The 57,416-nt window shown below is 74.4% G+C and carries 46 protein-coding genes; 24 read left to right on the forward strand and 22 right to left on the reverse strand.

Annotated features, from left to right (window positions below):
* The first annotated feature begins 502 nt into the window (after positions 1-502).
* Positions 503-1,759: an MFS transporter gene (locus ACIQVD_RS19920; protein ID WP_402290804.1), complete on the forward strand. Its 1,257-nt coding sequence runs from the start codon at positions 503-505 to the stop codon at positions 1,757-1,759.
* A gap of 82 nt (positions 1,760-1,841) precedes the next feature.
* Entirely contained in the window at positions 1,842-2,360 is a 519-nt protein-coding gene (locus tag ACIQVD_RS19925; protein ID WP_100839241.1) for an HAD domain-containing protein, read from the forward strand.
* A 54-nt stretch (positions 2,361-2,414) separates the two neighbouring features.
* Here ACIQVD_RS19925 and ACIQVD_RS19930 read toward each other — a convergent pair whose 3' ends face one another.
* The 3 genes from ACIQVD_RS19930 to ACIQVD_RS19940 all read right to left on the reverse strand — a co-directional run bounded on the left by ACIQVD_RS19930 (position 2,415) and on the right by ACIQVD_RS19940 (position 5,278).
* Positions 2,415-2,747 carry a hypothetical protein gene (locus tag ACIQVD_RS19930; RefSeq protein WP_402290808.1) on the reverse strand — a complete coding sequence of 111 codons (333 nt, stop codon included), beginning with the start codon at positions 2,745-2,747 and terminating at the stop codon, positions 2,415-2,417.
* Positions 2,748-2,857: 110 nt separating this feature from the next.
* Positions 2,858-3,646 (reverse strand): CPBP family intramembrane glutamic endopeptidase, encoded by a 789-nt coding sequence (locus ACIQVD_RS19935; protein ID WP_402290810.1) that lies wholly within the window; start codon positions 3,644-3,646, stop codon positions 2,858-2,860.
* A gap of 132 nt (positions 3,647-3,778) precedes the next feature.
* Entirely contained in the window at positions 3,779-5,278 is a 1,500-nt protein-coding gene (locus ACIQVD_RS19940; RefSeq protein ID WP_400679733.1) for a glutamate--cysteine ligase, read from the reverse strand.
* 369 nt (positions 5,279-5,647) lie between these two features.
* On the opposite strand from ACIQVD_RS19940, the gene ACIQVD_RS19945 reads away from it, so the two are divergent.
* Positions 5,648-6,337 carry a hypothetical protein gene (locus ACIQVD_RS19945; RefSeq protein WP_400679730.1) on the forward strand — a complete coding sequence of 230 codons (690 nt, stop codon included), beginning with the start codon at positions 5,648-5,650 and terminating at the stop codon, positions 6,335-6,337.
* A gap of 351 nt (positions 6,338-6,688) precedes the next feature.
* The gene (locus tag ACIQVD_RS19950) at positions 6,689-6,880 is read left to right on the forward strand and encodes a DUF5999 family protein (RefSeq protein WP_100839244.1); all 192 of its coding nucleotides are present in this window, start codon (positions 6,689-6,691) and stop codon (positions 6,878-6,880) included.
* Positions 6,881-6,995: 115 nt separating this feature from the next.
* On the opposite strand, the gene ACIQVD_RS19955 is transcribed toward ACIQVD_RS19950, so the two are convergent.
* Complete coding sequence (locus ACIQVD_RS19955; protein ID WP_400679726.1) at positions 6,996-7,700, reverse strand: GNAT family N-acetyltransferase; 705 nt, start codon at positions 7,698-7,700, stop codon at positions 6,996-6,998.
* 220 nt (positions 7,701-7,920) lie between these two features.
* Between ACIQVD_RS19955 and ACIQVD_RS19960 the strand changes: the two genes are divergently transcribed.
* On the forward strand, positions 7,921-11,055 hold the full coding sequence (locus ACIQVD_RS19960; protein ID WP_402290814.1) for a phosphocholine-specific phospholipase C: 3,135 nt from the start codon (positions 7,921-7,923) through the stop codon (positions 11,053-11,055).
* Between the two features lie 60 nt (positions 11,056-11,115).
* On the opposite strand, the gene ACIQVD_RS19965 is transcribed toward ACIQVD_RS19960, so the two are convergent.
* Positions 11,116-11,469 (reverse strand): beta/gamma crystallin domain-containing protein, encoded by a 354-nt coding sequence (locus ACIQVD_RS19965; protein ID WP_402290816.1) that lies wholly within the window; start codon positions 11,467-11,469, stop codon positions 11,116-11,118.
* Positions 11,470-11,591: 122 nt separating this feature from the next.
* Entirely contained in the window at positions 11,592-12,344 is a 753-nt protein-coding gene (locus tag ACIQVD_RS19970) for an SseB family protein (RefSeq protein ID WP_402290819.1), read from the reverse strand.
* A gap of 131 nt (positions 12,345-12,475) precedes the next feature.
* Between ACIQVD_RS19970 and ACIQVD_RS19975 the strand changes: the two genes are divergently transcribed.
* Together ACIQVD_RS19975 and ACIQVD_RS19980 are read left to right on the forward strand one after the other, a co-directional pair.
* Entirely contained in the window at positions 12,476-13,312 is an 837-nt protein-coding gene (locus ACIQVD_RS19975) for a serine hydrolase (protein ID WP_402290821.1), read from the forward strand.
* 22 nt (positions 13,313-13,334) lie between these two features.
* Positions 13,335-14,555 carry an alanine racemase gene (locus ACIQVD_RS19980; RefSeq protein ID WP_100839249.1) on the forward strand — a complete coding sequence of 407 codons (1,221 nt, stop codon included), beginning with the start codon at positions 13,335-13,337 and terminating at the stop codon, positions 14,553-14,555.
* A 57-nt stretch (positions 14,556-14,612) separates the two neighbouring features.
* On the opposite strand, the gene ACIQVD_RS19985 is transcribed toward ACIQVD_RS19980, so the two are convergent.
* Positions 14,613-15,080 (reverse strand): MarR family transcriptional regulator, encoded by a 468-nt coding sequence (locus ACIQVD_RS19985; RefSeq protein ID WP_402290825.1) that lies wholly within the window; start codon positions 15,078-15,080, stop codon positions 14,613-14,615.
* A 285-nt stretch (positions 15,081-15,365) separates the two neighbouring features.
* On the opposite strand from ACIQVD_RS19985, the gene ACIQVD_RS19990 reads away from it, so the two are divergent.
* Positions 15,366-15,773 carry a YciI family protein gene (locus tag ACIQVD_RS19990; RefSeq protein WP_400679712.1) on the forward strand — a complete coding sequence of 136 codons (408 nt, stop codon included), beginning with the start codon at positions 15,366-15,368 and terminating at the stop codon, positions 15,771-15,773.
* A 101-nt stretch (positions 15,774-15,874) separates the two neighbouring features.
* Positions 15,875-17,026, forward strand: a complete 1,152-nt coding sequence (locus ACIQVD_RS19995; RefSeq protein WP_402290827.1) for an RNA polymerase sigma factor — start codon at positions 15,875-15,877, stop codon at positions 17,024-17,026.
* A gap of 92 nt (positions 17,027-17,118) precedes the next feature.
* Here the strand turns inward: ACIQVD_RS19995 and ACIQVD_RS20000 are convergent, their stop codons facing one another.
* Positions 17,119-18,264, reverse strand: coding sequence for a DUF2510 domain-containing protein (locus tag ACIQVD_RS20000; protein ID WP_402290829.1), 1,146 nt, complete (start codon positions 18,262-18,264; stop codon positions 17,119-17,121).
* Between the two features lie 274 nt (positions 18,265-18,538).
* Here ACIQVD_RS20000 and ACIQVD_RS20005 point away from each other — a divergent pair, with 274 nt between their 5' ends.
* Positions 18,539-19,354 (forward strand): gamma-glutamyl-gamma-aminobutyrate hydrolase family protein, encoded by an 816-nt coding sequence (locus ACIQVD_RS20005; protein WP_400679708.1) that lies wholly within the window; start codon positions 18,539-18,541, stop codon positions 19,352-19,354.
* Positions 19,355-19,388: 34 nt separating this feature from the next.
* Here ACIQVD_RS20005 and ACIQVD_RS20010 read toward each other — a convergent pair whose 3' ends face one another.
* Positions 19,389-20,705, reverse strand: a complete 1,317-nt coding sequence (locus ACIQVD_RS20010; RefSeq protein ID WP_402290832.1) for a chromate transporter — start codon at positions 20,703-20,705, stop codon at positions 19,389-19,391.
* Between the two features lie 169 nt (positions 20,706-20,874).
* Here ACIQVD_RS20010 and ACIQVD_RS20015 point away from each other — a divergent pair, with 169 nt between their 5' ends.
* Complete coding sequence (locus tag ACIQVD_RS20015; protein WP_400679702.1) at positions 20,875-21,927, forward strand: cation diffusion facilitator family transporter; 1,053 nt, start codon at positions 20,875-20,877, stop codon at positions 21,925-21,927.
* Between the two features lie 92 nt (positions 21,928-22,019).
* Positions 22,020-22,922 carry a 5'-3' exonuclease H3TH domain-containing protein gene (locus ACIQVD_RS20020; RefSeq protein ID WP_400679937.1) on the forward strand — a complete coding sequence of 301 codons (903 nt, stop codon included), beginning with the start codon at positions 22,020-22,022 and terminating at the stop codon, positions 22,920-22,922.
* Positions 22,923-22,938: 16 nt separating this feature from the next.
* Here ACIQVD_RS20020 and ACIQVD_RS20025 read toward each other — a convergent pair whose 3' ends face one another.
* The 6 genes from ACIQVD_RS20025 to ACIQVD_RS20050 all read right to left on the reverse strand — a co-directional run bounded on the left by ACIQVD_RS20025 (position 22,939) and on the right by ACIQVD_RS20050 (position 31,942).
* A complete protein-coding gene (locus ACIQVD_RS20025) occupies positions 22,939-23,703 on the reverse strand; it encodes a class I SAM-dependent methyltransferase (protein ID WP_400679700.1) in 765 nt (254 codons plus the stop codon).
* Positions 23,700-24,749, reverse strand: a complete 1,050-nt coding sequence (locus tag ACIQVD_RS20030) for an aminotransferase class I/II-fold pyridoxal phosphate-dependent enzyme (RefSeq protein ID WP_402290835.1) — start codon at positions 24,747-24,749, stop codon at positions 23,700-23,702. The genes ACIQVD_RS20025 and ACIQVD_RS20030 overlap by 4 nt, the downstream gene beginning before the upstream one ends.
* Positions 24,746-26,110, reverse strand: coding sequence for a radical SAM protein (locus tag ACIQVD_RS20035; RefSeq protein WP_402290837.1), 1,365 nt, complete (start codon positions 26,108-26,110; stop codon positions 24,746-24,748). Before ACIQVD_RS20035 ends, ACIQVD_RS20030 begins: the two co-directional genes overlap by 4 nt.
* Before the next feature lie 133 nt (positions 26,111-26,243).
* Positions 26,244-27,707: a hydrolase gene (locus ACIQVD_RS20040; RefSeq protein WP_402290839.1), complete on the reverse strand. Its 1,464-nt coding sequence runs from the start codon at positions 27,705-27,707 to the stop codon at positions 26,244-26,246.
* Positions 27,708-28,022: 315 nt separating this feature from the next.
* Positions 28,023-29,921 carry an RICIN domain-containing protein gene (locus ACIQVD_RS20045; RefSeq protein WP_400679690.1) on the reverse strand — a complete coding sequence of 633 codons (1,899 nt, stop codon included), beginning with the start codon at positions 29,919-29,921 and terminating at the stop codon, positions 28,023-28,025.
* 104 nt (positions 29,922-30,025) lie between these two features.
* Entirely contained in the window at positions 30,026-31,942 is a 1,917-nt protein-coding gene (locus tag ACIQVD_RS20050; RefSeq protein WP_402290842.1) for a discoidin domain-containing protein, read from the reverse strand.
* Between the two features lie 161 nt (positions 31,943-32,103).
* On the opposite strand from ACIQVD_RS20050, the gene ACIQVD_RS20055 reads away from it, so the two are divergent.
* A complete protein-coding gene (locus ACIQVD_RS20055; RefSeq protein ID WP_402290844.1) occupies positions 32,104-33,159 on the forward strand; it encodes a LacI family DNA-binding transcriptional regulator in 1,056 nt (351 codons plus the stop codon).
* An 88-nt stretch (positions 33,160-33,247) separates the two neighbouring features.
* Here ACIQVD_RS20055 and ACIQVD_RS20060 read toward each other — a convergent pair whose 3' ends face one another.
* Positions 33,248-34,972, reverse strand: a complete 1,725-nt coding sequence (locus tag ACIQVD_RS20060) for a hypothetical protein (protein WP_402290847.1) — start codon at positions 34,970-34,972, stop codon at positions 33,248-33,250.
* Between the two features lie 105 nt (positions 34,973-35,077).
* Entirely contained in the window at positions 35,078-37,936 is a 2,859-nt protein-coding gene (locus tag ACIQVD_RS20065; protein WP_400679935.1) for a DEAD/DEAH box helicase, read from the reverse strand.
* 299 nt (positions 37,937-38,235) lie between these two features.
* On the opposite strand from ACIQVD_RS20065, the gene ACIQVD_RS20070 reads away from it, so the two are divergent.
* From ACIQVD_RS20070 to ACIQVD_RS20080, 3 genes are all read left to right on the forward strand, one after another.
* The gene (locus ACIQVD_RS20070; protein WP_100839263.1) at positions 38,236-38,967 is read left to right on the forward strand and encodes a hypothetical protein; all 732 of its coding nucleotides are present in this window, start codon (positions 38,236-38,238) and stop codon (positions 38,965-38,967) included.
* A gap of 598 nt (positions 38,968-39,565) precedes the next feature.
* A complete protein-coding gene (locus ACIQVD_RS20075; protein WP_100839264.1) occupies positions 39,566-39,940 on the forward strand; it encodes a hypothetical protein in 375 nt (124 codons plus the stop codon).
* 43 nt (positions 39,941-39,983) lie between these two features.
* A complete protein-coding gene (locus ACIQVD_RS20080; RefSeq protein ID WP_100839265.1) occupies positions 39,984-40,313 on the forward strand; it encodes a helix-turn-helix transcriptional regulator in 330 nt (109 codons plus the stop codon).
* Between the two features lie 83 nt (positions 40,314-40,396).
* Here the strand turns inward: ACIQVD_RS20080 and ACIQVD_RS20085 are convergent, their stop codons facing one another.
* From ACIQVD_RS20085 to ACIQVD_RS20105, 5 genes are all read right to left on the reverse strand, one after another.
* The gene (locus tag ACIQVD_RS20085; RefSeq protein ID WP_402290850.1) at positions 40,397-41,665 is read right to left on the reverse strand and encodes a ThuA domain-containing protein; all 1,269 of its coding nucleotides are present in this window, start codon (positions 41,663-41,665) and stop codon (positions 40,397-40,399) included.
* A gap of 230 nt (positions 41,666-41,895) precedes the next feature.
* The gene (locus ACIQVD_RS20090) at positions 41,896-43,863 is read right to left on the reverse strand and encodes a DUF5107 domain-containing protein (RefSeq protein WP_402290852.1); all 1,968 of its coding nucleotides are present in this window, start codon (positions 43,861-43,863) and stop codon (positions 41,896-41,898) included.
* Between the two features lie 157 nt (positions 43,864-44,020).
* The gene (locus ACIQVD_RS20095) at positions 44,021-44,887 is read right to left on the reverse strand and encodes a carbohydrate ABC transporter permease (RefSeq protein ID WP_402290854.1); all 867 of its coding nucleotides are present in this window, start codon (positions 44,885-44,887) and stop codon (positions 44,021-44,023) included.
* Positions 44,884-45,852, reverse strand: a complete 969-nt coding sequence (locus ACIQVD_RS20100) for a carbohydrate ABC transporter permease (protein WP_402290856.1) — start codon at positions 45,850-45,852, stop codon at positions 44,884-44,886. Before ACIQVD_RS20100 ends, ACIQVD_RS20095 begins: the two co-directional genes overlap by 4 nt.
* A gap of 2 nt (positions 45,853-45,854) precedes the next feature.
* The gene (locus ACIQVD_RS20105) at positions 45,855-47,153 is read right to left on the reverse strand and encodes an ABC transporter substrate-binding protein (RefSeq protein WP_402290859.1); all 1,299 of its coding nucleotides are present in this window, start codon (positions 47,151-47,153) and stop codon (positions 45,855-45,857) included.
* 366 nt (positions 47,154-47,519) lie between these two features.
* On the opposite strand from ACIQVD_RS20105, the gene ACIQVD_RS20110 reads away from it, so the two are divergent.
* From ACIQVD_RS20110 to ACIQVD_RS20145, 8 genes are all read left to right on the forward strand, one after another.
* Positions 47,520-48,818: an ROK family protein gene (locus tag ACIQVD_RS20110; protein ID WP_400679669.1), complete on the forward strand. Its 1,299-nt coding sequence runs from the start codon at positions 47,520-47,522 to the stop codon at positions 48,816-48,818.
* Between the two features lie 520 nt (positions 48,819-49,338).
* On the forward strand, positions 49,339-51,834 hold the full coding sequence (locus ACIQVD_RS20115) for an RICIN domain-containing protein (RefSeq protein ID WP_402290862.1): 2,496 nt from the start codon (positions 49,339-49,341) through the stop codon (positions 51,832-51,834).
* A gap of 222 nt (positions 51,835-52,056) precedes the next feature.
* Positions 52,057-52,743 carry a DUF6159 family protein gene (locus ACIQVD_RS20120; protein ID WP_402291057.1) on the forward strand — a complete coding sequence of 229 codons (687 nt, stop codon included), beginning with the start codon at positions 52,057-52,059 and terminating at the stop codon, positions 52,741-52,743.
* Between the two features lie 246 nt (positions 52,744-52,989).
* Positions 52,990-53,586 (forward strand): winged helix-turn-helix domain-containing protein, encoded by a 597-nt coding sequence (locus tag ACIQVD_RS20125; RefSeq protein ID WP_402290864.1) that lies wholly within the window; start codon positions 52,990-52,992, stop codon positions 53,584-53,586.
* Complete coding sequence (locus ACIQVD_RS20130; protein WP_402290867.1) at positions 53,583-54,905, forward strand: MFS transporter; 1,323 nt, start codon at positions 53,583-53,585, stop codon at positions 54,903-54,905. The genes ACIQVD_RS20125 and ACIQVD_RS20130 overlap by 4 nt, the downstream gene beginning before the upstream one ends.
* Before the next feature lie 391 nt (positions 54,906-55,296).
* Complete coding sequence (locus tag ACIQVD_RS20135; RefSeq protein WP_402290869.1) at positions 55,297-55,680, forward strand: hypothetical protein; 384 nt, start codon at positions 55,297-55,299, stop codon at positions 55,678-55,680.
* Positions 55,680-56,873, forward strand: coding sequence for a hypothetical protein (locus ACIQVD_RS20140; protein WP_402290871.1), 1,194 nt, complete (start codon positions 55,680-55,682; stop codon positions 56,871-56,873). Before ACIQVD_RS20135 ends, ACIQVD_RS20140 begins: the two co-directional genes overlap by 1 nt.
* Before the next feature lie 79 nt (positions 56,874-56,952).
* Positions 56,953-57,342: a roadblock/LC7 domain-containing protein gene (locus tag ACIQVD_RS20145; RefSeq protein ID WP_111552065.1), complete on the forward strand. Its 390-nt coding sequence runs from the start codon at positions 56,953-56,955 to the stop codon at positions 57,340-57,342.
* Positions 57,343-57,416: the final 74 nt, after the last annotated feature.

Genomic DNA, 57,416 nt, shown 5'->3' on the forward strand with positions numbered 1-57,416 from the left:
GGCCCGGGCGGGAGGGGAGAGACAACGGCCCGAGACCGCCTGGCGCCGCACCATCAGCCTCCTCTGGGGCCACCTGGGCTGACACCGCCCCTGGCGGGGGGCCCGGGCGGGAGGGGAGAGACAACGGCCCGAGACCGCCTGGCGCCGCACCATCAGCCTCCTCTGGGGCCACCTGGGCTGACACCGCCCCCGGCGAGGGTGCGAGGGACGAGACCGCCCGGGGCCAGACCATCAGTCTCCTCCGGGAGTAACTGGGCTGACACTGCCCCCGGCGGGGCCCGGGCGGGAGGGGAGAGACAACGGCCCGGGACCGCCCGGTGCCACACCGATCAGGCACCTCCGGAGACAGCCGGGCCGAAACCGCCTCCGGCGAGGGTGCCAAGGGCCGGGGTCGTCCGGGGGCGTGCCGTCCGGCTTCGGTTGGGCGGCCGGTTGCGTGGGTGGGTTTCGCCGGTGGGAAAAGCGCTGGACAGCGGGGGTGCGGCGGGGGCATCGTCGGGCGGTGGGTTTCCTCGATCCGGCCTGGGCGGGCCGTAATTACCGCGTTCAGAGCGCTGCGGCGGTGGTGAGCGGGCTCGGCAACGCCGCGGCGCCGATCGCCACCGCGTTCGCCGTGCTGCACTCCGGGGCCGGGTGGGGCAGTGCCGAGGTGGGGTACGTGACGGCGGCCCGGACGGTGCCGTTGGTGGTGCTGCTGCTGGTGGGCGGGGCGGTCGCGGACCGGTTGCCGCGGCATCTGGTGATGGTCGGGGCGAACGTGTTCAACGCCGGTTCGCAGGCGGTGCTGGCGGCGCTGGTGCTGTTCGGGCAGCCGAATCTGTGGGCGCTGATGGCGCTCTCGGCGGCGGGCGGGGCCGGGCAGGCGTTCTACGCGCCGGCCGCGGAGGGCGTGATCCTGCGGGCGGTGCCGGCGGAGCACGCCGCGAAGGCGTTCTCGGTGTTCAAGATGGCGGTGAACGGCGCTTCGATCGCCGGTGCGGCGCTCGGCGGCGTGCTGGTCGCGGCGGTCGGCCCCGGCTGGGTGCTGGCGGGCGACGCGGCGTGCTTCGCCGTCGCGGCGGCGCTGCGGGCCGGCCTGGAGCAGGTGGCCGCCGACCGGGGCCCTGGCGGGCCCGGGCTGGTGCACGAACTGCGGGTCGGCTGGCGGGAGTTCCGCGCCCGGCGGTGGCTGTGGGCGGTCGTGGTGCAGTTCGGGGTGACGAACGCCTGCGTGCTCGCGGTGGAGGCGGTGTACGGGCCGGTGGTGGCCGAGGACCGGATGGGCGGCGCCGGGGCGTGGGGCGCGGCGATGGCGGCGCTGAGCGTCGGCATGCTGGCGGCGGGCCCGCTGATGACGCGTTGGCAGCCGCGCCGGCTGCTGCTGGTGGGCAACGGCGGGGTGTTCCTGTTCGGGCTGCCGCCGCTGGCGCTGGCGCTGGGGTGGCCGCTGGTGCCGGTGGCGGTGGCGATGTTCCTGGCGGGGGCGGGCACCACGGTGTTCATCGTGGGCTGGATGGTGACGTTGCAGCAGGAGGTGCCGGAGGAGCTGCTGTCCCGGATGTCGGCGTACGACGCGTTCGGCTCGTTCGCGCTGCTGCCGCTGGGCAGCGCGCTGGCCGGTCCGGCCGCGGCGGCGTTCGGCCTGTCCGGGGCGCTGTGGGGGTGCGCGCTGGTCTGCGCGGCGCTGGCCGGGCTGGTGCCGGAGGTGCGGCGGTTGGAGCGGGCGGTCGCCGGGCCGGCGTCCCGCGCGCCGGAACCGGAACCCGTCACTTCCGGGTGACAGCCGCTGACAGCTTGCAACCTCCCGGGGCCGCGCTTCGTCCGACCAGGTAATTGGCCGCGACCCCCGGGGAGACCGCCGCATGGGCAAGCCACTGCTGTACCTGGACGTCGACGGGGTGCTGAACCCGGTGTTCCCGTCCCCCGACGACGACTTCGACGCCCACACCCTGCTGGGCTACTCCGTCCTGCTGTCACCTCGCCACGGTGACTGGCTGCGCGAACTGGCCGACCGCTACGAGCTCGTCTGGGCCACCACCTGGGAGGAGCGGGCCAACGAGCACATCGCCCCGCTGCTCGGGCTGCCCGAGCTGCCGGTGGTGGTGTTCAGCGGGTACGTGCCGCAGCCCGGCGACCCCCGGGTGCCGCTGATGGAGCTGTTCTCGGCCGCCAAGTGGGCGCCGATCCTGCGGCACGCGCAGGGCCGCCCGTTCGCCTGGGTGGACGACTGCATCCCGCCGCGGCTGGTGCGGCGCAGCGTGCTGCGGGCGGACCGGCTGCTGCTGCCGGTCGACCCCGCGCAGGGCTTGCAGCGCGAGCACGTGGAGCGGCTGCTGCGGCGCCCGCCCTCGCGGGCCTGGCCGAACCCGTGGGCCTGCTGAGGCCCGGACGCCGGAACACCCGGACGCCGGAGCACCGGAAAACGTCGGCGCGGTTCAGCCCCGGGGCGGTTCCGGACGGTCGGCGTCCGGGGTGTCGGCGGCTTTGGCGTCAGCGGCCTTGGCGTCGGCGGCCGGGGTGTCATCGGCGATCTCGACCCAGACCCGCTCCCAGCGGGCGTTGTCGCTGTGGCCGAAGCGGTCGCCGAGGCTGAGGACGCGCAGCACGGCCAGGGTCTGGGTGCGGTCGGGGTGCTCGCCGACCCCGACGGAGAGCCGGGTGGCGCCGGTGCGGGTGCGGTCGACCACCGGCGGGCGGCCGGTGAGCTTGTGCAGGGCGTCCGCCACCCGGCTCACCCGATCGCCGTGCCGGCTCGATTGTCCGTCCATCTGCCGCTCCCCCGTTCCGCGTAGCCGTGCTCGTCGGAACCACCCTACCGCCGCGCGGTGACGGTGCGTCAGGTATCGGGTCGTGGAGCGTAGCGGCGGGGACGGGCGGGTCAGGGCAGCCAGCTGACGTGGCCGGCCAGCAGGGCGTAGCCGACGAAGGCGGTGGTGTCGATCAGGGCGTGCGCGGCGACCAGCGGGCCGACCCGCTGCCAGCGGCGGTAGAGCAGGCAGAAGACCACGCCCATCACCATGTTGCCGACCAGGCCGCCGACGCCCTGGTAGAGGTGGTAGGAACCGCGCAGCACCGCGCTGGCGGCGATCGCCGCGGGCCAGCCCCAGCCGAGTTGGTGCAGCCGGCGCAGCAGGTAGCCGACCACCACGACCTCCTCCAGGATGGCGTTCTGCCAGGCGGAGGCGACCAGGACCGGGATCCGCCACCAGACGTCGGGCAGGCCGGAGGGGGCGACGGTGAGGTTGAACCCGGCGGCCCGGGCGCCGAGGTAGAGGGCCAGGCCGGAACCGCCGATGCAGGCCGCGACCACCGCGCCGCGGCCGAGGTCGGAGAGCTTGCGGGTCAGGTCGAAGCCGAGGGCGCGCAGCGCGGCGCCCTCGCGGACCAGCAGGTAGCCGACCAGGACGACGGGCATCAGGCCGCGGGCGACGTAGTAGAGCTGCCAGGCCAGGTCGAGCCAGGGGCGGCCGGGGGCGCGGGAGGCGTTGAGGGTGGCGACCTGGCTGCCGAGCGCGGCGGGTTCGGTGAGCGAGCCGACGAAGCTGATCAGCGAGCTGATGCCGCTGGCGCCGAGGGAGAGGCCGAGGACGATCAGCAGTTCGGCGGCGAGCAGCCGGCGCGAGGGGGTCTGGGGCGTGGTGGCGGGCTCGGCCGAGGCGGTGGTCACGGTTCTCCCGGGGGCGGACGATCGGCCCGGGGCGTGCGGCCGCCCCGGGCCGATCATCCTTTCACAGGAAGATGAGGCTCCCGTGAAACGCCGCCGCGCGGGCCGGGGCCGCCGCGGGGACGGGGGACGGGGTCAGGCGACCGGCCAGGTGTGCACCGGTTCGCCGGTGCGCATGCACTCGATGTAGCGGCGGGTCATCGCGGCGATCGCCTCGTTCGGGCCGAGGCCGTGGTGCTCGCGCAGCCGGTGGACGGTGGCGGCCTGCCAGGCGGCGCCGTTGGTGCGGCGCAGGCAGCGCTGCTCGATGATGCCGAGGTAGCGGTCCCGGTCGCGGGGCTCGATGCCCCACTCGTCCAGGCCCTGGTGGGCGAGCGGCAGCAGTTCGTTCAGCACCAGGTCGGTGGCCGGGAGTTCGACCCCGCCACGGGCGCCGCGGCCGCTGCGGGGCCACCACTGGACGGCGTCGATGCCGTGCCGGGCGCCGTTCTGGAAGTTCTGGTCGGCCCGTTCGAAGGGGAGCCTGGTCCAGATCGGGCGGGGCTGTTCGGCCAGCGCCCGGACCAGGCCGTAGTAGAAGGCGGCGTTGGCCAGGGTGTCGACGACGGTCGGGCCGGCGGGGAGGCAGCGGTTCTCCACCCGCAGGTGGGCGACGCCGTCGGAGACGTCGTACACGGGGCGGTTCCAGCGGTAGACGGTGCCGTTGTGCAGCCGCATCTCGCCGAGCCGGGGCACGCCGCCGGAGGCCAGCACCTTGACCGGGTCCTCGTCGTCGCAGATCGGCAGCAGGGCCGGGAAGTACCGCAGGTTCTCGGCGAACAGGTCGAGCGCGGAGTCGACCCAGCGCTCCCCGAACCAGGTGATGGGGCGCACGCCCTGCGCCTTGAGCTCGGCCGAGCGGGTGTCGCAGGCCTGCTGGAACAGCACCGGGCGGGTCTCGCGCCACAGCTCGCGGCCGAACAGGAACGGGGAGTTGGCGCCGAGCGCGAGCTGCGCGCCGCAGATCGCCTGGGCCGCGTTCCACACCGAGGCGAACCGGGCGGGGGTGACCTGGAGGTGGAGTTGCAGCGAGGTGGCGGCGGCCTCGGCGACCATCGACACCGAGTCGACGGCCAGGCGCTCCACCCCGTCGATGTCGAGCGCGATGTCCTCGCCGCGGGCGGCCATGATCTGGTCGCTGAGCAGGCTGTAGCGGTTGTTGCGGCTCATCGCGTCCAGCCCGGCGTGTTCGAGGCCGAGGGTCGGCAGGATGCCGACCATCACGATCCGGGCCCCCGCGTCGGCGGCCCGGCGGTCGGCGTAGCGCAGGCCGGTGTCGAGCTCCTCCCGCAGGTCCTCGAACACGTGGCCGCCCAGGCGGCGCGGGGCGACGTTGACCTCGATGTTGAACCGGCCCAGCTCGGTCTGGAAGTCGGGGGAGGAGATCGCCTCCAGCACCCGCTCGTTGCCGAGCACCGGGAGCCCCCGGTCGTCGGCCAGGTTCAGCTCGATCTCCAGGCCCATCATCGCCTTCGGCCGGTCGAACCGCTCCTCCCTGAGCATCCGCCCCAGCACGTCCAGGCAGGACTGGAGCTTGCGGCGGTACAGCTGCCGGTCGGCCAGCTCCGCCCGGGTCGCCACGACCTTCTCTCCCACGGGTGCCTTCCCTCCCCTCGGTCGACAGTGCCTGAGCATCATGCCCAGGTCGAAGATCGATAGCCCACGATGCGAACACCCGCGCGAGACAGTGATCCTGACGCTCCGTCAGCGATTCCTCGACTTGAAACGGGCAACTGAACGTGATATGAAGGTCACCCTGCGCACCTGTTCGAATGGAATTCGCACGCCGCTCAGGCCCGGTCCAGGCCGTCCGAGTCGCCCCCGATGTCGAGGGATCTCGTCGACGACCCGCCCACCCACTCGGCGCCCCACGCACAACCGGACACGGCCAGACCTCCCTCATGTCGGTGCCGTGCCGGTATGCCGCAACGGCGCGCCGATCTCGCACGGAGAGGCGACTCAGCCATGACCCTGCACCTGCCCCAGCCCCCGGCCGGCGCACTGCGCGCCGCGCTCTCCGCCCTCGCCCCCGCGGAGGCGGCGGCGCCACCCTGGGCCGCCGTGCCGCCGCGCGGCGCCGGCCGCCTCCGCCCGCTGCTCGCCCTGCCCGTCCACACCCTGCACGGGCCCGCGCCCCGGCTGGCCGGGGCCGACCGCACGGGCTGGCGCTTCCTGCTCAGCGCGAGCACCGCCGACGACGCGGCACCCGCGCCCTGCGGGCACGGCGGCTGCACGGCCGGGGCCGCCGACGGTGGCGACCGGCGCGCGGAGCGCGGGTCACTGACCGTCGGGGAGTTCACCGAGGACGGGCTGGAGGAGGTGGTGGCCGCCGCCGAGGTGGTCGACGGCGCGGACGGCCCGGTCTTCTCCCACCTGAGCGCCGGCCCGTTCCTCGACTCCACCGTGCGGGCGCTGAGCCAGGCCTGGCAGCTCACCCACGGCACGCCCGTGCGGTACGAGCCCCGGCTGCTGCCGCTGCCCGAGCACTACGCCTCGGCGCTGTGGCTGCACGGCGGCCAGCCCGGGGAGGACCTGCTGATCCCGCTGGCCCCCGCCCCGCTCGGGGTGGCCGCGCACCAGGCGCTGCCCGCCGCCGAGTTGCTGGCCCGGCTGGAGCGCTCGCCCGCGGCCCGGCCGACCGCGCTGATCGGTTGATCGCACCGATCACACCGATTGCGTTGACCGGGTTGACCGTGCCGCCGGGGTCGGCGGACCCGGCGGCCGGTTGACAACTCCCGGAAGTGGACCCGCACCACCCGGACGGGCCATGCCGCACTGATCCGATCGGATCGGTCCGGCATGGCCCGTTCGTGCGTGGATCGGACCGTCCCCCACCCGCTCGGGTGATCTCGCGGGTTCTTCTGTGGCGCATGTCACCAAATGGCTGCGCGAGCGCCCGCAGAGCCGGACACTGGTGTCGGTCGGGTCGCGGACCAATCGTCCTACCCGGCTGACGCCGTTTCACACCTGAACCGGCTCAGATTTTCAGCGAAGCGAGGTACAAGGATGTGCCAGCACCGAACCGAGTGTCCGCCCGCCGACTCGGCGGACCGGGAGGCGGCCGTTCCGGTCGCCCGCCACCCCGAGCAGGGCTGGAGCCTGCTCTGCAACGGGGTGCTGCTGTTCGACGACACCGGCGAGCTGCTGCCGGACGGCCGGGTGATCGCCCCGCGCCGGAGCCTGCTGATCGCCGCCTGAGCCTCCCGCTCTCCCCGCACTTCCCCTCCCGCCCTCCCCGCACTTCCCCACTCTCGCTCGAATCCCGCCCGGTGCCCGTCCGGAGTCCGCACTCCTCCGGACGGGCACCGCTGCGTCAGGAGCCGCCGTGCGGGCGGTCGGTGGGCGTCGCGGGGTCGTACCAGAAGCCGGCCATCGGGGAGCGCGGCGTCCAGCCGAGGCTGGTGTAGAGGGCGCGGCCCTCGGTGGTGCCGACCAGCACGGCGGTGCGCGCGCCGGCCGCGTGCGCCTCGTTCTGCAGGGTGCGCATCAGGAGCGAGCCGAGGCCGCGGCGGCGGTGCTCGGGGGCGGTCTCGATCTGGTCGGCGACGGCGAGCAGCGGGGCGTCGACCCGGCCGCCGAGCGGGGTGGCGGGGGCCAGGCCGACCTGGCCGCGGGCGGCGAAGGCGCCGTCGGCGGTGCGGATCAGGGCGCGGACGGTGCCGCCGCGGCTCCAGGTGGTGATCCGGTAGCCGGCCGGGACGGCGGGCCGCTCGGGGCGCAGGTGAACGGTCATCAGGTGGCCGGGGGCGTCCTGGTGCCAGCCGGGGCCGATCCAGGGCAGGACCCGCTCCTCCTCGGCGAACAGCTTGAGCCACGTCCAGGGGGCCGCGGACTCGCCGAGCTTGCGGACGTCCGCCTCGGCGGGGGCGGGCAGCACGTGGCGCCGCACGTGGCGGGCCTGGCCGACGTCGATGCTCCAGCCCCAGGGCTCGGGGGCGGGGTCGGCGGCGCCGCGGGAGACCGTCCAGCCGCTGACCCAGGCCCGGACGAGTTCGGGGAGGGTGGCGTCCTCGGACATGCTGCACTCCAGATTCGGTAAGGGTTGATATCGGCCTGCGAAGATTACCCCGGGCGGGGCGGACCGGCCATCCGCGACAGCCCCGCCAAGATGTCTGTACAGGTTGTGCCTCGGGTGTCATCCGCGCGTCATCCGCCGCACCGGTCCAGTCCACCTGTGCCGCCTACCAATGGTCACGGCCGGGAGCAACGGAGCCCGGCACCGTGCACGAGGAGCCCCGATGAGTCCCGAACTGTCGCGCCCGAGCCCCGCGCTGTCGCGCCGCACCCTGCTGGGCGGTACCGCCGCCGCGGCCGTGCTGTCCGCGCTGCCGCTGAGCGTCCGTCAGGCGCTGGCCGCCCCCGCCCGACCCGGCAGGCTGGAGGACATCCAGCACGTGGTCGTCCTGATGCAGGAGAACCGGGCGTTCGACCACTACTTCGGCACCCTGCCCGGCGTGCGCGGCTTCGGGGACCGCGCCGCGGTGCGCGGCGTCAACGGCCGCCCGGTGTTCCACCAGCCCGACCCGTCCCGGCCCGAGGGCTACCTGCTGCCGTACCCGATGAACGCCGCCCACACCAGCGCCTACCAGCAGGGCGCGCCGGCCTTCGGCTACGTCGACTCGATGAACGCCTGGAACGACGGCCTGGCCGACGGCTCGGTCACCCGGCGCTCCTCGGGCTGGCTCGGCCAGGGCTACTACGAGTCGGCCGACATGCCCTTCTACCACGCGCTGGCCTCGGTGTTCACCACCTGCGACGCGTACTACGCCTCGGTGCAGTGCAACACCAACACCAACCGCGAGCACCTGATGACCGGCACCAGCGGCGGCACCGTCCGCGACACGCCGGTGACCGACAACTCCGAGCCCGCCGCGGGCTTCGAGTGGACCACCTACGCGGAGCGGCTGGAGCGGGCCGGGGTCAGCTGGCGCACCTACCAGGCGCTGGACAACTTCGACGACAACGCGCTCGCCTGGTTCACCTCCTTCATCCAGGCCAAGCCGGGCTCGGCGCTGTACGAGCGCGGGCTGCGGGCGGTCGGCGACCCGGCGAAGAAGGGCGACCCGTTCGCGATGGGCGACGCGCTGGTCGAGGCGTTCGCGAACGACGTGCGCGACGACAGGCTGCCGCAGGTGTCCTGGCTGGTCGCGCCCGCCGCGCTGTCCGAGCACGCCAACTACGCGCCGCCGAACGGCGAGCACCTCACCGCCCGGCTGCTGGCGGCGCTGGCCGCCAACCCGGAGGTGTGGGCGAAGACCGTGTTCATCCTCAACTACGACGAGCACGGCGGCTTCTTCGACCACCAGCTGCCGCCCGTCCCGCCGCTGGCCGCCGGGCGCGGCGCGTCGACCGTCCCGGTGGACGGCGAGGTGGTGGTGCGGGTCGGCAAGGGCGGCTCGACGTACCACCGGGTGGTCGGGCAGGACGGCCGCTACCGGGTGCGGAACGCGGACGGCTCGCTGGGCTGGTCGGCGACGCTGCCCGCCGGGGAGACCCTGGTGTCCGGGCCGTACCCGATGGGCCTGGGCGTGCGGGTGCCGATGGTGGTGGTCTCGCCGTGGACCCGCGGCGGCGTGGTCGACTCCACGGTGTACGACCACACCTCGGTGATCCGGCTGCTGGAGCGGCGCTTCGGCGTCGCCGAGCCGAACATCTCGCCCTGGCGGCGGGCCGTCACCGGCGACCTCACCGACGTCTTCGACTTCTCCGGGCAGGACCCGGCCTGGCCGGAGCTGCCCGACACCTCCGGCAACCGGCAGAAGGTCACCGACACCGGCAAGCTGCCCGCACCGACCGTCCCGAAGCCGCAGGCGGCCCCGCGGCAGCAGCGCGGCACCCGCACCGCCCGGCCCGTCCCGTACCACCTCCAGGTCAAGGCCCGGGTCCGCAAGGGCGTGCTCACCCTCGACCTGGCCAACCCCGGCCGGCAGGGCGCCGTGATCGCCGCCTACCCCGAGCCCGGCAGCGCGCCGCGGCACTACACGGTGGGCGTCAAGGGCAAGCTCTCCGACACCTGGCAGCTCGGCCCCGACGGCTACGACCTGCGCCTGCACGGCCCGAACGGCGCGCTGTGGCACCTGCGCGGCGATGCGACGGGCTCGTACGAGACCTCGGTCTCCGAGGACGGCGGCGGCGGGTGGCAGCTGGCCGTGGAGGTCGCCAACCGGACGCCGGTGAGCCGGGTGATGACCATCGGCGACCTGGCGTACGGCGGCGGGCAGCGCGAGGTGCGGCTCGGCTCGGGCGAGTCCGCGGTGGTCAACCTGCCGGTGGGCAAGGAGGGTTGGTACGACGTCGTGGTCACCGCCCGGGACGACGCCCGCTACCGGTTCCGGCGCGCCGGACGGCTGCCGCACCAGGCCGTCGGGTCCACCGACCCGGCGATGGGCCTGGCCGACCCGCTGCTGCTCGACGTCGCGCTGGGCTCGGCGTCCGCGACCGTCGACGAGGCGGTCCTGCTGCCGGGCCGACCCGCCCGGCTGAAGGCCCGGCTCACCGCGACCGCCGACCTGACCGCCCTGGAACTCGCCCCGCTGCTGCCCGCCGGGTGGCCGGCCCCGACCGTGGTCACCGCGCCGCCCGCCGCGCTGGCCGCGGGCGCGAGCGCCGACGCCGAGTGGGAGGTCCAGGTGCCCGCGGCGCCCGCCGCCACCTCCCGGCTGCTGGTCACCGCGCGCGGCACGGCCGCCGACCGGTACGCCGTCGCCGACGGCGAGGTGGCGGCGCGCACCGCCCCGTCGATGGCCGGGTACCTGCTCGGCGAGGACTTCGAGTCGCTGGCCCCCGCCCTCGTCCCGGTCTCCGGCGTGCTCGGCTGGACGGCCCAGGCCCCCGCCGGCTGGTCGGTGGTCAACGCGCCCGGCATGCCGCAGGGCACCGTCCGTCTCCAGGGCTGGACCTTCCACACCAAGCGCGCGTGGTCCGCCCCCGCCGGGCAGGACCGCGGCAACTTCACCCGCGGCCTGGGCGTCCTCGCCGTCGCCGACCCCGACGACTGGGACGACACCGGCTCCCCCTCGGCCAGGGGCAGGTTCGACTCCACCCTGGTCTCCCCCGCCGTCCCCGTCCCGGCCGACACCGACTCGCTGTACCTCGCCTTCGACTCGCACTACCGCCAGGAGGCCCCGCAGAAGGCGTCCGTGACGGCGGTGTTCGACACCGGCGAGGAGGCCCGGCTGCTCTTCTACAGCAGCGACGCCACCGGCAACGACAACGCCGGCCAGGACGCCGAGAACGCCTTCGTCACCCGCCGGTTCGCCGTCCCCGCCGGGGCCCGGACGGTCACCCTGAAGTTCCGGATGTACGACGCGGGCAACAACTGGTACTGGGCGGTCGACCACGTCCGCCTGGGCGTCCGCCCGATCACCGGCTGACGCCCCCGGACGCCGTCCCGCCCCGCCGCCACGATGGGCGGCGGGGCGGGACGGGCGGGGTCAGAGGATCTGGATGGACTTCACCCGGGGCGGGTGGTTGGGGAAGGTGATGTCGTGCCAGCGCGTGATCTTCACCGAGTCGCCGTTGGCGTCGTAGGAGATGAGGTCGTTGTTGCCGGCGGAGATCCGGTCGACCCACCAGTTGCCGAAGTCCGTGCGGCCGGCGTTGGCGCAGCAGTCCACGCTCTGCTTGCCGTCGAGGTGGGACCAGATCTTGAGGTAGTTCTCGCCGCCCTTGCACTCGATGTGGTTGATGGCGTAGGCCTCGCCGCTCGGTACGACGACGGTGAGGGCGGTGGCTGCGGCGAACGCCAGGGCCGCCGAGAAGGCGGTCCGCTTGGTCCTGGAGAACACGGGGTCTCCTTCGGTGCGGGGCCCGCTGACGGGTCGTCAGCGGGCCCGGGAGACCTCAACGTACCGAGGGGCGGCATACCCCCGAACGCACCACTCCGGACACGAACCGACGCTGCGCGACTTCACTCGTTCGTGTTCGCAGCGTAGAACGGCGGCCGGTCCGGGTGGCGGGCCAGGAAGGCCAGTCGGAGACCCCGGTCGAGGCGGAGGCGGAGGGCCGGGTCGGCGACCAGCGCCGGGCCGAGGCGGGCGGCGAGGGCCTGGACGGCGGCGGGGTCGGCGGCCGGGTCGGCCAGGACCAGGGCCAGGGTGGCGTCGGCGTCGGCGTCCGGGGCGAGGTGGGCGGCGGTGACGGCGGGTTCGGCCGCGAGCAGGGTGCGCAGGGCCTGCTGCACCTCGGGGTCGCGGTGCGGCGGGAGGTGGCGGCGGTTCTCCGCGACGGCGCGCAGGCGGGCGCCGGACAGCTGGTAGGTGACCGGGCCCGCCGGGTCGATCAGCAGGGTGTCGGCGCGCTCGGCGAAGGCCACCATCGCGGCCTGCGGGGCGACCGTCGGGGCCGGGCGGGCGTCCGGGCGCCAGGCGGCCATGGTGGCCAGCGAGGTGAAGGCGGGCAGGGCGCGGCGGCCGTCGGGGGCCTCCACGACGGGGACGGCCATGTCGCTGGTCTTCTCGTGCCTGTGCCCGTCGGCGCCCACCTCGACCTCGCCGAGCAGTGCCACGATGGGCACCATCAACCGGCTCGGGGTGAGGGCGGCGAGCAGGTCGGGCTCGGTGGCCGGGTCCTGCTGCCAGGCGGCGAGGGCCGCGGCGAGGGCGGGGTCGGCGGTGCCGTCGTCCTCGGCGAACCCGGGGTTGGGGATGTTCTTGCGCTCCACCCCGTGAGGGTATGCCACGTTTACCTCGGGCGGATCGCGGAGACGGGTCCGGCGGCGGGCGCGCGGGCAGGCGGGCGGTCCTGGCTGGTGCAGGCGGTACGGGCGGGCGGTGCGGGCGGAGGAGGTGGCCGGTGGAGCGGCGCGGGCGGTTGGCGGTGGCGGCCGTGGTGCCCGGGACGGGTGCGGCGGCGGTGCGCGGCGGCGGGCTGTTCGTGACGGCGAGCACGGTGAAGGTCGACCTGGTCGCGGCGCTGCTGCTGCGGCACGGCGGGGAGGGCGGACTGACCGACGGGCAGCGGGAGTTGGCGGAGCTGTCGATCGTCCGCAGCGACAACGCGGCGGCGAGCGAGCTGTACCTGCTGGTGGGCGGGGCCGACGGGCTGGACGCGGCGTACCGGGCGCTCGGCCTGGTGGAGACCGTGGCCGGGCGGGACGGGTACTGGGGGCTGACCCGGACGACCGCCGGCGACCGGGTGCGGCTGCTGCGACGGGTCTTCGGGGCGCCGGTGGGGGCGGGTCCGGCGGCGGCGGGTCCGGGGGCGGCGGCGGGGGCGCTGCCCGGGCGGGAGTGGCTGGCCGCGCTGATGGGGCGGGTGGTGGCCGAGCAGGCGTGGGGCGTGTCGGCGGCGGGCGGGGGCGGGGGCGGGGTCCGGTTGAAGAACGGCTGGCTGCCGCGCAGCGCCACCGGGCGGTGGGTGGTCAACAGCACCGGCGCGGTGGGGGCCGGGACGCTGGTGGCGGTGCTCTCCGACGGCTGGCGGGAGAGGGCGGAGGGCGTGGCGGCGGTGGAGGCGGCGGCGCGCTGGGCGGTGACCTCGGTGACCCCGGCGACGGTGACCCCGGCGACGGTGACCCCGGCGACGGTGACCCCGGCGGCATCGGCAACGGCGCTGACGGCAACGGCCGGGCGGGGGCCGGGCGGACGCGACACCGGGGATTGGGGGCCCGATGGATCTACCGCCCAGTAGGGGGATGTGGCAGTCTGCGCCCATGGCACTCGTTGAAACCGCCGCGACCAGCGGCACCGTCTCCGACCGGGCCCGCTACGACCGGGCGACGGCGCACCTGGACGCGCCGCTGGCCATCGTCGACCTGGCGGCGTTCGACGCGAACGCCGCGGACCTGGTGCGGCGGGCGGGCGGGAAGCCGATCCGGGTGGCGTCGAAGTCGGTGCGGTGCCGGGCGCTGCTGGAGCGGGTGCTCGGGACGGACGGCTTCGCGGGGGTGATGAGCTTCACCCTGGCGGAGACGCTGTGGCTGGTGGAGTCCGGGTTCACCGACGTGCTGCTGGCGTACCCGTCGGCGGACCGGGCCGGGTTCGGGCGGCTGACCGCGGACCCGGAGCTGGCGCGGCAGGTCAGCGTGGTGGTGGACGACGAGGCGCAGTTGGACCTGATCGACGCGGCCCGGGAGGGCTCGGCGACGGTGCGGGTCTGCCTGGAGCTGGACACCTCGCTGCAACTGCTGGGCGGCCGGCTCCGGGTGGGCGCGCGGCGCTCGCCGCTGCGGACGCCCGAGCAGCTCGGCCGGTTCGCCGAACTGGTCGGCCGCCGCCGGGGGTTCGAGGTGGTCGGGCTGATGGCGTACGAGGGCCACGTGGCGGGCGTCGGGGACGCGGTGCCGGGGCGTCCGCTGCGGTCGGCGGCGGTGCGGCTGATGCAGGCGAAGGCCCGGTCGGAGCTGGCGGTGCGGCGCGCCGAGGTGGTCCGACGGGTGCGCGAGGTCGCCGAGTTGGAGTTCGTGAACGGCGGCGGCACGGGCAGCGTGGAGTCGACGGTCGCGGAGCGCGCGGTGACCGAGGTGGCGGCCGGTTCGGGGCTGTTCGTGCCCCGGCTGTTCGACAACTACCGCGCCTTCCACGGGCGTCCGGCGGCGCTGTTCGCGCAGCCGGTGGTGCGGCGCCCCGGGGTGGGCGTGGTGACGGTGCTGGGCGGCGGCTACCCGGCGTCCGGCCCGGCGGGCGCGGACCGCTCCCCCGTCCCGTACCTGCCGGCCGGTCTGCGCTACGACCCGCAGGAGGGCGCGGGCGAGGTGCAGACGCCGCTGCTGGGCTCGGCCGCGGACGACCTGCTGATCGGCGACCGGGTCTGGTTCCGGCACGCGAAGGCGGGCGAACTGTGCGAGCGCTTCCCGCAGTTGCACCTGATCGAGGGCGACACGATCACCGACACCGTGCCGACCTACCGGGGCGAGGGCCACACCTTCCTGTGAGCTCCGGCGGCTCCGCGCCGCGCGGCCGACCGCCGCGCGGCTCGGTCAGCGGGCCGGTCAGACGGCCGTCCCGCCCGCGTTGCGGATCAGCCGCTGGAGCACCTTCACCGTGGCGACGTAGTCCGCGTCGTCGATGCCCGCGTGGAGGGCGGCGCGGATCGCGGGCGCGTTGCGGGCCGGGTCGACGCGGGCCCGCTCGCCCGCCGGGGTGAGCCACAGCCGGTCCTCGGCGTCGCGGCTCAGCCAACCGCGTTCCACCGGGGTCCCGGCCTCCGCCGCCAGGTCGTCCTCGGGCCGGAGGTGGGAGGCCATGGCCCGGCGCAGCTCGGCCAGGGTCATCCCCCGGCCGTCGGGGGAGATGTCGTTCGCCGACAGGTTGCGCAGCAGCCAGAACTGCGGCCGGGTGTGGCCCTTCTCGGCCTGCCCGGCCCGGGTGTACCCGATCAGCGCCTCGTGGGCGAGGCCCGTCCAGTAGGCGGCGGGCTGACCGGCGGGTTCGGCGTCGGAGCCCTGGTGGGTCGTCACGGACGTTCCCCTCCGGGTTCGGGTGCGCAGCCGGCGCTCCGCACGGGTCGCACGGGTGGTCGCACGGGTGGTCGTAGCGGTGGTCGTACGAGTCGTACGGAGACGGTAGGACTTCAAGCGCGGTTGAGGTCAAACACCCGTTCCCGCTGCTCCGGGCCGACGGACGACCACCCGGAGAAACTTCCGGAGATTTTTCCGCCGGTCGTGTCGAGAACCCGTCGGCGGCTCCGTCCCAGGGGTGAAGGCGGCCACAATGGGCCGCACCAGTACCTAGGAGTGAGACCGATGGCCAAGTACCTGATGCTGAAGCACTACCGCGGCGCGCCGGCCCCCGAGGGCTTCGTCCCGATGGACCGGTGGACGCCCGCGGAGGTCACCGCCCACATCCAGTACATGCGCGACTTCGCGGCGAAGCTGGAGCAGAGCGGCGAGTTCGTGGACGCCCAGGCGCTCGCGCCCGAGGGGACGTGGGTGCAGTACGGCGGCGAGGGCCGGCCGCCGGTCACCGACGGGCCGTTCGCCGAGACCAAGGACCTGATCGCCGGGTGGATGGTGATCGACGTGGACAGCTACGAGCGGGCGCTGGAGCTGGCCGCGGAGCTGTCGGCGGCGCCGGGCGCGGGCGGCGAGCCCATCCACGAGTGGCTGGAGCTGCGCCCGTTCATGTCCGAGCCGCCGACCGTCACGGAGTGACCCCGGTGTCCTCGCCGCCGAACCCGCCGGTCCGGCGGGACCGGCCGGAGCCGCCGGACCCGTCGGTGACGCCGGTCCCGCCGGCCCCGCCGGTCCCGCCGATGGACGAGGCCCTGCTGCGCGTCCTCACCCCCGAGGTGCTGGCCGTGCTGGTCCGTCGCGGGGCCGATTTCGCGGCGGCCGAGGACGCCGTCCAGGAGTCCCTGGTGGAGGCCGTCCGGCGCTGGCCGGACGAGCCCCCGCGGGACCCGAAGGGCTGGCTGGTCACCGTCGCGTGGCGGCGCTTCCTGGACGCCGCCCGGGCCGACACCGCGCGCCGCCGCCGCGAGGACCTGGTGGACGAGCAGCCCGGGCCCGGTCCGGTGCCGGACACCGACGACTCGCTGCGGCTGTACTTCCTGTGCGCGCACCCGTCGCTGAGCGCGTCCTCGGCGGTGGCGCTGACGCTGCGCGCGGTCGGCGGCCTCACCACCCGGCAGATCGCCGCGGCGTACCTGGTGCCGGAGGCCACCATGGCGCAGCGGATCTCCCGGGCCAAGCGCACCGTCTCGGGCGTGCGGCTGGACCGGCCGGGAGACGTGGCGACGGTGCTGCGGGTGCTCTACCTGGTCTTCAACGAGGGCTACTCGGGGGACGTCGACCTGGCCGCGGAGGCGATCCGGCTGACCAGGCAGCTGGCGGCCCGGATCGACCAGCCGGAGGTGTCCGGCCTGCTGGCGCTGATGCTGCTGCACCACGCCCGCCGGGCCGGGCGGACCGCGCCGGACGGCAGCCTGGTGCCGCTGGCCGAGCAGGACCGCACCCGCTGGGACACCGCCGCGATCGCCGAGGGCGTCGCCGTCCTCCAGGCGGCACTGGCCCGCGACCGGCTCGGCGAGTTCCAGGCCCAGGCGGCGATCGCCGCCCTGCACGCGGACGCGCCGACCGCCGCCGAGACGGACTGGGTGCAGATCGTCGAGTGGTACGACGAGCTGGCCGCGCTGACGGACAGCCCCGTGGTGCGGCTGAACCGGGCCGTCGCGGTCGGCGAGGCGGACGGCCCCCGCGCGGGCCTGGCCGCGCTCGCCGCGCTGGACGACGCGCTGCCCCGGCACACCGCCGCCCGCGCGTACCTGCACGAGCGGGCCGGCGACCTGCCGACCGCAGCCGAGCTGTACGCCCGGGCCGCCCGCGCGGCCGGCACGCAGGCCGAGCGGGACCACCTGATACGGCAGGCCGCCCGGCTCAACACCCTGCTGCGCAACGGGAGTTGACCCGCCCCGCGATACGGCCGCGACCCGGCGCGCCGTTCCCCCGGACGGGAGGGAGCGGCACGCCGGGCCGCGGCCGGCGGAGGGTGCGGCGGTCAGGTGGTGGTGCCGCCACCGCCGCCCTGGAGGGAGCCGGGGTCGACCTTGGTGATGCCCTGCAGGATGCTGTCCATCTGGTCCAGGCCGGGCGCCTTGTCGGCGATGTCGAAGCCGAAGTGGACGGCGGTCAGCGCCTTGCCGTCGGCGGTCGGGAAGACCACCGTCTCCACGTAGCCCGGGTTGCCCTTCGCCGCGTCGACCTGCCAGCGCACCAGGTAGCCGGAGCGGCCGGCCACCGTGACCGCCTCGTTCTTCAGCTCCTTGTGGCCGTTCAGGTCGCCGTAGGAATCCTTCGCGGCGGCGGCGATGTCCTGCTGCGCGGCCTGCTTGGCGTCGGTGCCGCTGATCTTGCTGGTGGACACCCCGCCCAGCGAGCAGTTGTCCGAGCCGTCGACGCAGGTGTAGCTGCCGGTGGAGATGCCGGCGTAGCCCTCCGTGCTGGTGCCGCCGGTCCAGCCGCTCGGGATCGGCAGCGAGATCCCGTTGACCATGTCGATGGCGGCCTTGGCGTTCGTCCCGCTCCCGTTGCCGTTGCCCTGACCATTGCCCTGGCCGTTTCCACCGGTGCCGCCGGTGCCGCCGTTCCCGTTGCCGCCCTGGCCGTTGCCGCCGCCGAAGCCGAAGCCGAACGGGTCGCTGGGGTTGGCCTTCCCGTTGCCGTTCCCGTTGCCGTTGCCGCCGTTCCCGCCGGTGCCGCCGTTTCCGCCGTAGCGGTGCCCGTCCGAGCTGGAGGCGGCCGTGGACTTGGTGCCGTCCCGATGGCCGTCCATCACCAGGTAGGTGACGCCGGAGCCGATCGCGAGGCCGAGCACGGCGGCGACCGAGGCGGCCACCAGGACCGGCTTGGACGGCTTGCGGCGGGGCGGCTCGGCCGCCGCGAACTGCCCGGCGTACGGGGGCAGCGGGGGGTAGTGCACGGTCTGCCCGGAGGCGTTCAGCACGGTGCCCTCCAGGACGGCGGTGTCCTCGGGGCCGGCCGCCCCGACCCCGGCGTCCGGGCCCGGGGCGGGCGCGGCGTCGGCGGGGGCCGGGCGGGTCTCGGCGGTCCAACCCTTGCCGTCCCACCAGCGCTGGGGGCGGGGGTCGCTGTCGGTGTCGACGGGGTCCGGGTACCACCCGGCCGGAATCTGCTGCTCGCTCACGGTAGAGACCCTAGGCGGCTGCGGATAAGCGGGAAATCAGCGCGGGGCCGCAAACGGGTGTCCGGCGATGAGATTCCGGTGAGAATCGTCCGCTCGCGCCTCCCCGGGGCCTCTCGGGGCGGTCCCGGAGGAGTTCCGGAGTGGTTCCGGCCACGGCGGCGGCGGGCCGGGGCGACCGCGGGGGGGCGCGAGCTGTGCTCCACGCGCCTGAAGGGGCGCGGGCGGGTGGTGGGTCGCCCGGCGGGGGGCGTGCACGGGCGGCAGAATGCGCGCCATGACTTCTCGCCCCGTGATCGGCATCAGCACCTTCCTCACCGACGCCGCCTGGGGGCGGTGGGACACCATCCGCTCCGCGCTGCTCCCCGCGCGCTACCCCGAGCTGGTGCGCGAGGCCGGCGGGATCGCCCTGATGCTGCCGCCGGACGCCCCGGAGCACGCCGCGGCCGTGGTCTCCCGGCTGGACGGCCTGGTGATCGCGGGCGGCGAGGACGTCGACCCGGCCCTGTACGGCGAGCGCCCCCACCCGCTGACGGTGGCCTGCGCCCCCGAGCGCGACCTGTGGGAGGCCGCGCTGATCCGCGCCGCGCTCGCCGCCGGCACCCCGCTGCTGGGCATCTGCCGGGGCATGCAGCTGCTGAACGTGGTGTGCGGCGGCTCGCTGATCCAGCACCTGCCGGACGTGGTCGGCGAGGAGCTGAGCCACGTCGGCGCGCCCGGCGAGTACGGGCGGCACCCGGTCCGGCCGGTCCCCGGCACGCTGCTCGCGGACCTGCTGCCGGAGGAGTCGCTCTCCGTCCCGACCTTCCACCACCAGGCGGTGGCCAGGCTCGGCGAGGGCCTGACCGTCAGCGCGTACGCCGAGGACGGCACCGTCGAGGCGGTCGAGGGCGCGGGCTTCACCGTCGGCGTCCAGTGGCACCCCGAGCAGGGCGAGGACCTGCGGGTGGCCCGCGCCCTGGTGCACGCGACCCGGCTGGCCCCGCTCACCGCCCCGGCCGAACCGGTCGTCGTCCCGGTCGTGCCGGTCGGACCGGTCGTCGTCCCGGTCGGACCGGTCGTCCCGGGGGCCGCTGCCTCCCCCAGCCGCTGAGACGTCCGCCCCGGGAGCGGGGGGCCGCCCCGGCTCAGGGCAGCGCGACCCCGGTCACGGCGGCGAGCACGCCGAGGCCGGCCGCGCCGAGCAGGCAGGGCACCACGCCCCGGCGCAGCACCAGCAGCCAGAGCGCGGCGAGGGCCAGCACCGCGTACTGCCAGGGGCGGCCGAGGGCCAGGGCGAGCGGGAGGGCCGAGCCGGCGATCGCGCCGATGACGGCGGGGCCGGCGCCGGTGAGGAAGTCCTGGACGGCGGTGTCGGCGCGCAGCCGGTCGAAGTGCGCCGCGCCGAACAGCACGAACAGGAAGGACGGCGCGAAGGCCACCGCCGCGGCGAGCAGCCCGCCCGGGACGCCCGCGGCGGCGTAGCCGACCACCGAGACGGTCTGCACCACCGGGCCGGGGGTGAGCTGGCCGAGCGCGACGGCGTTCAGGAACTGGCCGTCGGTCATCCAGTGGTAGCGCTCGACGGCGTCCTGCTGCATCAGCGGGATGATCACGAAGCCGCCGCCGTAGGACAGCGCCCCGACCTTGAGCGCGACCCAGGCCAGCGCGAGCGCGCCCGGGCCGCCGGTCGCGGCGAGGCCGGGCACCAGCAGCGGCGGCGCGGCGCGCGGGGGCCGCCGGGGGGTGCCGGGCGTGCGCGGCGGGTCCGCGTCCGGTCGGCCCAGCGCGGCGTCCCCCGTTGGGCTGGTTCCCTCCGTACCCGTGCGCCCGCGTTCGCGCTCGCGCCGGGGCCCGCGCCGGTGCCCGCGTCGGCGGAAGGCGATCTCGGCGGCGCCGGTGGCCAGCAGGACCAGCACCAGCCACGGCCCGGTGAGGATCGCGGCGGCGGCGCCGAGCAGCAGGTGGGCGGTCCAGCGGACCCGGGCCGGGCCGGGGCCGGAGCGCGCCAGGCTGGCCGGGACGAGGGTGGCGGCGGCCTGGACGGCGACGGCGGCGACCGCTCCGCCCGCGCCCGCGGCGGCGCCGAGCGCCCAGCGCGGCGGGTCGCCCGCCAGGAACAGCCCGGACAGCAGCAGGATCAGCGCCAGTCCGGGCAGGATGAACGCCGCGCCGCCGACCAGCGCCCCGGCGGTGCCGCGCAGCCGCCAGGCGGTGAGGATCGCCAGCTGGGTGGAGGCCGGTCCGGGCAGCAGGTTGGTGGCGGCGATGCCGTCCTCGAACTCGCTCGCGGCGATCCAGCCGCGCCGCTCCACGCAGAGGCGGCGCAGCAGCAGGATGTGCGCGGGCGGGCCGCCGAAGCCCAGGACGCCGATCCGGCCCCACTCGCGGGCGATCACCGTGAGCGGCACCCGTTCCACCGCGTCCCCCGTCACCGCGTCCCCCGTCACCGCGTCCCCTGCCACCACGTCCACTCCCCCGCCCGATCACCGCGCGAGCTGCGCGGATGCGCCGCGCACCCTACCCGGCCCGGGTGGCGTACCGGAGAACGACAACGGTCACCAGTGCAGCCTTTGGATCTTCCTCCGATCTGGGGTTCACTTCCGGTGCGGACACCAGAGCGGAGGGACCCCGATGGCCGAGCACGAGCACGACCACGGCAGTGACCACCAGCACGACCACGGGCACGGATCGCACGCCGGGCACGGCCACGCGGTGGCGGCGGACGCGGACCGCAGGTGGCTGTGGAGCGCGCTGGTCCTGCTGGTGGCGTTCATGGCGGGCGAGGTGGTGGTCGGCTTCGCCGCCCGCTCGTTGGCGCTGATCTCGGACGCGGCGCACATGCTGACCGACGCCGCCTCGATCGGGCTGGCCCTGGTGGCGATGCGGCTGGCGGCGCGTCCGGCGCGCGGCGGTTACACGTACGGGTTGAAGCGGGCCGAGATCCTCTCCGCGCAGGCGAACGGGGTGACGCTGCTGGTGCTGTCGGCCTGGCTGGGCTACGAGGCGGTGACCCGGCTGGTCTCGCCGCCGGAGGTGCAGGGGTCGCTGGTGCTGGTGACGGCGCTGGTGGGCGTGGTGGTGAACGTCGCGGCGACCTGGTGCCTGTCGAAGGCGAACCGGTCCTCGCTGAACGTGGAGGGCGCCTTCCAGCACGTGCTGACCGACCTGTACGCGTTCGTCGCGACGGCGGTGGCGGGCGCGGTGGTGCTGTTCACCGGGTTCGTCCGGGCGGACGCGATCGCCTCGCTGGTGGTGGTGGCGCTGATGCTGCGGGCCGGGACCGGGCTGGTGCGGGACTCGGCGCGGATCTTCCTGGAGGCCGCGCCGGCCGGGATCGACCCGGACGAGGTGGCGGACCGGCTGGTGGCCGCGCCGCAGGTGGAGGAGGTCCACGACCTGCACATCTGGGAGATCACCTCCAACCAGCCCGCGCTGTCGGCGCACATCCTGGTCGCCCCGGGCGGCGACTGCCACGCGGTGCGGCGCGGGCTCCAGCGCCGGCTGCGCGAGGAGTACCGGATCACCCACGCCACCCTCCAGGTCGACCACCTCGGCGAGGACGACCGGGACGGGCTGCTGCAGATCGCCCCGAACAGCGCGGCCGCGGCGGCCGAGGAGGAGGCCCGCGAGCACTGCGCGGACGCGCACGGCCCGGTGCACCGGGCGGGCCCGCACCCGCACTGACGGCGGATCAGCCCCGGGCCGTCGGGGGGATGCGGCATGATCGGGGGGTGACCGCACCGACCGCACCGAGTGTCCCGACCGCGCCCCGGCTGATGCTGCTGGACACCGCGAGCCTCTACTTCCGCGCCTACTTCGGCGTCCCGGATTCGCTCCGCTCCCCGCAGGGCGAGCCGGTGAACGCGGTGCGCGGCCTGCTCGACTTCATCTCCCGCCTGGTCCACGACCACGGCCCGGACCAGCTGGTCGCCTGCATGGACGCCGACTGGCGCCCGCAGTGGCGGGTCGACCTGATCCCGACCTACAAGACCCACCGGGTCGCCGAGGCCGCCCGGGACGGCGCGGAGGAGGTCCCGGACACGCTGGCCCCCCAGGTCCCGGTGATCGAACAGGTGCTGGACGCACTCGGCATCGCCCGCGTCGGCGTGCCCGACTACGAGGCCGACGACGTGATCGGCACCCTGGCGACCCGCGCCACCGGCCCGGTGCAGATCGTCACCGGCGACCGGGACTTGTTCCAACTGGTCGACGACGCCCGCGCGGTGACGGTGCTCTACCCGGCGAAGGGCATCGGCTCGGCGCTGACGATGGACGACGCGGCGCTGCGCGGGAAGTACGGCGTCCCGGGCTCCTCGTACGCCGATCTCGCCGCCCTGCGCGGGGACGCCAGCGACGGGCTGCCGGGCGTGAAGGGCATCGGCGAGAAGACCGCGACGCAGCTGGTCCAGGAGTACGGCGACCTGGCGGGCGTCCGCGCGGCCGCCGCCGACCCGGCCTCCGGGCTCACCCCGGCCCGCCGCCGGAACATCCTCGAAGCGGCCCCCTACCTGGACGTGGCGCCGACGGTGGTGCGGGTGGCCAGGGACGTGCCGCTGCCCGCGTTCGAGCCGGAGTTGCCGCGGGTGCCGCGCGATCCGGAGGGGTTGGAGTGGCTGGCCGGGCGCTGGGGGTTGGGGACGTCGCTGACCAGGCTGCTGGAGGTGCTGGCCGGGCGGTGAGGTGCCGGGCGGCGGTTCAGCGGCGGGGGGCCGGGCGGCAGAGCAGGATCTGCTTGGGCGAGGTACCGGTGAACGGGGACGCGTCGTAGTCGCCGTGGCGGTCGGTGACGTCGAGGCCGGCCAGGCGGCAGAGGGCGAGCAGTTCCTCGGGGAAGAAGCAGCGCATGCTGACCTTCTTGGTGCGGACGCGCTCGCCCTCGCGCAGGTAGTCGAGGGTGAAGTGCAGGACCTGGGTGGCGGCGTCGTAGCCGGTGGCGGCGCGGACGTCGAGTTCGGTGCCGTCCAGGTCCGTGACGGACTTGTGGTGGTAGGGGGCGTCGGGGAGCCGGGAGAGCTTGGCCGGGGCGGGGTTGAAGACGTCCAGGAGCAGGGTGCCGTCCGGGCGCAGGACGTCGCGGGCCGAGGTGAGGAAGGCGAGGACGGAGTCCAGGTCGTGCAGGTGCTGCATCGCGTTGGTGGCCGAGAAGACCAGGGCGAAGCGGCGGTCGGTGCGGATGTCGCGGCAGTCCTGTTCGAGCCAGGTGACGGGCAGTTGCTCGGCGGCGGAGCGCCGGCGGGCCCGGGCGAGCATCGAGGGCATGACGTCGAGGCCGGTGATGTCGACGCCCGCGCGGGCGATCGGGAGGGTGAGGCGGCCGGTGCCGCAGGCCACTTCGAGGACCGGACCGCCGGCCCGGACGGCCCGGTCGAGGAAGAACGGGACGTCGTGGGTCCGGGTGGCGAACTCCCGGTCGTAGAAGTCGGCGTCGTCGTAGACGGCGAGGTCCTGCAGCGGTTTCATCGGGTGGCCTCCGGGGTGGGGCCGAACGCGTCGGCCAGGCTGGTCAGGACGGAGCCGGGCCAGGGGGTCTCGCCGAAGGCGGTGGCCGGGAGGGCGAGCAGGCCGTGGTCGCGGCGGAGGGTCTCGGCCGGGGTGTCGACGGGGAAGAAGTAGTTGCCCGGGCTGGTGCGGCTGGCGGTGGGGATCGCGGCGCGGACCGCGTCCGGGAGCCGGGCGAAGAGCCGTTCGGCGCGGGCGTCCAGGGCGGCGGCGACCTGCCGGGGGGTGTCGGCGTGGTCGGTCAACAGGCTTTCGGCGAGGGCCAGTCGGGCGGGGCCGGGCCGGTCGGCCCGGAAGGCGTCGGCGAGTTCGGGCTCGTCGGGGCCGAGCAGGACGATGCCGAAGGCGCGGGGCCGGAGCCAGCCCTTGGTGACGGAGTGCAGCAGGATCGCCCGGCCGGTCTCCAGCAGGCGCCGGGTGCCGGGGGCGAACGGGGTGCCCAGGTCGTAGACGGCGTCGATCAGCAGGCGGCGGTGCGGCGACCGTTCCAGCCAGGCGGTCAGTTCGGCGCACTCGGGGTCGGTGAGGTGGCGGCCGAGCGGCTTGCTGGGGTTGGCGAGCAGCAGGTACTCGGGGCGGTCGCCGTCCGGTGCGGACCGCGGCAGGACGGGGGCGGGCAGGGTCGGGTAGGAGTCGGGGGCGAGTCCGGCGGCGCGGGCCAGGTCGAAGTAGACCGGGTAGACGTCGGCGGGCAGCCAGAGCCGGGCCCGCCGGGCGCGCAGCCGGGGGAAGAGCAGGCCGAGCCCGTGCCGGACGCCGCGGCCGACCATGGCGCGGCGGGACCACTCCTCCGGCAGGTCGTACCGGCGCAGCCAGGTGCGGGCGAGGTCGCAGCGGTACACCGTCCGGGTGTCGGCGTCCTCGGGCGGCGCGGGGCGCAGCGGGGCGAGCGCCCGGTAGACGTTGGTCTCGGCGGCGTCCAGCAGGGACGGGTCGGCGTCGAGCCGCTCCTGCCGGAACTGCTGGAACTCCTGGAAGGCGTCGGACCTCGTGCCGTCGGGCCTCATGCCGCCGCCCCCTCGGGTGCCGGGTGGATCTCGCTGGCCCGGTCCTCCAGGGAGGCGTAGCAGCGTCCGTCGGCCAGGACGTTCCAGCTGCGGACGGTGCCGTGGGTGCGTTCCCAGAGCAGGCTGGGCTCGGTGTAGGCGGCGATCCGCATCGGGCGGCCGTCCCAGCTGCCGTCGAGGACCGGCGCGCCCCAGGGCAGCCGGCCGGTCCCGGTGAAGCCGTGCTGCTCGGCGAACCGGGTGACGACGGACAGCGACACCTGGTGGTCGCGGCTCCAGCGGTTGGCGGCGTGGTCGTGGTAGAGCGACTCGGTGCTGGTGGAGACGTAGAGCTCCTTGAAGCAGACCTCCTCGACGCCGTGGGCGGCGGCCCAGGAGAGGTAGGCGGCGACGCCCGCCGGGTCGGCGACGCCGCCGTGCTGGAGCACGCAGATCAGCCGCATCCGCAGCCCGGGCCAGCGGTCGCGTCCGGCGCGCCAGGTGTCGGCCACCTCGCCCACCGGCGTGCGCAGCGCCATCAGGCGTTCGCTGGTGGCGTCGTCCTGGTGGTGCCGGGAGACGGCCAGCACGCTCAGGCCCGCGGCGGCCAGGGCGGCCAGCCGGTCGGCCCGGGCGGCGGGGTCGAGCCCGGCCAGGGTGTGCGCGTTGGTGATCAGGACGGTCTTGGGGAAGGCGGCGGCGCAGGCGGACACCAGCCGCAGCTGCTGGTCGAACGGCAGCAGGGTGGGCTCCCCGCCGCCGGTGATCACCGCCCGTTCGGCGCCCGCCGCGCGACCGCGCTCCAGCCAGGAGGCGACCGTGTCCCACGGGACGCGGGCCGGGGGCTGGTCGCTGGAGATCGAGGCGGTGGAGAAGCAGAACGCGCACTTGGCCTGGCAGGCGGCGGCGACCGGCAGCACCGAGACCGAGCGCGGCCGCAGGTCGGCGTAGTCGGCCAGGTCCGGGTTGAGGCGCAGCGAGGCGGCCATGGCGTCCTCGACGGTGGTCGGGCGCAGGACGAACGGCTCGCCGGACGGCGGGTTCCCGCCCGGCGCCGGGTCGAGTTCGTGGACGGCCGACAGCCGGATGCGGTCCCGGTGCAGCTCGGCGCCGAGGCCGGTGACCTGGTTGGGGCGCAGTTCGTCGGGGTCGACCGCGGTCTCCAGCACCAGCAGCCGGTCGCCGGGGACGGCCAGCCGCGCCAGCAGGCGGCCCGCCTTGGCGGTGCCGATGCTCAGTTCCGCACGGGTCAGCAGGTGGAACCGGTCCGGGTGGGTGCTCTCCGGGATTCCCGCCTTGCCGTAGGCGAGCGCGTACTTGTCGAAGCCCCGGGCGAAGTTCGACAGCACGATGACGTGGAAGCGCTGGTCGGTGCCGTTCATCCGGTCATCATGCATCCGATCGCGGCTCCCGGGAACGGGGTTTCCGCCACAACCGTCACAACCGCCGCGGAAGCCCCGGCCGTCACAGCCGTCGCGGGCACCGTACGGCAGTGCCCGCGACGGCTGTCGGGGGTCAGGAGACGTCGACGGTGATGTCGTCGAGGACGAACGAGGTCTGCTTGGTGTAGTCCTCGGCGCCGGTGAACTTCAACGTCACGCTCCGGCCCGCGTAGGCGGCGAGGTCGAAGGTGCGCTGCTGGTAGCCGGCGGCGGCCTTGGTGTTGTCGTAGCCGGCCAGGGTGGTGCCGTTGGCGGTGACGGTGAGGGTGTCGAAGGCGGTGGTGGTGGAGGCGGCGCTGTCGATGTGCAGCCAGAAGCTCAGCCGGTAGCTGCCGCAGCCGGTCGGCAGGGTGACGGTCTGGGACAGCGTGTCGGTGGTGGTGGTGCCGTTGCCGTCGAGCCAGGTGTCGTAGCCGCCGGTGCGGGCGGGCTCACCGGCAGCGGAGTTGACGGTGCTGGTGCCGTCGCTGTTGGTCTCGGTCCAGCCGGCGGTGGAGCCGGTCTCGAAGCCGGGGTTGGTGATCAGCTGGGCGGCGGGGCAGCCGGTGCCGCCGCCACCGGTGCCGGTGCTCTTGGTGAGCCAGGCGGTGGTGTTCAGGGCGAGGGCGGCGTCGGTGCCGGCCGGGTCGTTCCAGCCGTCGTAGAGGGTGTTGCCGGACTGGCCGGTGCCGTCGTCGATCGGGGAGGAGTCGCCCCAGACGGCGACCCGGCCGCTGCCGAAGGTGGAGGTGGCGAAGGCGGCGCCGGTGCTGCCGCTGTAGCCGGTGCGGTAGAGCAGGCCCTTGACGTTCGGGTTGTCGGCGGGCTTGAGGGTGAAGGTGGTGCCGTTGCGGATGATCGAGCCGGTGACCTTGCCGAACGGGCCGTTCAGCACCTGGTCGGTGGTGTCGGTGATCGCGCGCGGGTTGTCGGTGGTGAGGTTGAGCAGGTCGACGGAGAAGCCGAACGGGTCGGTGCTGTCGACGCTGTTGGTGGTCAGCAGGTCGTTGATGATCTTCGGGGAGTCCCAGCCGTCGTTGTTGCGGTCGCTCTGGGTGTGGTCGGAGATCAGGAACAGGCCGCCGCCGTTCTGCACGAACTTCATCACTGCGGTCTTCTCGGCGTCGCCGAGCCGGACGTTGGGCTCGGGCAGCACGAACGCGTCGAAGTTGGCGAGGTCGAGCGCGCCGCCGGTGCCGTAGCTGATGGTGTTGCCCGCCGGGAGGGTCTTCAGGCTGTAGCCGCCGGCCTTCTGCAGGGCGACGCCCCAGGCGGAGAGGGCGCCGGTCCAGGAGGTCTCGGTGGTGGGGTTGGCGTTCTGGGCGAGCGGGTCGGGCTGGCTGGTGGAGATGATCCAGTCGGCGTTGCCCGCGGTCTCGCCCTTGGTGTTGTCGAACAGCACCCGCTTGGGGGTGGCGGCGGCCGCTGCGGCGGGGGGCGCCTGGAGGGTGGTGGCTGCCGCGGCGGGGTGCGGCTGGACGGTCGCGGCGGCGGCGGCGAGCAGCAGGCCGGTCGCGGCGAGGGCGGTCGGGCGGACGGCCTTGGAAGCCCTGATCATCTGTTGATCTCCTCTGCCGTGAGTGGGGGCGTCACCGGTGCGCGCTACGCGCGTAGGCGCACCGGAACGGTCCCATGGTGAGGTAATCAGGGCTTGAACGGAACACGTCGAGTCGGCGCGGCGCGCACTGACACCGGATCAGCACACCTGCGGGGGAACGGAGACGGAGTGCCCGCCGCGGGCGCTCAGGCACGCGCGCGACGGGCACTCCTGGGGCGGTCGGTCCACCAACCGGCCACCCCGGCTCAGGGGGGCGACGGCCCGGGCGTGGGCCCAAGCGTGGGTCCGGGCGTGGGCCCGGGCGTGGGCCCGGGGTCAGCCGACCGCGGTGAGGCGGAAGGACTGGGCGGAGCCGCCGGTGCAGGCCCACTGCTGGAGGCGGGCGCCGTCGGCGGTGGAGACGTCGGTGACGTCCAGGCACTTGCCGCTGTTGCGGTTGACCAGCGTCCAACTGCCGTCGGACTGCTGGACCGGCTTGAACTGCTGGTTCGCGCCGGAGGACCACTGCCAGGTCTGGATCTTGGCCCCGTCGGCGGTGGCGGCCCCGGTGACGTCCAGGACCTGGGCGCCGGCCGCGGCGTTGCGGTTGGTGACGCGGTAGTAGCCGCTGTCGGTGGGGGTGAACTGCCACTGCTGGTTGGCGCCGTTGCCGCAGGCCCACTGCTGGACGGCGGTGCCGTTGGCGGTGCCCCAGCCGGTGGCGTCCACGCACTTGCCGGAGTTGGCGTTGGCCAGGGTGTACCAGGCCGCGGTGTTGACCGGCCCGCTCGGCGGGGTGGTGCCGCCGCCGGTGGGGGCGCCGGGCCAGGTGAAGGTGGCGACCGCGCCGGCCGGGAGGTCGTAGACCAGGGAGCGGCCGCTGTCGCTGATCGAGAAGTGCTGCGAGCCGCCGGTGGCGTTGAGCACCACCGCGCCGCGCGAGCCGTCCGGGTTCAGGAAGGCGACGTCCTGGAGGCCGCCGCTGCCCTGGCTGGTGGAACCGATCCGGCGGGCGCCCGGCTTGACGAACTTGGAGACGTGGCCGAGCACGTAGTACTCGGCGTTCTTGCCGTAGCCGCCGCCCGAGACCTCCAGCACGCCGTTGCAGGTGGTGGAGCAGTTGCCGTACTGCGGACCGCCGTTGGCGTCCAGGGCGACGTTCCACAGCACGGCGGTGCGGCCGCCGCTGCGCAGGTTGCGGATGATCAGGTTCTCGGTCTGCCACTTCAGGGTGTTGCCGAAGGTCTGCGCGGGGGTGGCGGAGTCGGTGCCGGTGCACTCGGTGAAGAACACCGCCTTCCCGGTGTTCGCCACCTGCTGCTCGGCCTCGGGCTGGCCGCCGTAGCAGTGGAACGCCGCGCCCTTGAGCCGGGCCACCGAGGCGTCCTGGGAGAGCACGCTCAGCGGGAAGGAGGTGTCGTCCCAGTTGTGGTCGTAGGCGTAGAGCTCGGTGGACAGCCCGGCGGCGGTCAGCTTGGTGTCCAACACCTTGACGAAGTCCGCCTGTTGGGCGGCCGTCATCCCGGTGGAGGGGTAAGTGGTCTGGAACTTGGGCTCGTTGGCGACGGTCAGGTCGCTGATCGGGGCGCCGGCCGCGCCGTACGCCTGGATCGCCTTGACCAGGTAGTCGGCGAAGTCGCCGTAGTTCTCCGGCTTCAGACTGCCGCCGTTGAGGGAGTTCGAGGTCTTCATCCAGGCGGGCGGCGACCACGGGGTGCCCATGATCCGGATGTTCGGGTTGACCGCGCGGGCCTGGTTGATCGCGGGCAGGATCTCCTGCTGGTCGCGGGCGATGGAGAACGAGCCCCGGGTGTCCTCGTACGAGTAGAACGGCAGGTGCGAGACGAAGTCGGAGGCGCCGAGCGGCTGGCGCAGGTAGTTGAGGCCGATGCCGCCGCCCGCGGTGGAGAAGAGGTCGTTCATCAGGGCGGCCCGGGTGGGGGCGGACAGCCCGGCCACCAGGTGGGCGGAGGACTCGGTGAACGCGGCGCCGAAGCCGACCAGCGGCTGCTGCACGTCGGCCGCGTTGACCGCGATGTCCTGCGCCTGCGGGCTGGTGGCGGAGAACGCGACGGAGGCGGCCTGGGCCAGGCGGCTGCCGCCGTCGGCGGTGGTGATCCAGACCTGGGCGGTGGTGTCGGCGGCCTGGGCGGACGTCCCGCCGACGGTGGCCAGGCCGGCGGCGGCCAGGGCGAGGGCCACGGCGGTGCGGACGGAGCGGTGCGGTCCGTGCATGGGGCGGCTCCTTGTGGGGGTGGGGAGGTGCGGGCGCGGGGTGACGGGGTGGCGGAGTGGCGCGGCGGTGCGGTAGGGGCGCGGAGGCGGGGCGGCGGGGTGGTTCAGCGGTAGAGGCGGACGTCCGCGAGGCTCCACCAGGCGGGCGCGGTACCGGTGTTGGTGATCCGCAGGTACCGGGCGCGGGTGCCGGGCGGCAGGTCGACGGTGGTCAGCTGGCCGGTGCCGGCTCCGGTGGCGAGGGGGTGCCAGCGGGTGCCGTCGTCGCTCGCCTCGATCCGCCAACTGCGGGCGTAGTCGCCGAGGTTGTCGCCGCTGTCGAGGGCGATCCGGTCGAAGGCGGTGCGCCGTCCGAGGTCGATCCGCAGGTACTGGCCGGGGGTCTGGACCGCGCCGCTGGACCACCGGGTGGCGGCGTCGGCGTCGATCGCCAGGTGCGCGTCGGCGTCGGCGGGCCGGGCGGCGGCGGTGGCCCCGGTGAGCGGGACTTCGCGCCGATCGGGCTGCGGCGCACCGGACTTGGGCCAGCGGAAGGTGGCGAGCGCGCCGCCGGGCAGCGTGTACTCGAAGCTCCGGCCGCCGACCGCGACGGCGAAGTCGCGCGGCGCGTCGTTCTCGTTGTGCACCACCAGCACGGTCGACCCGTCCGGGTCGGTGAACGCGACGTCGGCCAGCTGGCCGTTCCAACCCGGCGTGCCGAAGCTGGTGCTGGCGATCCGGACGGCGCCGGGGCGGACGAACTTCGACAGGTGGCCGACGGTGTAGTACTCGGCGCCGGTGCTGACGGTGCGGTCGTCGTGCACGGTCAGCAGGGCGGTGCAGGTGGCGCAGCCGCCGTTGTGCGGGCCGTCGTGCTCGTCCAGCGCGATGTTCCAGTTGAGCACGGAGCGGGCCCAGTTGCGGGTCGCGCCGACGGTCAGGTTGCGGGCGTGCCAGGTGAGGGTGGACCGGAAGGTCTGGGCTGCGGTGTCGTCCGGGCCGTGCGAGCCGGAGCACTCGGTGAACCAGATGCCCTTGTCGGGGTGCGCGTCGTGCAGCGCGCTCTGCGCGGACGGGTCGCCCGCGTAGCAGTGGTAGGCCGTCCCGGCCAGCCACCCGGCGGCGTCGCTGTCCAGCAGCCGGTACGGGTAGTCGGTCTCCGGGTCCTCGCCGGGCGGGGTGCCGGCGACGTCGTCCGGGTGGGTGGTCCAGTTGTGGTCGTAGCCGAGGATGCGGGTGCGCGGGCTGGCCCTCCGCAGCAGCGGGCCGAGCGCCTCGATCACCTTCTCCTCCTGCTCGGCGGTCAGGTCGGTGCCCGGGTACGCGTCGGGCCTGCGGTTCTGCGGCTCGTTCTGCACCGTCAGGTAGTCCACCGGGACGCCGGCCGCGGCGTACGCCTGGACGAACTTCACCAGGTAGCGGGCGTACGCGTCGTAGACCGCCGGGTCGTCCTTGAGCCGGCCCCCGACCAGCGAGTCGCCGGTCTTCATCCAGGCGGGCGGGCTCCACGGCGTGGCGACCACCTTCAACTCCGGGTTGAGCCGCCGGGCCTGGCGCAGCAGGGGGAGGATGCGCTGCTCGTCGTGGGCGATCGAGAAGCGGCTCAGCGCGAAGTCGCTCTGCCCGGCCGGGACGTCGTCGTAGGTGTAGTGCGCGGCGGCGGCCGTGAAGTCGGAGGAGCCGATCGGCTGGCGGACCATGCTGATGCCGATCCCCCGCGCGGGGTCGAAGAGTTGACGCAGCGCGGCGTCCCGGTCGGCCGGGGGCAGGGAGCTCAGGACGGCGGCGGAGGAGTCGGTGATCGAGGCGCCGAAGCCGTCCATCCGCTGGAAGGTCCGCCCGGGGTCGACGATGATGGTGGTGCGGGTGGAGGCGCCCGGGTGGAACGCCACCGACGGCCGCTGGTGCAGCAGTTCGGCGCCGTCCGGGGTGGTGACCCAGACCTCGACCCCGCCGGGCCGGTGCGAGGGCGCGGGGGCGGCTCCCAGCAGGCCGAGCGCCAGGGCGGCGGCCGTGGCGGTGCCGAGCACGCGTCGGTACATCGGTGGTCCTTCCGCTTCCTTCATGAAACGAAATGAAACATTTCTGCAATCCGGGTGGTGCGTTCAGGAAACGGCACCGGGTTTCCGCGTGTCAAGATTCATGCACGCCTTGAGAGTTGGGAGATGTAAGATCGCTTCCATGAAACGAAACGATGAAACACATGGGTAGACCGAAATCCACCCGGGTCACGGTGCGGGACATCGCGGCCGCCGCCGGGGTCTCCCCCGCGACGGTCTCCCGCGTCCTCACCGGTCAGGCCGCCGTCTCCGAGCCGACCAGGGCCGCCGTCCGGGACGCGATGCAACAGCTCGGCACGCCCGAGTCCGCGAGCGCGACCGCGAGCGCGGCGGCCGCCGCCCGACGGGCCGCCACCCCGCCGGGCGCGGTCTTCGTCCGCTGCCCCTACCTGCTCACCGACTACTTCGGCACCATCGTCACCGCCGTGGCCGAGGCGCTCGACCGGCACGGGCGGGAACTGATCCTCAGCGCGGGCGGCTCCGCCCAGCGCAACGGGGCGCTCGCCGGGCTGCCGCGCCGCCGCGACCTCGCCGGGGCGCTGCTGATCCTCCCGGTCGAGGAGAGCGCCGAACTGGAGCGACTGCGCCGCCAGGACGTCCCGTTCGTGGTCATCGACCCGCGCACGCCCGTCCCCCGGGACATCGCCGCCGTCTCCGCGTCCCACTTCACCGGCGCCCGCAACCTCACCGCCCACCTGGTCGCGCTCGGCCACCGGCGGATCGGCTTCATCAACGGCCCCGTCGACTGGCTCGCCTCCACCTCCCGCTTCGCCGGCCACACCGCCGCCCTCGCCGAGGCCGGCGTCCTGATCCCCCCGGAACTCGTCACCAGCATCGAACCCACCAGCGACTGGGGCCACACCGCCGCCGCCCGCCTCCTGGACCTCCCCCGGCCCCCCACCGCCCTGGTCGCCTTCAACGACAAGGCCGCCATCGGCGCCCTCCGCGCCGCCCACGAACGCGGCCTGCGCGTCCCCGAGGACCTCTCCATCGCCGGCTTCGACGACGACTACCTCAGCCGCACCTCCATCCCCACCCTCACCACCGTCCGCCAACCCCTCGAAGAGCTCGGCGGCCTCGCCGTCAGCCTCCTCCTCCGCCTCATCGAAGGCACCGCCCTGGAGGCCCTGCACGTCGAACTCGCCACCGAACTCATCATCCGCGACTCCACCGGCCCGGTCCCGGGCGCGGCGCCCTGAACCGGCCGCCGGGCGGACGGCACTCCGCCGGGTACGCCGCCACCGGTACGGCCACCCGAGCCGGACACCCGGGCCCGCCGGGGCCGGGTCACTCGACGGGAGCGGTCTCCGCGACAACCTCGGCGTCGGCCGCCAGGGCGGTGCGGGGCCTGCGCAGCAGCGCCTCGCGCTCGGCCTCCGGGATCGCCATCGACTCGGCGAGGACGGCGGCCAGCGCGTCCACCTGGGCGCCGTCGCCGTCGGGACGGAAGACCCACCGGATGCTCTCGTCCCGGGTGATCAGGTCGATCACCGGCCGCGCGTCCCCGTCCCGCGCGGGCGCCGCCCGGACGTAGCGCACCAGGTCCAGCGGGACGACCTGGCGGATCTCGCCCTGCTCGAGGAACGCACCCGCCCGGGCGGTGACGATGCGGCGGTCCGTGACGGCGACCAGCGTCCGGGTGGTGCTCCGGTCCCGCGCCGCCGCCAGCATCTCCTTCGCGCCGCCGAGGATCGCCGAGATCGGGCCCAGGGCGTCCAACTGGTCGGGGAAGGCCAGCGCCCGCAGCGTCTCGCCGCCCTCCAGGACCCACCGCAGCAGGCGCAGGTACGGGTCGAGCTCCAGCGACCCGGGCGCGCAGAGCACCTGCGGGGCCGCCAGCACCGGCGGCGCCGGACGCAGGGCGTCCGCGAGCGGCTCGACCGCCTCCAGGAGCCGGACGGAGATCTGCCGCACCGCCTTGGCGTCCTTGCGGCGGCCCGGCAGCGACAGCCCGTCCGGCCCGGGGAGTTCGGCCAGGGTGCGCAACTCCCTGGTCAGCGCGTCGAGCAGGCCCGTGGCCCCGGCGAGCGCCGAGTCGAGCTCGGCCCGGGTGCCGCGGACGACGACCTCGGCGTACCGCGCCTCGTCGGCGTCCGCGTGTCCCGCCGCGCTAGCCCGGCCGGCCCGCAGCGCCTGGTAGCCGGTCCACGCCTTCAGGGAGGACAGCAGGGCGTTGGCGTCGAAGACGATCGCCTCGGCGTTCGTCCGCAGGTACTCGCGGCGCTGCGCGCCCGGCCGGTCGAGCTCCTCGACGTGACCTCGGACGTTGCCCCGGTACAGGTCGACCTGCTTGCGCAGCAGCGCCTCGCTGCCCGCGAGACCGTCCCACAAGGACGCCGGGACCGCCCCGACCTCCCGGGCCTGTTCGACCGCCCGCTCGACGGTGGCGACCAGGCCGGTCAGTTCGGCCCACTGCTCGTTGCGGATCGCGGTGAGCACCTGGGTCGTCAACGCGATGTTGGTCCTGACCAGGCCGGTGATCTCGTTCAGCTGCATCTGCAGGGCGATCGAGGCCAGCGCCGGCCCGAGGGTCACCGCGACCTGCGCCGCGCCCGCCGCGCCCGTCATGCCCGCCGCACCCGCCAGGCCCACCTCGCCCACGGGAACGAGCCGGGCCTGCCCGACGATCCTGCCGCCGTTGAACACCGCGCCGAGGTGCGCCCCGTCCTTGACGGCGAGCGTCCCGCCGGCCTTCAGCAGGGCCTGCGTCGCGTCGCTCAGCCGGTAGAGCCCCTGCGCGGCGGGCAGCGCCTTCCCGAGCGTGCCGGCCGCCGCGGCCACGGTGCCCACCGAGGCGAGGGTGGTGGACAGCAGCGTCCGGTCGGCGGTCGACACCAGCCCGAAGTCGACCAGGCCGGGCGCGAGTTCCGCCGGGACCTCGCCGAAGACCACGGCGATGCCCGGCAGCACCTCGGCCAGCACCGTCGAGGCGGGTATCGCGTCCTGTGCCGCGTCGGCACCGGCGCTCCCCCCGGGCTCGGTGGTTCCGGTCGAGTCCGCAGGGTCGTGCATGCGATGTCCTCCCGCAGGGCCGGACGGCCGGACGCCGTCGGCGTTCACCGCCGCAGTCTAGGGGCCCGAGCGCGCGAAGCGGTCGGGCCCGTCGCCGGGGGCCGGTCAGCCGACGGAGGAGTACGCGATGATGCCGCGCCGCATGCCGTCGACCGCCTTGCGGGCGGTCTTGCGGAGTTCCGCGTTCTCGCCCGCCGCGTCCTGGATCTGGCCGAGGACGTCGATGAGTTGCTTGGTCCAGCGGACGAAGTCGCCGGCGGGCATGTCGGCGTCGCGCAGGACGGCGTCGAGGTCGTGGCCGAGGGCCCAGCGGTAGGCGGTCCAGGCGAAGCCGACGTCGGGTTCGCGCTGGCCGACGCCTTCGGCGGTGGAGATCTTGTGCTGTTCCTCGAGGGCGTCGAGCCGGCCCCAGATGCGGACCATCCGGCCGAGGGCCTCCTTGGCGCCGCCCTCGGGGACGCGCGGGGCGAGCGCGTCGTCGGACTGGCGGGCCTCGTAGACCAGGGCGGAGGCGCAGGCGGCGAGTTCGGCGGCGGCCAGGCCGTCCCAGACGCCCTCGCGGATGCACTCGGAGGCGAGCAGGTCGAGTTCGCCGTAGAGCCGGGCCAGGCGCTTGCCGTCGTCGGTGACGGTGTCGCCGCGGAGGTAGCCGAGGTCGGTGAGCAGGCCGCAGACCCGGTCGAAGGTGCGGGCGATGGTGTGGGTGCGCGAGCGCATCCGGCGTTCGAGGAGTTCGGTGTCGCGGTGCAGGCGGTGGTAGCGCTCGGCCCAGCGGGCGTGGTCCTCGCGTTCGTCGCAGCCGTGGCAGGGGTGCTGGCGCAGGGCGGCGCGGAGCCGGCTGATCTCGGGGTCGTCGGCGGCGGCGGCGCGGCCCTTGCGGAAGCGCTCGGGTTCGAGGTGGCCGGCCTTGGTGCGCAGGGCGGAGGCGAGGTCGCGGCGGGACTGCGGGCTGCGCGGGTTGAAGGACTTGGGGATGCGCATCCGGTCCATCGCGGCGACGGGGTGCGGGAAGTCGATCATCGCGAGGCGCTTGACCTGGCGTTCTGCGGTGAGCACGACCGGGCGCGGCCCGTCCTGGAAGTCGGGGTGGCGGGGGCCGCCGCGGCCGTGCCCGTTGCGGCTGACCGGGGGCAGGCCGGGGTCGAGGACGAGGGCGAGGCCGGCGAACTTGCCGGTCGGGACGTGGATGATGTCGCCGGGCTTGAGCTGCTCGACGGCCTCGACGGCGGCGGCCCGGCGCTGCGAGGAGCCCTCGCGGGCGAGTTCGTTCTCGCGGTCCTTGAGTTCGCGGCGCAGCCGCATGTACTCGTCGAAGTCGCCGAGGTGGCAGGTCATCGACTCGCGGTAGCCGTCCAGCCCCTCCTCGTTGCGCTGCACCTGCCGGGCGATGCCGACCACCGAGCGGTCGGCCTGGAACTGCGCGAAGGAGGTCTCCAGCAGCTCGCGGGAGCGGTGCCGCCCGAACTGGCCGACCAGGTTGACGGCCATGTTGTACGAGGGGCGGAAGGAGGACTTGAGCGGGTAGGTGCGGGTGCCGGCCAGGCCGGCCAGCGCCTCCGGGTCGAGGCCGCGCTGCCACAGGACGACGGCGTGGCCCTCGATGTCGATGCCGCGGCGGCCGGCCCGGCCGGTGAGCTGGGTGTACTCGCCGGGGGTGATGTCGGCGTGGGTCTCGCCGTTCCACTTGACCAGCTTCTCCATCACCACCGAGCGGGCGGGCATGTTGATGCCGAGGGCGAGCGTCTCGGTGGCGAAGACCGCCTTGACCAGGCCCTGGACGAACAGCTCCTCGACGACCTCCTTGAACCGGGGCAGCATGCCGGCGTGGTGGGCGGCGATGCCGCGCTCCAGGCCGTCCAGCCACTCGTAGTAGCCGAGGACGTGCAGGTCCTCGTCGGGGATGTCGCGGCAGCGCTCCTGGACGAACTGGCGGACCTTGGCGCGGTCGGCGTCCCGGTTCAGGCGCAGCCCGGAGTTGAGGCACTGCTGGACGGCGGCCTCGCAGCCGGCCCGGCTGAAGATGAAGGTGATCGCGGGGAGCAGGCCCTCGGCGTCCAGCCGGTCGATCACGTCGACCCGGCTCGGCGTCCAGACCCGGCCGGGGCGGCCGGCGGGCATCGAGCGGCCGCGGCCGCGGGCGAACCTGTCCCGGCCGCGGTCGGCCTCGGAGCGGGCCAGCCGCACCAGCTCGGGGTTGACCGCCTTGGCGGGGTTCTTCAGGCTGCCCTTGGGGCGGCCGTCCCGGTCGGGGCTGGCGAACAGGTCGTACATCCGGTTGCCGGCCATCACGTGCTGCCAGAGCGGGACGGGGCGGTGCTCGGAGACGATCACCTCGGTGCCGCCGCGCACGGTGTCCAGCCAGTCGCCGAACTCCTCGGCGTTGGAGACGGTCGCGGAGAGCGACACCAGGGTCACCGACTCGGGGAGGTGGATGATGACCTCCTCCCAGACCGCGCCGCGGAACCGGTCGGCGAGGTAGTGCACCTCGTCCATCACCACGTAGCCGAGGCCGTCGAGGGCGCTGGAGCCCGCGTACAGCATGTTCCGCAGGACCTCGGTGGTCATCACGACGACCGGCGCGTCCCCGTTGACGGAGTTGTCGCCGGTGAGCAGGCCGACCTTGGCCTGGCCGTAGCGCTTGACCAGGTCTCCGTACTTCTGGTTCGACAGCGCCTTGATCGGTGTGGTGTAGAAGCACTTGCGGCCGCCGGCCAGCGCCAGGTGGACGGCGAACTCGCCGACGATGGTCTTGCCGGAGCCGGTCGGCGCGGCGACCAGGACGCCCTGGCCGCCCTCCAGCGTCCGGCAGGCGCGGAGCTGGAAGTCGTCGAGCGGGAAGTCGTACAGCTGCTGGAAGCCGTAGAGGGCGGTGGCCTGCTCCTTGGCGCGCTCGCGGGAGGCGGCGTACCGCTCGGCGGGGCTGAGCCGCTCCTCGGCCGCGGGGTCGAGCTGCTCTTCGGGCATGGGGCTGCCGGGCACTGGCGTCACCTTTTCTTCCCGTGGGTGTGGCTGGACGAGAACGCAGACGGCGACGCCTGCGGCTGCGGGGCCGTGGCCCGGGCGGGCGACGGGGCGCAGCGGGTGCTTGGGGTGTGGTGATCGAGCATCTCAGCCTGAGATTACCCGTCCGGAGTGACATCAACATCAGACTTTTCCGGCACTTCTCCGGCTGCGTGCCCATGTCAGGGCGGCTGTCGCCGCCGGTCGGGCGGGGCGCGGAAAACCGGGTGACCGTCGAACGGGTGTGCCGCTACCGTCCTCGTGTGGCCAAGTTGAACCAGATCATCGCCGTGGAAAAAGGCGTCAAGTCGAAGTCGTTCCAGGAGCTGACGCAGTCCCACCAGGACTTGCAGAAGCCCGCGCTGCTGGCCGGCCTGTCCCGGACGTACCAGCCCAAGGACGAGGAGGGCGAGCAGCTGCCCCCCGAGTCGACCCGGGTGCAGGTGAAGGCGGAGGACGTGCTGCGGGCGACGGCGGCGACGCTGACCCGGCTGTTCGACGTGACGGCCACCAAGGACTGGGCGAACACCGAGGCCCGGGCCGACGTGGTGGTGGACGGGCGGACGCTGGTGGCGGGCGCGCCCGTGACGTACCTGCTCTTCCTGGAGAAGCAGCTCACCGACCTGCGGACGTTCGTCCGCAAGCTCCCGGTGCTGGACGCCGCGGAGGCGTGGTCGCTCGACCCCTCGACGGACGCGTGGAAGACCGAGGCGGTGCGGACGATCCGCACCAGGAAGGTGCCGCGCAACCACGTCAAGGCGGAGGCGACGGAGAAGCACCCGGCGCAGGTCGAGGTCTACTACGAGGACGTGCCGGTCGGGTACTGGACGACGGTGAAGTTCTCCGGCGCGCTGCCGGCCCGGCGGGTGAACGAGCTGCTGGAGCGGGTGGAGAAGCTCCAGCAGGCGGTGCAGTTCGCCCGCGAGGAGGCGAACGGGGCGGAGGTCACCGACCGGCGGGTCGGCGACGCCGTCTTCGGCTACCTGTTCGGGTAGCCCCATGATCGCCCCCGGGTGAGACCGGGGGTGGCGCGAAGAGCGCAAGCTGACACTGAGGTTGAAGCTGAACCCGGGGAACGGTGGGGGTTCGAGTCCCTCCCCCGGCACCACGTGCCGGGGTGGCCCAAATGGTAGAGGCACCCCTTGAAACTCAGACTCTCGCTCAAGTCTCAGCATTCGCCACCGAGCGCCGGATCGACCGGACGGGGCCAATAGCGTCGGATGGGGGTTCGACTCCCCCCTGCGCCTCTCCATGGCGCGGTAGCTTCAACGGTAAAGCAAGCGCTTTGAGCATGATCACCGTCCTTAAACGTGCCGGTGCGCAACAATTGGGTGGCACACAGGGGCCCGGGAGCCGGATACCGCTCCCGGGCCCCGCCACGTTCCGGGCCGGTTCCCCGGGAGGGGGTGCCGGAATCACGTACGCGTGAACTGCTCACATCCGTAGTTGCAAATGTCTTCATGTGGTCAGTGAATCGACGCCCATCGATCACGTCCTGACCAGAAACGAAAGATTCCGGTCAACAGTCGGCCGCGGTGCGATCCCGTTCCTACAGTCGTGCCGACCGACCCGGCCACGACAGGAGGACAGGCGATGGCGAATCTCGAAACCTCGCTCAAGGAAGCCATGACCATTGAAGGTGCCATCGGGGTGGCCCTGGTGGACTACGGCAGCGGCATGGCGCTCGGCACCCTGGGGGACGGCGGGGACATCGACCTGAACGTCGCCGCGGCCGCCAACACGGACCTCGTCCGTGCCAAGATGCGGGCGATGGAAATGCTCAACCTCCACGACGACGGCATCGAGGACATCCTGGTCACCCTGACCAACCAGTACCACCTGATCCGGCCGCTCACCACGTCCAGCGGGCGCGGCCTGTTCCTGTACCTCGCGCTGAACCGCAGCCGGTCCAACCTCGCCATGGCCCGGCACCAGCTGAAGCGGATCGAGTCGACGCTGGAGGTCTGAGCGCGGGACGGCGGCCTGCGTGCCGCCGGAGAGGGGAGGAAGCATGCCCGTACCGCTGTACCAGGCCAAGGCCGAGTTCTTCCGGATGCTCGGCCACCCGGTGCGAATCCGGGTCCTCGAACTGCTCCAGGCCGGCCCGACGCCGGTGCGCGACCTGCTGCCCGAGCTGGACATAGAACCGTCCAGCCTCTCCCAGCAGCTCGCCATCCTGCGCCGCTCCGGCCTGGTCACCGCGACCCGCGAGGGCTCGACGGTGGTGTACGCCCTGGCCGGCGCGGACGTCGCCGAGCTGCTCCGGACGGCCCGGCGCATCCTGACCGAACTGCTCGCCGACCAGGGCATGCTGCTGGAGGAACTGCGCGCCGCGCGCTAGGCCCTGTCCGGCCGGGAGCGGCCCGCCGCACGGGCAGCGGCCCGGTACGGCGGGCCTCCGGACGGCCGGGCGGGCCGGGGCGGCTAGGGCTGCGCGGTGAGGCGGAAGCTCTGCGCGGCGCCGTTGTCGCAGGTGCGCTGGACGAGTTGGACGGAGTCGGTCGCCGCGGTGGTGGCGACCGCGAGGCACTTGCCGCTGTGGCGGGCCACGAAGTGCTGGGTGCCGGCGGGTTCGGCGACGGCGCGCCACTGCTGGTTGGTGCCGCCGGCGTAGGCCCAGAGCTGGAGCGGGGCGCCGTCGGCGGTCGACCGGTCGGTGACGTCGACGACCTGGTCGGGGTTGTTGCGGGCGGCGAGGCGGACGTAGCCGCCGTCGGTGGGGGTGAGCCGGAACTGCTGGGCGGCGGTGCCGTTGCAGGCGTACTGCTGGACGGCGGTGCCGTTGGCGGTCGCGGCGGCGCGGGCGTCCGCGCACCGGCCGTTGGCCTGGGAGGTCAGGGTGTACCAGGGGTCGGCGGGGGCGGGTGCCCCGCCCAGCCACTTGAGGGCGTCGACCAGCATCCGGTTCTGGGTGGCGGAGGCGAAGGTCGAGGACGTCCGGGTGTTGGTGCTGTAGTTCATCGCGTTGTGGCCGAAGTTGGCGTAGAGCATCCGGTACTGGGTGTTAGTCCACAGCACGGGGTAGTCACCGCCGTACCAGGACTGGTTGGGGTCGGTGCCGAGCGGGAAGCTCGACGGGTCCACCGAGGCGAGCACCTTGATCGCGGGGTTGGCCCGCAGGTTGTTCGACCAGCTGTACCACTCGCTGACCGAGGAGGTCCAGGTCGCCGGGAGCGAGGCCGCGGCGGGGTGGGTGCCGTTCTCGGTGCGCAGCACGGCGGTGGTGGGCCCCCAGGTGTTGGAGCGGAAGTTGCCGCTGCCGAGGAACTGGTTGTAGTACCAGTTCCAGCTCGCCGCGTCGGTGGTGAACGCGGAGACGTGGAAGCCGAGCCAGGCGCCGCCGCCCCGCATGTAGCGCTCGAAGCCGGCCCGCTGGGCGGCGCTCTGCGGGGCGTCGTCGAGGAACAGGACCACGTCGTAGGCGTCGACGCCGCCGTTGGCGAGCAGGTCCCAGTCGGTGGTGGCGGTGTAGCTGAAGTTGTTGGCCGCGGCCGTCTTCGGGAACCAGTCGTTGGCTTCCTTGTCGAAGTCGATGTGGGCCGCGTCCCAGGTGCCGCTGTAGAAGGCGATCACCTTGAAGTCGGGGACGGCCGCGGCGGCGCGGGTGCCCGGGGCGGCCAGGCCGAACAGTAGGGCGAGCAGGGCGAGGACGGCGGGCGCGAGTCGTTTCAAGGACGGTTCGCGAACGAACACGGGTGCTCCTCGGCGTGGGGCGGGGCCCGGCGGTGGGAGCGCCGAGGGGCGCGCCGCGCCCCGCTTCTCTGAGCCGGGAACCTAAAGGTCTGAACCAGACACGTCAAGGGTTCTTTCATTCGCCTCTTGAACGCACAACGCCGTTTCCGGGTCCGGATTGTGAGGTTGCGTCAGTTCCGGCGTGAAGTCTTGACGCCGGGAGCACCCGCCGGTTGAATCAGCCGGTCGCGTCAGCCGGCGCCCTCCGCGGCCAGCATCCGGAAGTCGTAGGCCCGCGGGAGCTCCGCACCGCCACCGGCCGGGGCGGCGGCGCGCCGGTGGGCGAACCAGAGCTCGTGCAGGGAGCCCTCGCCCTCGCGGAGGTCGGCGAGTTCGATGCCCTCGCGCAGCAGCCGTCCGCAGCGCTCCGGGTCGCCGCTGTCCAGCGCGGCCCGGGCCTCCGTCCAGCGGACCCGGCCCGCGGCGCGGTCGGCCGGGGCCAGCGCGTCGAGGCGGTCCAGCACCTCTCCGGGGTGTCCGGCGCGGAGCAGGACGGCGGCGCTCTCCAGGACGAGCGGCAGCAGGGCGGGGGCGAGGTCGAGCGCCCGGCGGTAGGCGTGGACGGCGTCGTCGAGCCGGTCGGTGTGCGCGGCGAGGGCGGCGAGGCTGCGCCAGGCCCAGGCGGTGGGACGGTGTTCGAGCGAGCGCCGCCAGGCCGCGCGGGCGGCGTCGTGGTCGCCGGCGCGGGCGTGCAGGGTGCCGAGGTGGAGGTGGGCGAGCCAGTTGTCGACGGCGGCCAGCGGCGGCGTCCAGGCCGGGTCGGTCTGGTAGGAGACCGGCGGGCGGTCCGGGTCGCCGGGGGTGAGTGTGCCGTGGGTGAGGAGTTCGAGCCAGGGCTGCTGCTCGGGGCCGAGGGTGCGGTCGGGGAAGGGCGTGCCGGGGGTGGGCAGCGGGTCCTGGCCGGCCCGGGCGCGGCGGTGCTGCTCCAGGGCGCCCCAGCCGGAGCCGGTCTGCAGGATCTCCTCGGGTGCGCGGTCGGCCCAGTCGGCGGCGGCTTCGAGTTCGGCGTCCAGGAGGTGCTGCGGGAGGAGGGCGTCCAGGGCGTGCTCGGCCGCGTCGCGGGCCGCCGTCCAGTCCTCGCCGTGGACGGCGGCGGGGTCCGCCTCCAGCAGTCCGTAGGCCTCGGTCCAGGCCCAGCGGGCGCCGGCCGGCATCGGGAGGTGTTCGAGCTGGGTGCGGGCGAGGCCGGCCTGGATCTCCAGGTAGGCCAGGCCGGGTTCGGCGAGCCACTCCTGCCAGTGCCGGCCGCCCTCGCCCCGGCCCCAGAGGAAGAGCTTGCGGCCGCGGAGCCGTTCGGTGGAGGCCTGGACCAGGCCCCGGCCGCTCCCGTCCAGGGCGGTGACCCAGCGCCGCCGGCCGGCCGGGAGGTCGAAGAAGTAGTCGGCGGCGTCCCGGGCGAAGGTGGTGCGGCTGAGGTCGGTGCCGTCGGGGGCGGGGAGGGCGACCCGGCGGACCCGGCGGTCGTAGGAGAACTGCCAGGCGGCGTCGGCCGGGGCCAGCACCCGGACGTCGGGGGCCTCGGGGACGGCGATGTTGGACCACCAGTACATCGGGACGGTGTGCTCGCGCGGGTTGGTGATCCGGACGTGCACCAGCAGCACCGGGGAGTCGTCCGGGAGGCAGGCGTCGATCTGGAAGACCACGCCGCGGATGCGCTCGTACTCCCACATCCGCAGCACCGGGGTGCCGTCCGGGCGGGTGAGGCGGGCGGCGTGCAGCGGCTCGCAGGTGGTGGGGGTGTGGCCGATGGTGCCGATGTTCCACTCGACGCCGCCGGCCAGCCAGGCGCCGCGCAGGGCGAGGTTGGCGGGCTGGAACACCGGGTTGCGGAACAGCAGTTCGCGGCCGGTCGGCTTGTGGACCAGCGACTGGAGCCGGCCGCCCGCGGCGAGCAGGAAGACCGCGCGCAGGGTGTCGTTCTCCAGCACCGCCACCGGGTGGTCGGCGGGCGCCCGCTCCCGGGTGTAGCCGTCCTGCACCAGGTAGGGCAGGACGGAGGGCACCCGGCCGTAGCCGATGTTGCGGCGCATCTCCGCGTCGGCCTCGTCGGCGTCCTCGACCTGGTGCGCGTCCACGCCGGTGAACAGCGGGGGGAGGGGGTTGACGGGGCCGACCGGCGCGGTCGGCAGCGTCAGGGTGGCAAGCCGGAGCTCACTCATCTGCGGGTCTGCCTCTTCGGAGTCTGCGGAGTCTTCGGGGTCTGCTGGGCCTGCGGGGTCTGCTGGCCCTGCGGAGTCGGGGCCGGGCCGCGGGCCGGCCCCGGTGAGGGGGCCGGCGGCCGAAGCGGGCGGGCGGGCTGGCCGGCCGACGGGCCGGCTACTTGACGCTGCCGGAGGTGAGTCCGGCCTTCCAGTGCCGCTGGAGCAGCAGGAACATCACCACGATCGGGACGACCGAGAGCAGCGCGCCGGTGATGATCAGGTTGTAGGGAACGGTCTGGCCGCGCTGCTCCTTCCACGCGACCAGGCCGACGGTGACCGGCTGGAGGCGGTCGTCGGCGAGCATCAGCGAGGGCAGCAGGTAGTTCGTCCAGATCGTCACGAACTGGAACAGGCCGACGGTGACCAGCGAGGGCCGCAGGACCTTCAGGGCGATGGACCGGAAGATCCTGAACTCGCCCGCGCCGTCGATCCGCCCGGCCTCCAGCAGTTCGTCGGGCACCGCGGCGGCGGCGTAGATCCGGGACAGGTACACCCCGAACGGGCTGACCACGCTGGGGATGAACACTGCCCAGAAGGTGTTCACCAGGTGGGTCGCGGAGAACATCAGGTACAGCGGCAGGGCGAACAGCGGGGCGGGCAGCAGGACGGCGCCCAGGACGGTGTTGAAGACCGCCTCCCGGCCGCGGAAGGCGTACTTCGCCAGCGCGTAGCCCGCCATCGCGGACAGCAGGGTGGCGACGGCCGCGCCGCCGACGGCGTAGAGCAGGCTGTTGAGCAGCCAGCGGCCGTAGATGCCGTGCTGGACACCGAGCAGCTCGGAGACGTTGCGCACCAGCTCGATCCGCCCGGCGAACCAGAAGCCGTTGCTGGAGAAGAGGTCGCCGCTGCCCTTGGTGGCCGAGACCACCAGCCACCACACGGGCAGCAGGGAGTAGAGCGCCGCGAGCACCAGGACGGCGAGCGTCCCCAGGCGCCCGGCGGGGTGGGCGGCCCGGGCCGGGCCCCTCGACGTGTCCTTCACAGGGCCGCTCCGCGCTTGTTGACGAACCGCATGAACCCGAACGAGAGGACGAAGATCACCAGCGCGAGGAGCACCGAACGGGCGGCGGCGGCCTGGTAGTTGTTGGCCGCGACCTCGTTCTGCGCGGCCATGATCGGGGTCCAGTCGCCGGACAGCGCGGGGGCGACGGCCCGCATGACGACCGGCTCGTTGTAGAGCTGCGCGGTGCCGATGATCGAGAACACCGTGGTCATCACCAGGGCGGGCCGCACCATCGGGATCTTGATGTGCCAGGCGAGCCGCCAGCCCGTGCAGCCGTCGAGTTCGGCGGCCTCGGCGTACTCGCCGGGGAGCGCCTTGAGCGCGGAGTGGATGACGATCGTGTTGTAGCCGGTCCATCCCCAGGTCAGCATGTTGCCCACCGACCAGGGCAGCATGCCCGCGGAGGTGAAGTCGACGTGCAGGCCGAGGTCGGAGAGCGCCCGGGTGACCGGGCTGACGTCCGGCTGGTAGAGGAAGGACCACATCAGGCCGCCGATCACGCCCGGGATCGCGTACGGCAGGAAGAAGGCGAGCCGGAAGAAGCGCTTGCCGGGGGTGCGGCGGGCGTCGAGCAGCAGGGCCAGCAGCAGCGCCAGGCCCAGCATCAGCGGCACCTGGACGAGGCCGATCAGCAGCACCCGGAGGACGGAGGAGGTGAACGCGCGGTCCGCCAGCGCCTCGGTGTAGTTGGCCAGGCCGGCGAAGGCGGTGGTCGGGGGCGTGAGCCCGAGGCCGGAGCGGTGCAGCTTGAACAGGCTCTGGTGGACGGCGTAGCAGATCGGCGCGAGGAAGGTGAGGACGAACAGGGTGCCGAACGGGAGCAGGAAGCCCAGCGGCGTCCAGCGGCGCCAGTCGACGGCGCGGGGCCGCGGGGCGCCCGGCGGGGTGGGCCCGGTGCGCTCGCGCGGGGGCGCCGGGGCCGGGGCGGTGGGGGACGGGTGCATGGTCAGCCGACTTCCATGCCCTGGGTCTTCATCTCGGCCAGGGTCTGGGCCTGGGTGTCGGCCAGCGCGGCGTCCAGGGTGGTGGTGCCGGTGCCCGCCTTGCCGAGGCCGTCGCCGAGCGCGCCGGAGGTCTTGGTCATCACCGGGCCCCACTGGAAGCCGGGGTCGACGTGGGTGGCGGCGTCCTTGAAGACGTCGAAGACCCGCTGGCCGCCGTAGAACGGGTTGGGCTCGGCCAGCGCCGGGTTGTCCAGGCCGGAGAGGGCGGCGGGGTAGATGCCGGTCTCCTTGATCAGGTTGCCGACGCTGGCCGGGTCGGTGCCGAACCAGTGGGCGAACTCGACGGCCTGGGCGGGGTTCTCGCAGCCCTTCAGGACGGCGTTGGGGGTGCCGCCGGCGTTGCCCGCGGCGGGGGTGGCCGCGTCCCAGACCGGCATCGGGGCGACGGCCCAGTTGCCGGCGGTCTGCTTGACGCTGTCGGCCAGGATCGGGGTGTCCCAGACCGCGTTGACGTCGGAGAGGATGCTGCCCTCGCCCATGCCCTGGTAGAGGGCGGTGTCGAAGCTCGGCACGACCTTGACCAGCTTCCGGTCGATCAGGTCCTGCCAGAACGCGGCGACCTTCTTCGTCGCCGGGTCGTCCAGGTTCACGGTCCACTTGTCGCCGCTGGTGCCGAACCACTTGGCGCCGGCCTGCCAGGCGAGGCCGGCGAAGTTGTAGGCGTCGTTGCCGAAGTAGCCGATGTAGGCGTTCGGGTCGGCGGCGTGGACGGCCGCGGCGTCGGCGGCGTACTCGTCCCAGGTCTTCGGGGCCTGCTGGATGCCGTACTTGGCGAACAGGTCCTTGCGGTAGATGAACGCCATCGGGGCGGTGTCCACCGGCAGGCCGTAGGTGTGTCCGGCCACCCCGGACTGCGCGAACGCCCAGGACGCGTACTCCTTCGCGTACGGCGCGGCGGCCGGGGTGACGTCCTGGAGGGCGCCGGCGGCGGCGAAGGTGGGCAGCGTCTCGAAGCCGACCATGGCCACGCAGGGGGCGTTGCCGGCCTTCACGGCGCTGAGCAGCTTGGTGTAGCCGCCCTTGGAGCCGGGCGAGATCTTGCTGTAGACGACCTTGACGTCCGGGTGGGTGGAGTTGAAGAGCTCGACGGACTTCTCGTAGCCGGGGGCCCAGCCCCAGAACTCGATGGTGACCGGCCCGGCGGAGCGGCCCGCCGATCCGTCCGACCCGCAGGCGGCCGTGCCGGCCAGGGAGGCGAGCGCCACGGCGAGGGTGAGTGTTCTGAGCGCGCGGTTCTTCATGAGGAGGTCCTGTTCTGCTGCCTGCCGCGAGCGGACTCGGCCCCGGCGCGGCGGTGGGGGCCCGCTGAACACCCCGGGCCGTTAATTCGGCTAGTGTGTTAATTAAGGCGCGGGGCTGTCAAGGGGTGCGGTGGGCCGTTGCACAAACGCGACGAACGGCCGCACCCGCCGAACCGGTCGGGCAAAATGCCTGACGACAGGGGGAATTGATCCGTCCCGCCACATGTCGCGGGCGCCGCGGAGGCGGGATGGCGACCGGATCGGCACCCGGCGGCGGACGACGGCCGCGGTTATTTCATGTGGTGCATCAACTAATATGGGCAGGTCGACACCGGCCTGCCCCAGGTCTCGGAACGAGGAGAGCACGTGCGACAGACGCAGCGCGGCACCACCGGCACGGGCGGCCTCGCGAGCGCCGTCCTGGCGGGCCACCCCGAGGTCGCCGACAAGGCCTCACTGCGCCGCACCAACCTGGGCGTGATGCTGCGCCAGCTGCGGGAGAACGGCGCCCAGTCGCGCACCCACCTGGCCACCGCGAGCGGCCTGCCCAAGGCCACCGTCTCCGTCCTGGTCGCCGAGCTGATCCAGCGCGGCCTGGTCCGCGAGGGCGAACTCGACCGGGCCGGCGCGGTCGGCCGCCCGCACCGGATGGTCGAGCTCGACGGCCGCTGGATCTGCGGCGTCGGCGCCGAGGTCGGGCCCGACCACATCACCGTCCTCGCCCTCGACCTGCGCGGCACCGTGGTCCACCAGGACCGCCGCGCCCTCGACGTCCCCGCCCTCACCCCGCAGGCCGCCCTGCGCGAGGTCGCCGACCTGGTCGCGGACTGCCTCAGCGCGGTGGCCGAGCGCGGCATGCACACCATCGGGATCACCCTGATCACCCAGGGCTCGATCGACAGCGCCACCGGGACGGTCACCGTGGCCACCAACTTCGGCTGGCGCGACGTCCGGGCCGTCCACGAGCTGCGCGCCCGGCTGGGCCGGCACGCACCTCCCGTCCTGCTGGAGAACGACGCCGAGTCCGGCGCGCTCGCCGAGTACCTCGCCGCCCCCGGCCCCGACACCCGCGAACTCGTCTACGTCACCGGCGGGATCGGCGCCGGCGGGGCCGGCATCTCCGACGGCCGGCTGCTGCGCGGCTCCGAGATCGGCCACATGAAGCTCGACCGGCTCGACCGGCCCTGCGGCTGCGGGCGCACCGGCTGCTGGGAGGTCGCCGTCGGACTCCAGGCCCTGCTGGACGCCGCCGCCGACCCGGACGACCCGGTCCACGACCGCTCGGTCGACCTCGCCGAACGGCTCGGCGCGCTGCTCGACCGGGCCGACGCCGGGGAACCGCGCACCCTCGCCGCGCTGGCCGCCGTCGCCGAGGACCTGGCCCTCGGGCTCAGCGTCCTGGTGGACGTGCTGAACCCGCCCCGGATCGTCCTGGGCGGCTACTTCGCGGTCTTCGACCGGTACCTGGTCGGCCCGGCCCAGGAGTTCCTGGACCGCCGGCGGATCTCGCCCGGCTCCCAGCAGGTCGTCGTCTCCGCCTCCGCGCTCGGCCTCTCCAACGCGGCCCGCGGCGGCGCGCACCTGGCGCTGGAGGGGATCTTCCAGGACCCCTCCGACGTCCCGGTCCGGCCGGAGCCGGTCGAGGACGGGGTCCGCACCGCCTAGCCCGGCCGGGCCGGGCCGGGCCGGGCCGGGCCGGGCCGGGCCGGGCCGGGCCGGGCCGGGCCGGGCCGGGCCGGGCCGGGCCGGGCCGGGCCGGGCCGGGAGCAGCCAACGCCGCACCTCGCGCCGGGACTTGAACGTCGGCCCGAGCGACCGCCCCGACGGCGACCCGGGCGGCGGCAGCTCTTGACTTCACTCCCGGGCACTGCCACGGTGTGCGTGAAGTTGCTCAAAGACCCGCAGGAAAACGCAACTTCGAACAGCGCGTCTCCCCGGCCGTCCGCGGGGCGGCCCCCTGGAGCCCCGCGGCGGCCCGCGGGCGCTCACACCGACCGCTCCGGCACGTCCCGGCCACTCCGTACCGGCCCCACCCCGTACCGGCTCACCCCCGCACCGGCACGCCGCACATCCGCGCGCCCGCACCGCCGTCCCCCCCTGCGGTCCCGGACGGCGGGCACCGCGCGCCCACCGGTCGGGGACCGGTGCCCCCACCGCGAAGCACCTCGTCACCGAAGGAGCATCCGTGCCATCCCCCCGCAGAGCCCTCGCGGCCGTGTTCGCCGCCGCCGTCCTGCCGCTGTCCGCCGGGGTCGCCACGGCCCCGGCCTCGGCGGCACCGGCCCCGCCCGCCGCCACGTACACCGTCGGCGTCGGATCGCCCGTGCCGTACACGCACCCGACCGACACCCAGGCGAGCCCGTACCTCGACAAGGACGGCACGTTCTACTTCCAGCAGTCCGCCGCCCTCTACGGCGCGAACGACCCCAGGTACTGGGACTTCTTCACCGGCGCCGACTTCGACACCGCGACCCGCTCCGGCGCGATCAGCGGCGCCGTCAACCCGGCCAACAGCAGCGACCGGAACGACGACACCACCTGGCGCTGCAACAACAGCCCCACCGGCCGCGAGGCCACCGCCGCGCCGAGCGGCTCCGGCTACGCGCAGAAGAACTACTGCGACCTGGCGGGGGTCTGGGTCGACCCGGACACCGGCGACTGGTACGGGCTGGTGCACAACGAGTTCACGCCCCAACCCTTCGGGGACGGGCTGCACTTCGACGCGATCGACTACGCCGTCTCCAAGGACCAGGGCCGGACCTGGAACATCGCGGACCACGTGATCACCTCCCCCTACAGCACCACCCGGGGCGACACCACCGCGTTCCCGAACCAGACGTACTCCTACGGCGACGGCGACCAGCGGCTGTACGTCGACACCGCCTCCGGGTACTTCTACGTCTTCTACGGCTCGCGGATCGTCGACAAGAACGGCGGCTGGAAGGCGTTCTACGAGCACGTGGCCCGCGCCCCGATCTCCGCCAAGATGGCGCCCGGCTCCTGGCGCAAGTGGTACGACGGCGCCTGGACCCAGCCCGGCACGGGCGGTCGGGAGAGCAACGTCGTCCCGGTCGGCTCCGGCAGCACCACCGGGTACACCCCCGTCTCCGGCGAGTACGACCCGGCGAACACCGGCACCGCGGCCCAGCAGATCGCGGCCGGCAAGATGCCCCCGACCTCGCCGCTGTTCGTCATGAACATCACCTACGACGCCCACCTGAAGCTGTACGTCGGCGAGCCCCAGGCCGTCGACCAGAGCGGATCGGCGCCCCAGCAGCTCTACGCCACCGCCGACCTCTCCACCCAGAAGTGGTTCCCGCTCGGCGACACCGGCAGCTACCGCACCGCCTCCTGGTACCGCTGGTTCCTCGACGGCGCGAGCCGGACGGGCAGCGCGATCGTCGGCCGGAGCTTCCGCTCCTACTGCGCGTTCGGCTGTTCGAAGAAGCCGGACGGCAGCACCTCCTCCGGCGAGTACGTCGACGTCACCCTGGACGCCTCCGCCACCGCCCCCGGGCCGGTCGACGAGACCGGGTCGTACCGGATCGGCAGCGGGGCCGGGCGGGTGCTCGCCCAGGTCTCCGGCGGCTCCGCCACCACCTCCGTGGGCAGCGCCACCGGCTCCGCCCTGGAGTCCTGGACCTTCACCGGCAACGGCGACGGCTCCTACCGGATCGCCAACGCCGCCACCGGCGGGCTGCTCGGGGTGGACTCCACCACCACCGCGGGCCGCGCCTGGGGCGCCCGGCCCACCGTCACCGCCGCCGGCTCCGGCGGGCCCGCCGTCGGCCAGCAGTGGTGGGTCGTCCCCGGCACCGCCGCCGACAACACCCCCACCGGCACCGTCCGCCTGGTCAACCGCTACAGCGGCCTGGTGATCGGCCTCTCCGCGGACGCCGGCCGCCCCGCCGAGACCACCCCCGCCCGCAGCTGGACCAACACCACCGGCAACTCCGTCGGCGGCACCCGCACCGCGGGCGAGCAGACCCTCACCCTCACCCGGACCGGCCCGGCGCCCGAGAGCGTCTCGGTCTCCTCCCCCGGCGACCAGTCCGGCAGCCTCGGCACGGCCGTCTCGCTCCAGCTCACCGCCCACGACAGCGCCGGCAAGCCCCTCGCCTTCACCGCCACCGGCCTGCCCGCCGGGCTGACCATCAGCCCCGCCGGCCTGGTCTCCGGCACCCCGACGGCCGCCGGGGCCTCCACCGTCACCGTCACCGCCTCCTCCGGCACCGCCACCGGCACGGTGTCCTTCGGCTGGGCCGTCGCCCCGGTCCTCAGCGGCGCCCACACCCTGGTCACCGGCGGCAAGGCCCTGGACGACCCCGACCACTCCCTCGACCAGGGCACCCAGCTCATCACCTGGGGCGCCAACGGCGGCAGCAACCAGAGCTGGACCTTCACCCGGCAGTCGGACGGCAGCTACCAGATCACCAACGTCCTCTCCCACCTGTGCGTGGACGTCAGCGGCGGCTCCGGCGCGGCCGGCGCGCAGATCATCCAGTGGGCCTGCACCGGCGGCGCCAACCAGCGCTGGGTGGTCACCCCCACCACCGGCGGCTACCGGATCACCTCCCGGAGCAGCGGCCTGTCCCTGACCACCGCCTCCACCGCCAACGGCGCGGCCGTCACCCAGCAGACCGACACCGGCTCCGCCCTCCAGCGCTGGACCATCGGCTGACCCTCCCGTCCGCCCGCCCGCCCGTCGGCCCACCCGAGCGGGCGAGCGGGCGCCGAACGGTCCCGGCCCGGGGCGGTGGCACCTCCGTGCCGGACGGTCCGCAGGCCCGCGTAGCCTGTGGCGCGTCAACGAGGCACGACCGTCCGTGGGGGCCCTTCCGTGAGTACCGTTCAGCCCGTTCGCGCGTCCTTCCGGATGGTGCGGAACAACCGCCGCTTGCTGGTGTTCCCGCTGCTCGGCGGTGCTGCTGCGGCGCTGGTGGTCGGTGTCCTGGCGGTGCCGGCGCTGCTCCGGGGCTGGGCCGACCCGTCGCCGTCCGCCTCCGCCGTGGCCGCCGTGGCCGTCGGCTACCTCCTGGCGGGGTTCGTGTTCACCCTCTGCGGCGCCGCGATGGTCTGCGCGGTCGATGACGTGCTGCGGGGGGAGCCCGTCCGGGTCGGCGTGAACTGTCGGCGGGCCCTGCGGCACTGGCGGCGGCTGCTGGCGTGGAGCCTGCTCAACACGACGGTCCTGGTGCTCGTCCGGCAGCTGGAGCGGGTTCCGGTCATCGGCTGGTTCATGGACGGCCTGTTCAGCACCGGATGGGCCGTCGCCACCTACCTGGCGCTGCCGGCCATGATGATCGACGGCCTCGGAATCGCCGAGGGCACCCGCCGGTCGGCCCGGATGCTGCGCGAGACCTTCTCCCGGCAGGTGTACGGCTCGGTGTGGATCGCGGTGCCCCTGGTCCTCTCGGTGGTCGTCGGGTTCGTGGCGTTCATGCTCGGGGCGGAATCGAACAGCGCGGGCCTCGCCGCCGCGGGCGGGGTGCTCGCCGCCCTGCTCCTGGCCTGCGCGCTGCTGGCGGGGGCCACGGTCTCCGGAATCTTCCGCACCGTGCTCTACCGGGACGTCTCCGTCGCGGCCTGACGCCCCGGAGCCGATCGCCCCGCCCACGGCACGCCGGTCGCCGATGTCCTGCGACTCCTACCCGATCGGGGGGCGGAACAGCACCGGCACCCGGATCGAGGTGGTCCGGGAGGCCGAGGGCGGCCGGCTCACCACGGTCAGGGTCGGTCCGGCGGCCTGAGCGGGCCGTGGTCTACTGAACCCGGACCCACTGAACCCGGTGGTCGGCGGCTTGTAAAGAACTCTTTCCAAAGCTAGCTTTAGAACATGAGCGAACCGCCGCCGGCCATCCGGCTCACCGACCCGCGCGCCCTGCGCGCCTACGCCCATCCCACCCGGATGGCACTGGTGGGCCTGCTCCGCCTGCACGGGCCGCTGACCGCGACCCGGGCCGCGGAGCTGCTCGGCACCGAGTCGGTGGCGAGCTGCTCCTTCCACCTGCGCCAGCTCGCCAAGTACGGCCTGGTGGAGGAGGCGGGCGGCGGGCGCGGCCGGGAGAAGCCCTGGCGCGCGACCGCCGCCTTCACCAGCTGGGACGCCGCCCCCGCCGACCCGGAGCGGGCCGCCGCCACCGAGGCGCTGCAACGGGCCGTGCTGGACGGCTACTTCGCCCGCGCCACCAGCTGGCTGCTGCACCGCGGCGAGAGCAGCCCCGAGTGGCGCGAGGCCGCCTCCTTCGGCGACAGCGCCGTCCTGGTCACCGCCGCGGAACTCACCGAACTCGAAGCCCGCGTCGAGGAGTTGATCCGTCCCTACGCGGAGCGGCTGGGCCGCCCCGGCCCGCCCCCCGCGGGCGCCCGGGCCGTCCAGCTGATCCGGCTCGCCGTCCCCACCGACCCCGCCCCGGAGGGGGAAGCACCGTGACCCTCCTCGCCACCCGCCCGGCCGCCGCCGTCCGCCGCCGGATACCCGAGCTGCTCCACGAACCGGCCTTCCGCCGCTACTGGACCGGCCAGACCGTCTCCTCGCTCGGCGACCAGATCACCCTGCTGGTGATCCCGCTGATCGCGGTCGCCACCCTGCACGCCGACGCCGCCCAGATGGGCTACCTGAGCGCCGCCGGCTACCTCCCCTACCTGCTGTTCTCGCTGCACGCGGGCGGCTGGGCCGACCGCTACGGGCGCCGCCGCCGGATGATGATCGCCACCGACCTGGGCCGGGCCGCCGCCCTGCTGACCGTCCCGATCGCCCACGCGGCCGGGGTGCTGACCCTGACCCAGCTGTACGCGGTGGTGCTCGCCGTCGGCGTGCTGTCGGTGTTCTTCCACGTCTGCAACCCGCCGCTGTTCGTCGCCCTGGTGCCCGCCGAGCGCTACCTCAGCGGCAACGCGCTGATCAACGGCAGCCGGGCCGCCACCTACGTGGCCGGCCCCGGCCTCGGCGGCCTGCTGGTCCAACTCCTGGCCGCCCCGCTGGCGCTGGTGGTGGACGCGGCCTCCTTCCTGGTCTCCGCGCTGTTCCTGCGGAAGATCGACCCGGTCGAACCGCCGCCCGCCGAGAAGGGGCACAGCGGCGCCGCGGAGGGCCTGCGCTGGATCCGGCGCGACCCGGTGATCCGGGCCTCGCTGCTCGGCACCGCCACCGTCAACCTGTTCACCTTCGTCATCGGCGCCCTGTTCGTCCTCTACGCCACCCGCGAACTGCGCTTCAGCGCCGGCCTGCTGGGCGCGGTGATGGCCGCCGCCGCGGTCGGCACCCTGCTCGGCGCGGCCCTCACCGGACGGCTCGCCGCCCGGATCGGCATCGGCCCCGCCTTCCTGCTCGGCCTGGTGCTCTTCCCCGCCCCGCTGCTGCTGATCCCGCTCGCGGGCGGCTCGGTCGCCGCCGCCGCGGCCCTGCTGTTCGGCGCCGAGTTCCTCTCCGGCGTCGGCGTGATGATCCTCGACATCTCGGCCGGCACCATCTTCGCCGCCTGCATCCCCGACGCCCTGCGCTCCCGTGTCTTCGGCGCCTACCAGGCCGTCAACTACGGCGTGCGCCCGCTCGGCTCGCTGCTCGGCGGCCTCCTCGGCAGCACCCTGGGCCTGCGCCCCGCGCTGTGGATCGCCGCCGTCGGCGCGGTCTGCTCCGCCCTGTGGGTGCTGGCCTCCCCCATTCCGCGGATGCGCGAACTGCCCGTTTGGCCGGAGCCCGCCGAGGACGCGTCCCGGGCGACGGCCCAGGAGCCGACCGCCACGCGCTGACCGCCGTGCGCCGACCGGCGCTCCCCCGACGGCCGTACCCCGGCAACCTCGCCGCGGTGTACGGCCGTCGGCGTTCGCGCCGCCGTCCGTCTCACCGCCCGTTTCGCCGTCCGGGTCGCTGCCCGCATCGGCGTCCGCATCGCCGTCCGCAGCACGTGCGCGGCAGCGTTCACGTCGCTGTTCGCATCACTCGGCGGACCGGTCGGCCCCGGCGGCGGTGGCCCAACCGGCGGCGCACCCTAGCGCATTCGCGCATATGCCCGAGGGATATGACCGAAAGTCTCGCTCTCCCGTGGCGACGCCGGTAGCGTTGCGTCCTGGTCAGACTACCGCAGGTGAAGGCGGTGACGGCGACGCACCGTGCCCGCACGGTGGGGAGGGAACGCGGTTCGTGTCCGGGATCGAGGAGTGCCTTGCGGAAGCCATGGGGATCACCGGCGCCCTGGGGATCAGCCTGGTCGACTGGACCAACGGCCTGGCCATAGGCACCGCCGGTCTCGGCCCCGACGGCGACCACGAGGTCGGTGCGGCCGACGCCACCGAACTCGCCCGGGCGGTCACCCAGACCCCCTCGTTCGCCGACCCGGACACCGGCGCGCCGCCCGCCGAGGACGTCATCGTCACCTCCGGGGCCCACTACCACCTGCTGCGCTTCGTCCCCGCGTCCTTCGACGCCAACGTCTTCCTCTACCTGCGGCTGGACCGGGAACACGCCAACCTGGCGATGGCCCGACTGCGGCTGGCCGCCGTCGCCGACCGGCTGGTGCTCTCCTGATGTGGCCCACCGACACCCTCGCCCCGGCACCGCAACCGCCCGTGCCCTCGCTCCCGTCCGTCCCGGTCGCGCCGGTCGCGCCGGTCGCGCCGGTCGTCCCGCCGATGCCGTCCGTGCCGCCGCTGCTGGTGGCCTCACCGGTCTCGGTGCACCGACTCGCCCCCGCCGCCGGGCCGTTCGGCCACGCCGCCGAGGTCCCCGGCCCGTACCTGACCGCCGACCGGCCCGCCGAACCGCAGGGCACCGGAGTGCAGGGCACCGAACAGCGGGACGCCGAACAGCGGGACGCCGGACCGGTGGCCGCCGAGCCCCCGGCCGCCGAACCACCGGCCGTCCGGCCGCGGACCCACGCGGCGCCGCTGCCGCGCCGCCGGCGCTCCAGCTGCGCGCCCGCCACCACCTTCGAGGCCGCGCTGACCGACCTCGCCGCCGACGGCTCCACCGGCGCCCTGCACGGCCCGGACGGCGCGGTGCACCTGTCCGGCGGCCTGGTGGTGCACGCCGAGGCGCCGGGCGCGGCGACCGTCGGCCACCTGCTGACCGGGGCCGGGCGGATCACCCTGCGCGAGTGGGAGGACAGCCTGCTGCTGGGGGCCGGACGGCACGCCGAGTACCTGGTGGGCAGCGGTCTGATCGGCCCGGGCGAACTCGAACTCGCCCGGCTGGCCGCCACCTTGGACGGCGCGCAGGACGCGCTCGCCCAGCACGACGGCGAGTTACGCTTCGACCCGGCCGCCCGCCCGGCGTTCCGGCTGGCCCGCCCGCTCTCGGTGCTGGAGCTGCGCGGCGCGATCGGCCGCCGCCGCTCGCTGCTGGACGGCTGCTGGCCGTCCGCCGAGCTGGACCGGGCGCCGCTGCGGGCCACCGGCGCCGCCCCGGCCCGCCGCACCGCGGTGCCGCGCCGCCGACGGCAGGCGCTGCTGGCCGCGGCCGACGGCACCCGCACCGCGCCCGAGCTGGCCCGGCTGCTGGGGCGCTCCACCTACGGCACGCTGCTGGACGTCCGGCAGTTGGCCGCGGCGGGGCTGCTCGCGGCCCCGCGGCCGGCCGCCGTCCCCGACCCGCCCCCGGCCGCCGTGCCGCAAGCCGCGCCACCGGACGTGCTGCTGCCGCCCGGTCCGCGCTCCCACGACTCCTCGGACCCGGAGGTGGGCCTGCTGCTCCGACTACGCGCCGCTCTGGAGGCCCTGTGACCGCCCCGCCCGCCCGTCCCGTCCCGCCGACCCCGTCATGAAGCGGACCTTTCGACAACTGACCGCGAGGAGGACCCCCGTGCTGCCGGAGGCCGAGGTGCAGGCCGAACTGCGGGGCCTGCGGGCGAGGATCCCGCACCTGACCGGGTCGCTGGTGGCCACCATCGACGGCCTGGTGGTGGCGCACGACGCGCCCGCGCTGGAGCCGGAGGGCGTGGCCGCGCTGACCGCGGCCGCGCTGGGCGTGGGTTCCCGGCTGACCGAGGCGACCGGGCAGGGCGCCTTCCGGGAGCTGATCACCCGCGGCGAGCGCGGCTACACCGCGACGTACGCGGCCGGCGCGTACACGGTGCTGACCCTGCTGGCCGGTCCACAGGCCAACGTGGGCCGGCTGCACCTGGAGGCCCGTCGGGCCGGGGCGCGGATAGCGGCCCTGGCCGACACCGACCTCGACCGGACGACCTTCTGACCCCGGACGTCCCTCCCACCCTGCGGTACACCCGTCGCTCCAAAGAGCTGACGAGTCGTCAATTCCTTTCACGG

Origin of the sequence: Kitasatospora sp. NPDC090308 (assembly GCF_044769485.1) — a bacterium.
Classification (GTDB): domain Bacteria; phylum Actinomycetota; class Actinomycetes; order Streptomycetales; family Streptomycetaceae; genus Kitasatospora; species Kitasatospora fiedleri.

Coding starts and splice junctions, on each gene's coding strand:
- ACIQVD_RS19925 (WP_100839241.1), top strand. CDS start 1,842: ATGGGCAAGCCACTGCTGTACCTGGACGTCGACGGGGTGCTGAACCCG.
- ACIQVD_RS19930 (WP_402290808.1), bottom strand. CDS start 2,747: ATGGACGGACAATCGAGCCGGCACGGCGATCGGGTGAGCCGGGTGGCG.
- ACIQVD_RS19945 (WP_400679730.1), top strand. CDS start 5,648: ATGACCCTGCACCTGCCCCAGCCCCCGGCCGGCGCACTGCGCGCCGCG.
- ACIQVD_RS19950 (WP_100839244.1), top strand. CDS start 6,689: ATGTGCCAGCACCGAACCGAGTGTCCGCCCGCCGACTCGGCGGACCGG.
- ACIQVD_RS19955 (WP_400679726.1), bottom strand. CDS start 7,700: ATGTCCGAGGACGCCACCCTCCCCGAACTCGTCCGGGCCTGGGTCAGC.
- ACIQVD_RS19960 (WP_402290814.1), top strand. CDS start 7,921: ATGAGTCCCGAACTGTCGCGCCCGAGCCCCGCGCTGTCGCGCCGCACC.
- ACIQVD_RS19980 (WP_100839249.1), top strand. CDS start 13,335: ATGGCACTCGTTGAAACCGCCGCGACCAGCGGCACCGTCTCCGACCGG.
- ACIQVD_RS19990 (WP_400679712.1), top strand. CDS start 15,366: ATGGCCAAGTACCTGATGCTGAAGCACTACCGCGGCGCGCCGGCCCCC.
- ACIQVD_RS19995 (WP_402290827.1), top strand. CDS start 15,875: ATGGACGAGGCCCTGCTGCGCGTCCTCACCCCCGAGGTGCTGGCCGTG.
- ACIQVD_RS20005 (WP_400679708.1), top strand. CDS start 18,539: ATGACTTCTCGCCCCGTGATCGGCATCAGCACCTTCCTCACCGACGCC.
- ACIQVD_RS20015 (WP_400679702.1), top strand. CDS start 20,875: ATGGCCGAGCACGAGCACGACCACGGCAGTGACCACCAGCACGACCAC.
- ACIQVD_RS20020 (WP_400679937.1), top strand. CDS start 22,020: ATGCTGCTGGACACCGCGAGCCTCTACTTCCGCGCCTACTTCGGCGTC.
- ACIQVD_RS20025 (WP_400679700.1), bottom strand. CDS start 23,703: ATGAAACCGCTGCAGGACCTCGCCGTCTACGACGACGCCGACTTCTAC.
- ACIQVD_RS20030 (WP_402290835.1), bottom strand. CDS start 24,749: ATGAGGCCCGACGGCACGAGGTCCGACGCCTTCCAGGAGTTCCAGCAG.
- ACIQVD_RS20035 (WP_402290837.1), bottom strand. CDS start 26,110: ATGAACGGCACCGACCAGCGCTTCCACGTCATCGTGCTGTCGAACTTC.
- ACIQVD_RS20040 (WP_402290839.1), bottom strand. CDS start 27,707: ATGATCAGGGCTTCCAAGGCCGTCCGCCCGACCGCCCTCGCCGCGACC.
- ACIQVD_RS20045 (WP_400679690.1), bottom strand. CDS start 29,921: ATGCACGGACCGCACCGCTCCGTCCGCACCGCCGTGGCCCTCGCCCTG.
- ACIQVD_RS20050 (WP_402290842.1), bottom strand. CDS start 31,942: ATGTACCGACGCGTGCTCGGCACCGCCACGGCCGCCGCCCTGGCGCTC.
- ACIQVD_RS20055 (WP_402290844.1), top strand. CDS start 32,104: ATGGGTAGACCGAAATCCACCCGGGTCACGGTGCGGGACATCGCGGCC.
- ACIQVD_RS20060 (WP_402290847.1), bottom strand. CDS start 34,972: ATGCACGACCCTGCGGACTCGACCGGAACCACCGAGCCCGGGGGGAGC.
- ACIQVD_RS20065 (WP_400679935.1), bottom strand. CDS start 37,936: ATGCCCGAAGAGCAGCTCGACCCCGCGGCCGAGGAGCGGCTCAGCCCC.
- ACIQVD_RS20075 (WP_100839264.1), top strand. CDS start 39,566: ATGGCGAATCTCGAAACCTCGCTCAAGGAAGCCATGACCATTGAAGGT.
- ACIQVD_RS20080 (WP_100839265.1), top strand. CDS start 39,984: ATGCCCGTACCGCTGTACCAGGCCAAGGCCGAGTTCTTCCGGATGCTC.
- ACIQVD_RS20090 (WP_402290852.1), bottom strand. CDS start 43,863: ATGAGTGAGCTCCGGCTTGCCACCCTGACGCTGCCGACCGCGCCGGTC.
- ACIQVD_RS20100 (WP_402290856.1), bottom strand. CDS start 45,852: ATGCACCCGTCCCCCACCGCCCCGGCCCCGGCGCCCCCGCGCGAGCGC.
- ACIQVD_RS20105 (WP_402290859.1), bottom strand. CDS start 47,153: ATGAAGAACCGCGCGCTCAGAACACTCACCCTCGCCGTGGCGCTCGCC.
- ACIQVD_RS20125 (WP_402290864.1), top strand. CDS start 52,990: ATGAGCGAACCGCCGCCGGCCATCCGGCTCACCGACCCGCGCGCCCTG.
- ACIQVD_RS20140 (WP_402290871.1), top strand. CDS start 55,680: ATGTGGCCCACCGACACCCTCGCCCCGGCACCGCAACCGCCCGTGCCC.